The 54,366-nt window shown below is 50.8% G+C and carries 53 protein-coding genes; 35 read left to right on the forward strand and 18 right to left on the reverse strand.

What is annotated here, in order from left to right; genetic code table 11:
• The first annotated feature begins 292 nt into the window (after positions 1–292).
• Both mltA and tcdA read left to right on the forward strand, forming a co-directional pair.
• Entirely contained in the window at positions 293–1,468 is a 1,176-nt protein-coding gene (mltA, locus tag BS639_RS15555) for a murein transglycosylase A (protein ID WP_055773012.1), read from the forward strand.
• A 39-nt stretch (positions 1,469–1,507) separates the two neighbouring features.
• Positions 1,508–2,347 carry a tRNA cyclic N6-threonylcarbamoyladenosine(37) synthase TcdA gene (gene tcdA, locus BS639_RS15560; protein WP_084983558.1) on the forward strand — a complete coding sequence of 280 codons (840 nt, stop codon included), beginning with the start codon at positions 1,508–1,510 and terminating at the stop codon, positions 2,345–2,347.
• 5 nt (positions 2,348–2,352) lie between these two features.
• Here tcdA and csdE read toward each other — a convergent pair whose 3' ends face one another.
• Positions 2,353–2,790: a cysteine desulfurase sulfur acceptor subunit CsdE gene (gene csdE / locus BS639_RS15565; protein WP_055773018.1), complete on the reverse strand. Its 438-nt coding sequence runs from the start codon at positions 2,788–2,790 to the stop codon at positions 2,353–2,355.
• Positions 2,791–2,815: 25 nt separating this feature from the next.
• Positions 2,816–4,033 carry a cysteine desulfurase CsdA gene (gene csdA / locus BS639_RS15570; protein WP_084983559.1) on the reverse strand — a complete coding sequence of 406 codons (1,218 nt, stop codon included), beginning with the start codon at positions 4,031–4,033 and terminating at the stop codon, positions 2,816–2,818.
• Positions 4,034–4,225: 192 nt separating this feature from the next.
• On the opposite strand from csdA, the gene BS639_RS15575 reads away from it, so the two are divergent.
• From BS639_RS15575 to rlmM, 4 genes are all read left to right on the forward strand, one after another.
• Entirely contained in the window at positions 4,226–4,447 is a 222-nt protein-coding gene (locus tag BS639_RS15575) for a YgdI/YgdR family lipoprotein (RefSeq protein ID WP_055773023.1), read from the forward strand.
• A gap of 333 nt (positions 4,448–4,780) precedes the next feature.
• On the forward strand, positions 4,781–5,707 hold the full coding sequence (locus BS639_RS15580; protein ID WP_084983560.1) for a transcriptional regulator GcvA: 927 nt from the start codon (positions 4,781–4,783) through the stop codon (positions 5,705–5,707).
• A gap of 31 nt (positions 5,708–5,738) precedes the next feature.
• Positions 5,739–6,134, forward strand: coding sequence for a DUF423 domain-containing protein (locus BS639_RS15585; protein ID WP_084983561.1), 396 nt, complete (start codon positions 5,739–5,741; stop codon positions 6,132–6,134).
• Positions 6,127–7,233, forward strand: coding sequence for a 23S rRNA (cytidine(2498)-2'-O)-methyltransferase RlmM (rlmM, locus tag BS639_RS15590; protein ID WP_084983562.1), 1,107 nt, complete (start codon positions 6,127–6,129; stop codon positions 7,231–7,233). Before BS639_RS15585 ends, rlmM begins: the two co-directional genes overlap by 8 nt.
• 76 nt (positions 7,234–7,309) lie before the next feature.
• On the opposite strand, the gene xni is transcribed toward rlmM, so the two are convergent.
• From xni to queF, 3 genes are all read right to left on the reverse strand, one after another.
• The gene (xni, locus tag BS639_RS15595) at positions 7,310–8,071 is read right to left on the reverse strand and encodes a flap endonuclease Xni (RefSeq protein WP_084983563.1); all 762 of its coding nucleotides are present in this window, start codon (positions 8,069–8,071) and stop codon (positions 7,310–7,312) included.
• Between the two features lie 177 nt (positions 8,072–8,248).
• Complete coding sequence (gene ppnN, locus BS639_RS15600; protein ID WP_055773039.1) at positions 8,249–9,613, reverse strand: nucleotide 5'-monophosphate nucleosidase PpnN; 1,365 nt, start codon at positions 9,611–9,613, stop codon at positions 8,249–8,251.
• A gap of 127 nt (positions 9,614–9,740) precedes the next feature.
• Positions 9,741–10,586 carry an NADPH-dependent 7-cyano-7-deazaguanine reductase QueF gene (gene queF / locus BS639_RS15605; protein WP_084983564.1) on the reverse strand — a complete coding sequence of 282 codons (846 nt, stop codon included), beginning with the start codon at positions 10,584–10,586 and terminating at the stop codon, positions 9,741–9,743.
• A 92-nt stretch (positions 10,587–10,678) separates the two neighbouring features.
• On the opposite strand from queF, the gene syd reads away from it, so the two are divergent.
• Positions 10,679–11,230, forward strand: coding sequence for a SecY-interacting protein (gene syd / locus BS639_RS15610; RefSeq protein ID WP_084983565.1), 552 nt, complete (start codon positions 10,679–10,681; stop codon positions 11,228–11,230).
• 688 nt (positions 11,231–11,918) lie between these two features.
• On the opposite strand, the gene BS639_RS15615 is transcribed toward syd, so the two are convergent.
• On the reverse strand, positions 11,919–13,166 hold the full coding sequence (locus BS639_RS15615) for an MFS transporter (protein ID WP_084983584.1): 1,248 nt from the start codon (positions 13,164–13,166) through the stop codon (positions 11,919–11,921).
• A gap of 225 nt (positions 13,167–13,391) precedes the next feature.
• Here BS639_RS15615 and BS639_RS15620 point away from each other — a divergent pair, with 225 nt between their 5' ends.
• Genes BS639_RS15620 through BS639_RS15630 form a run of 3 tightly spaced genes read left to right on the forward strand, consistent with a single transcriptional unit; the run spans position 13,392 to position 14,962 of the window.
• The gene (locus BS639_RS15620) at positions 13,392–13,706 is read left to right on the forward strand and encodes a YqcC family protein (RefSeq protein ID WP_055773047.1); all 315 of its coding nucleotides are present in this window, start codon (positions 13,392–13,394) and stop codon (positions 13,704–13,706) included.
• Position 13,707: 1 nt separating this feature from the next.
• Positions 13,708–14,478, forward strand: a complete 771-nt coding sequence (gene truC, locus BS639_RS15625) for a tRNA pseudouridine(65) synthase TruC (protein WP_084983566.1) — start codon at positions 13,708–13,710, stop codon at positions 14,476–14,478.
• A 31-nt stretch (positions 14,479–14,509) separates the two neighbouring features.
• On the forward strand, positions 14,510–14,962 hold the full coding sequence (locus tag BS639_RS15630) for a flavodoxin (RefSeq protein ID WP_055773054.1): 453 nt from the start codon (positions 14,510–14,512) through the stop codon (positions 14,960–14,962).
• A 123-nt stretch (positions 14,963–15,085) separates the two neighbouring features.
• Here BS639_RS15630 and BS639_RS15635 read toward each other — a convergent pair whose 3' ends face one another.
• The 4 genes from BS639_RS15635 to map form a co-directional block, all read right to left on the reverse strand.
• Positions 15,086–15,475: a DUF3461 family protein gene (locus BS639_RS15635; protein ID WP_055773057.1), complete on the reverse strand. Its 390-nt coding sequence runs from the start codon at positions 15,473–15,475 to the stop codon at positions 15,086–15,088.
• 99 nt (positions 15,476–15,574) lie between these two features.
• Complete coding sequence (gene dapD / locus BS639_RS15640) at positions 15,575–16,396, reverse strand: 2,3,4,5-tetrahydropyridine-2,6-dicarboxylate N-succinyltransferase (RefSeq protein WP_055773060.1); 822 nt, start codon at positions 16,394–16,396, stop codon at positions 15,575–15,577.
• A 57-nt stretch (positions 16,397–16,453) separates the two neighbouring features.
• Positions 16,454–19,150, reverse strand: a complete 2,697-nt coding sequence (glnD, locus tag BS639_RS15645) for a bifunctional uridylyltransferase/uridylyl-removing protein GlnD (protein ID WP_084983567.1) — start codon at positions 19,148–19,150, stop codon at positions 16,454–16,456.
• Between the two features lie 109 nt (positions 19,151–19,259).
• Positions 19,260–20,066 carry a type I methionyl aminopeptidase gene (gene map / locus BS639_RS15650; RefSeq protein WP_055773066.1) on the reverse strand — a complete coding sequence of 269 codons (807 nt, stop codon included), beginning with the start codon at positions 20,064–20,066 and terminating at the stop codon, positions 19,260–19,262.
• Positions 20,067–20,495: 429 nt separating this feature from the next.
• On the opposite strand from map, the gene rpsB reads away from it, so the two are divergent.
• From rpsB to BS639_RS15755, 21 genes are all read left to right on the forward strand, one after another.
• On the forward strand, positions 20,496–21,221 hold the full coding sequence (gene rpsB / locus BS639_RS15655; RefSeq protein WP_009638348.1) for a 30S ribosomal protein S2: 726 nt from the start codon (positions 20,496–20,498) through the stop codon (positions 21,219–21,221).
• Between the two features lie 271 nt (positions 21,222–21,492).
• Positions 21,493–22,344, forward strand: a complete 852-nt coding sequence (gene tsf, locus BS639_RS15660; protein ID WP_055773069.1) for a translation elongation factor Ts — start codon at positions 21,493–21,495, stop codon at positions 22,342–22,344.
• A 189-nt stretch (positions 22,345–22,533) separates the two neighbouring features.
• Positions 22,534–23,265 (forward strand): UMP kinase, encoded by a 732-nt coding sequence (pyrH, locus tag BS639_RS15665; protein WP_055773072.1) that lies wholly within the window; start codon positions 22,534–22,536, stop codon positions 23,263–23,265.
• 91 nt (positions 23,266–23,356) lie between these two features.
• Positions 23,357–23,914, forward strand: coding sequence for a ribosome recycling factor (frr, locus tag BS639_RS15670; RefSeq protein ID WP_055773073.1), 558 nt, complete (start codon positions 23,357–23,359; stop codon positions 23,912–23,914).
• A gap of 234 nt (positions 23,915–24,148) precedes the next feature.
• On the forward strand, positions 24,149–25,345 hold the full coding sequence (gene ispC, locus BS639_RS15675) for a 1-deoxy-D-xylulose-5-phosphate reductoisomerase (protein WP_055773076.1): 1,197 nt from the start codon (positions 24,149–24,151) through the stop codon (positions 25,343–25,345).
• Between the two features lie 243 nt (positions 25,346–25,588).
• Complete coding sequence (gene ispU, locus BS639_RS15680) at positions 25,589–26,347, forward strand: (2E,6E)-farnesyl-diphosphate-specific ditrans,polycis-undecaprenyl-diphosphate synthase (RefSeq protein WP_084983568.1); 759 nt, start codon at positions 25,589–25,591, stop codon at positions 26,345–26,347.
• Positions 26,348–26,356: 9 nt separating this feature from the next.
• Positions 26,357–27,205, forward strand: coding sequence for a phosphatidate cytidylyltransferase (gene cdsA / locus BS639_RS15685; RefSeq protein WP_055773082.1), 849 nt, complete (start codon positions 26,357–26,359; stop codon positions 27,203–27,205).
• A gap of 40 nt (positions 27,206–27,245) precedes the next feature.
• Complete coding sequence (gene rseP / locus BS639_RS15690) at positions 27,246–28,601, forward strand: sigma E protease regulator RseP (protein ID WP_084983569.1); 1,356 nt, start codon at positions 27,246–27,248, stop codon at positions 28,599–28,601.
• Positions 28,602–28,635: 34 nt separating this feature from the next.
• A complete protein-coding gene (bamA, locus tag BS639_RS15695) occupies positions 28,636–31,059 on the forward strand; it encodes an outer membrane protein assembly factor BamA (RefSeq protein ID WP_084983570.1) in 2,424 nt (807 codons plus the stop codon).
• Between the two features lie 123 nt (positions 31,060–31,182).
• On the forward strand, positions 31,183–31,683 hold the full coding sequence (gene skp, locus BS639_RS15700; RefSeq protein WP_055773091.1) for a molecular chaperone Skp: 501 nt from the start codon (positions 31,183–31,185) through the stop codon (positions 31,681–31,683).
• Positions 31,684–31,685: 2 nt separating this feature from the next.
• Positions 31,686–32,708 carry a UDP-3-O-(3-hydroxymyristoyl)glucosamine N-acyltransferase gene (gene lpxD / locus BS639_RS15705; RefSeq protein ID WP_084983571.1) on the forward strand — a complete coding sequence of 341 codons (1,023 nt, stop codon included), beginning with the start codon at positions 31,686–31,688 and terminating at the stop codon, positions 32,706–32,708.
• Positions 32,709–32,879: 171 nt separating this feature from the next.
• Entirely contained in the window at positions 32,880–33,368 is a 489-nt protein-coding gene (fabZ, locus tag BS639_RS15710; protein WP_226950914.1) for a 3-hydroxyacyl-ACP dehydratase FabZ, read from the forward strand.
• Between the two features lie 3 nt (positions 33,369–33,371).
• Positions 33,372–34,160 (forward strand): acyl-ACP--UDP-N-acetylglucosamine O-acyltransferase, encoded by a 789-nt coding sequence (gene lpxA, locus BS639_RS15715; protein WP_055773100.1) that lies wholly within the window; start codon positions 33,372–33,374, stop codon positions 34,158–34,160.
• A 71-nt stretch (positions 34,161–34,231) separates the two neighbouring features.
• The gene (lpxB, locus tag BS639_RS15720; RefSeq protein ID WP_084983572.1) at positions 34,232–35,380 is read left to right on the forward strand and encodes a lipid-A-disaccharide synthase; all 1,149 of its coding nucleotides are present in this window, start codon (positions 34,232–34,234) and stop codon (positions 35,378–35,380) included.
• A complete protein-coding gene (gene rnhB / locus BS639_RS15725) occupies positions 35,377–35,985 on the forward strand; it encodes a ribonuclease HII (RefSeq protein WP_084983573.1) in 609 nt (202 codons plus the stop codon). The genes lpxB and rnhB overlap by 4 nt, the downstream gene beginning before the upstream one ends.
• A gap of 70 nt (positions 35,986–36,055) precedes the next feature.
• Positions 36,056–39,538 carry a DNA polymerase III subunit alpha gene (gene dnaE / locus BS639_RS15730; protein WP_084983574.1) on the forward strand — a complete coding sequence of 1,161 codons (3,483 nt, stop codon included), beginning with the start codon at positions 36,056–36,058 and terminating at the stop codon, positions 39,536–39,538.
• Positions 39,539–39,550: 12 nt separating this feature from the next.
• Positions 39,551–40,510 carry an acetyl-CoA carboxylase carboxyl transferase subunit alpha gene (accA, locus tag BS639_RS15735; RefSeq protein ID WP_055773111.1) on the forward strand — a complete coding sequence of 320 codons (960 nt, stop codon included), beginning with the start codon at positions 39,551–39,553 and terminating at the stop codon, positions 40,508–40,510.
• A gap of 110 nt (positions 40,511–40,620) precedes the next feature.
• Entirely contained in the window at positions 40,621–42,771 is a 2,151-nt protein-coding gene (locus BS639_RS15740) for a lysine decarboxylase LdcC (protein WP_055773114.1), read from the forward strand.
• The gene (locus BS639_RS15745; protein ID WP_084983575.1) at positions 42,764–43,156 is read left to right on the forward strand and encodes a VOC family protein; all 393 of its coding nucleotides are present in this window, start codon (positions 42,764–42,766) and stop codon (positions 43,154–43,156) included. The genes BS639_RS15740 and BS639_RS15745 overlap by 8 nt, the downstream gene beginning before the upstream one ends.
• 36 nt (positions 43,157–43,192) lie before the next feature.
• A complete protein-coding gene (gene tilS, locus BS639_RS15750; protein WP_084983576.1) occupies positions 43,193–44,512 on the forward strand; it encodes a tRNA lysidine(34) synthetase TilS in 1,320 nt (439 codons plus the stop codon).
• 35 nt (positions 44,513–44,547) lie between these two features.
• A complete protein-coding gene (locus tag BS639_RS15755; RefSeq protein WP_084983577.1) occupies positions 44,548–44,874 on the forward strand; it encodes a c-type cytochrome in 327 nt (108 codons plus the stop codon).
• A gap of 96 nt (positions 44,875–44,970) precedes the next feature.
• Here the strand turns inward: BS639_RS15755 and rof are convergent, their stop codons facing one another.
• Together rof and BS639_RS15765 are read right to left on the reverse strand one after the other, a co-directional pair.
• On the reverse strand, positions 44,971–45,231 hold the full coding sequence (gene rof / locus BS639_RS15760; protein ID WP_055773121.1) for a Rho-binding antiterminator: 261 nt from the start codon (positions 45,229–45,231) through the stop codon (positions 44,971–44,973).
• On the reverse strand, positions 45,221–45,418 hold the full coding sequence (locus tag BS639_RS15765) for a YaeP family protein (protein ID WP_055773123.1): 198 nt from the start codon (positions 45,416–45,418) through the stop codon (positions 45,221–45,223). The genes rof and BS639_RS15765 overlap by 11 nt, the downstream gene beginning before the upstream one ends.
• Positions 45,419–45,639: 221 nt before the next feature.
• On the opposite strand from BS639_RS15765, the gene BS639_RS15770 reads away from it, so the two are divergent.
• The 3 genes from BS639_RS15770 to nlpE all read left to right on the forward strand — a co-directional run bounded on the left by BS639_RS15770 (position 45,640) and on the right by nlpE (position 47,371).
• Positions 45,640–46,203: a YaeQ family protein gene (locus BS639_RS15770; protein ID WP_055773128.1), complete on the forward strand. Its 564-nt coding sequence runs from the start codon at positions 45,640–45,642 to the stop codon at positions 46,201–46,203.
• Between the two features lies 1 nt (position 46,204).
• Positions 46,205–46,615, forward strand: a complete 411-nt coding sequence (gene arfB, locus BS639_RS15775) for an alternative ribosome rescue aminoacyl-tRNA hydrolase ArfB (RefSeq protein WP_084983578.1) — start codon at positions 46,205–46,207, stop codon at positions 46,613–46,615.
• A gap of 63 nt (positions 46,616–46,678) precedes the next feature.
• On the forward strand, positions 46,679–47,371 hold the full coding sequence (gene nlpE / locus BS639_RS15780) for an envelope stress response activation lipoprotein NlpE (protein ID WP_084983579.1): 693 nt from the start codon (positions 46,679–46,681) through the stop codon (positions 47,369–47,371).
• Positions 47,372–47,479: 108 nt separating this feature from the next.
• Here nlpE and proS read toward each other — a convergent pair whose 3' ends face one another.
• The 6 genes from proS to metN form a co-directional block, all read right to left on the reverse strand.
• Positions 47,480–49,198: a proline--tRNA ligase gene (gene proS / locus BS639_RS15785; protein WP_084983580.1), complete on the reverse strand. Its 1,719-nt coding sequence runs from the start codon at positions 49,196–49,198 to the stop codon at positions 47,480–47,482.
• 188 nt (positions 49,199–49,386) lie between these two features.
• Complete coding sequence (tsaA, locus tag BS639_RS15790) at positions 49,387–50,094, reverse strand: tRNA (N6-threonylcarbamoyladenosine(37)-N6)-methyltransferase TrmO (protein ID WP_084983581.1); 708 nt, start codon at positions 50,092–50,094, stop codon at positions 49,387–49,389.
• Positions 50,091–50,495, reverse strand: coding sequence for an Rcs stress response system protein RcsF (gene rcsF / locus BS639_RS15795; protein ID WP_084983582.1), 405 nt, complete (start codon positions 50,493–50,495; stop codon positions 50,091–50,093). The genes tsaA and rcsF overlap by 4 nt, the downstream gene beginning before the upstream one ends.
• 255 nt (positions 50,496–50,750) lie before the next feature.
• Entirely contained in the window at positions 50,751–51,566 is an 816-nt protein-coding gene (locus tag BS639_RS15800; protein WP_055773145.1) for a MetQ/NlpA family lipoprotein, read from the reverse strand.
• A gap of 71 nt (positions 51,567–51,637) precedes the next feature.
• Positions 51,638–52,291 (reverse strand): methionine ABC transporter permease MetI, encoded by a 654-nt coding sequence (locus BS639_RS15805; protein ID WP_055773148.1) that lies wholly within the window; start codon positions 52,289–52,291, stop codon positions 51,638–51,640.
• Positions 52,284–53,315 carry a methionine ABC transporter ATP-binding protein MetN gene (metN, locus tag BS639_RS15810; RefSeq protein ID WP_055773151.1) on the reverse strand — a complete coding sequence of 344 codons (1,032 nt, stop codon included), beginning with the start codon at positions 53,313–53,315 and terminating at the stop codon, positions 52,284–52,286. Before metN ends, BS639_RS15805 begins: the two co-directional genes overlap by 8 nt.
• A gap of 176 nt (positions 53,316–53,491) precedes the next feature.
• Here metN and gmhB point away from each other — a divergent pair, with 176 nt between their 5' ends.
• Positions 53,492–54,058, forward strand: a complete 567-nt coding sequence (gene gmhB, locus BS639_RS15815) for a D-glycero-beta-D-manno-heptose 1,7-bisphosphate 7-phosphatase (RefSeq protein WP_233427685.1) — start codon at positions 53,492–53,494, stop codon at positions 54,056–54,058.
• Positions 54,059–54,366 lie beyond the last annotated feature (308 nt).

A 54,366-nucleotide genomic window follows, 5' to 3' on the forward strand; every position in this document is an offset into this window, starting at 1 on the left:
GGGGGCCGGATTTGAACCGACGACCTTCGGGTTATGAGCCCGACGAGCTACCAGGCTGCTCCACCCCGCGTCCGATGGAGGCGAACTATACTCCCCACGCTAAATGATGCAACCCCTTTTTGTATTTAATTGAGATAAAGCAGTTTATTGCTCCATTTTTGCGCATTGTGCTGCTAATTCCTGCCATTTTGCGTTAAAGCTTTTTTTTGTTTGGCGCAATTCCCTTCCTTTCCCCCCTTTGTTATCGTTCTCGTTTAATTATTCCCCCTCCCCAGAGCAAGAGAGTGCATTAATGAAAGGACGTTGGACAAAGTATTTGCTAAGTGGGCTGGTGATCGCCATTTTAGCCGGCTGTTCATCACGGCCCACCGACAGGGGACAGCAGTATAAGGATGGGCGACTCGATAATGCGCTCGAGTATGTTAATGAGCCCAACGCCACCGGCAAGCCGGTCAATGCCAGAGATTATGCTGATCAAGTGTTGGAGGTGCGGTCGGCCTCGTCCTCTCTTTATAACCGCAACACCAGCACCTATAAAGCCATTGAGCAGTGGGTCCGCTCTGGTGCCGATACGCGTACGCTGAGCCAGCATGGTTTAAGCGCTTACCAAATGGAAGGCGCGGACAATTTCGGTAATGTGCAGTTCACTGGTTACTACACGCCGGTAGTGCAGGCGCGTTATACCCCGCAGGGCGAGTTCCAATATCCGCTGTACCGCATGCCGCCAAAACCTCGCGGTGGCCGTTTACCCGATCGCGCAGCAATTTATTCAGGGGCGTTGAGCAGTCGATATGCGGTTGCCTATACTAATTCGCTGATGGATAACTTCATGATGGAAGTGCAGGGCAGCGGCTATGTTGATTACGGAGACGGTCGTCCGCTGATGTTCTTTGGCTACGGCGGTAAAAACGGTCATGCCTATCGCAGTATTGGCAAGGTGCTTATCGACCGAGGTGAAGTGGCGCGTCAGGATATGTCGATGCAGGCTATACGCAACTGGGCCGACGCCCACAGTGCGGCAGAAGTGCGTGAGCTGCTGGAGCAGAACCCGTCATTCGTCTTCTTCAAGCCTGAACCTTTTGCGCCAGTGAGAGGCGCGGCGGGTGTGCCGCTGGTGGCTAAAGCGTCGGTGGCGTCTGACCGTTCGCTTATCCCAACCGGTACCTCGCTGCTGGCTGAAGTGCCTGAGCTGGACAATAAAGGCAAATTTACCGGCAAATATCATTTGCGTCTGATGGTTGCGCTAGACGTAGGCGGCGCGATTAAGGGACAACATTTCGATATGTATCAAGGTATTGGTCCTGATGCGGGGCATGCAGCAGGATTTTATAATCACTATGGACGCGTATGGGTGTTAAAATCGACGCAGAGTAGCGCACCTATGATGACCAGCTATCAGACGAATACGCTGAGTGGTGGATCACAGCTGGTTCCGGCTGAGGGCGCAAAAAATCCTTTTTCAGATTGAAAATAAGTCATTAGCAAGTAGATAGAGAGGTCACACAACATGGCGGCAGAATATTCTGAGGCTTATCAGCAGCGTTTCGGCGGCACGGCCCGACTTTACGGCCAGCAGGCTCTGGCGCTGTTTTCTGCCGCACATGTCTGTGTGATTGGGATTGGCGGTGTGGGGTCTTGGGCGGCTGAGGCGCTGGCTCGCACCGGCATTGGCGCAATCACGCTGATTGATATGGACGACGTGTGTGTTACCAATACTAATCGTCAGATCCACGCACTGCGTGAAAACGTCGGGCAATCTAAAGTTGAGATCATGGCGCAGCGCATTTTAGCGATCAATCCCGAGTGCAAGGTGACCTGCATTGACGACTTTATTACCCCAGACAACGTTGCCGAAATGCTCAACCGTGATTTTAACTACGTGATTGACGCCATTGACAGCGTACGACCGAAAGCCGCACTGCTTTCCTATTGCCGTCGCTATAAAATACCCGTTGTAACTACCGGCGGTGCGGGCGGGCAAATCGATCCGACGCGAGTCGAAGTGGCTGACCTGGCGAAAACCATTCAGGATCCACTGGCGGCCAAATTGCGCGAGCGGTTGAAAAATGATTTTAACGTGGTCAGAAATAACAAGGGCAAACTGGGGATCGACTGTGTATTTTCCAGCGAACCGCTGATGTATCCTCAGCCCGATGGTCAGGTGTGTGCCTCACGCGCTACCGCTGAAGGGCCGAAACGTATGGACTGTGAGTCAGGGTTTGGTGCCGCCACGATGGTAACGGCAAGCTTCGGCTTTGTGGCGGTTTCACACGTGCTGAAGAAGATGATGGCTAAGGCGCAGCGTCAAGCAGCCGAAGCGGCCAAAGGTGCGACAGCGACCGTATAAAAGTGTTATCCCAGACAGGCGTGGGCAATATCCTGTACGCCCTGTGAGAGCGCAGCCAAGCCGCTGGCACGGCTGCTGCTCAGCTGTTGGCGAAGTTGCAGGGTATCGAACAACGCCAGCGGATCGCGACTCAAGATCTCTTCCGGCTTTTTGCCTTCAACTGCCGTCAGCAGTACTGCGAGTAGGCCTTTGACGATGCGCCCCTCGCTGTCGCCATAAAAGTGAATTCCGCCGTTTTCCATCCTCTCATAGCCCAGCCACACGCGATTCTCACATCCTGACAGTTCTATAGCGGCAGTTTTCAATGATGCATCGAGCGGCGGTAGAACTTTTGCCAGCATTACCAGCTGGCGATAACGGTCTTCCCATTGGCGAAAATCCGAGAATTTTTCGATTAATGACGGCTCGGTAATTTCATTTCCAAACGGGTGCGGGGCTAACATAATTTCTCTCTTATTTAATCGGTATTCAGTCGGACAAAAGATCAACGGCAAAGTTAACGCCGTCGATCAGGCGCTCAACGTCCTGCAAGGTATTATAGGGGGCAAACGACGCCCGCAGTGTGCCACTCACGCCCAGTGCCTCAGTCAGCGGTTGTGCGCAATGCTGACCGGCACGCAGAGCAACGCCTTTCTCAGCCAGCAGAGCAATAATATCACTGTGATGAATACCGGCGATATCAAAGGCTAAAATTGAAGAGCTCCCGCGACGGAAGCTACGAAAGCCCGGCAGTTTACTTAACGCAGACTCTGCTGTGGCTGCCAACTGCGCGCTGTGGGCTTCGGCGGCAATACGATCAATAGAATGTAACCATTCGACCGCCGCCGCCAGGCCCAAAACGCCGGCAATATTCGGCGTTCCAGCTTCGAAACGGTGTGGAACCTGTTGGGGCGTAAACTGCTGCATCGTAGTTTCGGTAAGCATCTTGCCACCTCCGTGCCACGGGGCCATCGAGGCCAGTAATTCCGTTTTTCCGTACAGCACGCCGATACCAGTCGGACCATAAAGTTTGTGGCCCGAGAAGGCATAAAAATCGATATTCATAGCCTTAACGTCTACGTTTTCGTGCACTACGCCCTGTGCGCCATCGACTAATACTGGCGTACCGTTGGCGTGACACAGGCTAACGGCGTTTGCAATATCGGGTTGGGCACCGGTCACGTTCGACATCTGGCTTATCGCCAACAGGCGCGTACGTGAATTCAGCCGCGCGGGCAGTGCGGAGATATCCGGCAGGTATTCGGCATTTAGCGGCAGCGTGACCACCTTGGCCTGGCACTGTTCTGCAAGCATCAGCCAAGGAACAAGGTTGGCATGATGCTCGGCCTGACTCACTATAATTTCGTCGCCGGGCTGTAAACGAGGACGCAGATAGCTTTGCGCGACCAGGTTGATTGACTCCGTAGTACCGCGGGTCCAGACAATATCTTCCGCTCGCGGTGCGCCAATAAAATCCCCCACCTGACTTCTGGCCAGCTCATAGCGCTCAGTTAAAGACTGCGCGGCTTTATGCTGACTGCGATGCACCGTAGCACCGGCGTTTTGATAGTAATTCACCGTTGCGTCGATCACTGCCTGCGGTGTTAGCGCCGTTGCTGCACTGTCGAGATAGCACAGCGGCGGTGAGTCGTCGGGGCGCAGCGCGGGAAAATGGCGACGAAATTCGGCGAAATCAAAATGCGTCATAGTGTTAGGCTGTCCTGTTCTGGCTTGGAACAAGGTGAAAGCGACTCTGTTTTTGGCAAGGGCCTATATCACCTTTAGGAATGCTTACCTGGAAATAGTCCAGAAGCTTGTTATGCTGAATTATGATGACTATCGAATTTAAGCGATATATTTGCTCTAAAATTCAAGTATTTTAATCTACAGGAGTTAATTATGAAGAAGATCTTCGCCGTAGTTTCAGCTGTTTTACTTGCCGGTACCCTGGCTGCTTGTTCGAGCAACTATGTGATGCACACCAACGACGGTCGCACTATCGTCGCAGAGGGCAAACCAAGCACAGACAGTGACACCGGTATGATCAGCTACAAAGATGCCTATGGTAACAAACAGCAGATTAATAAGTCAGAAGTAAAAGAGATGGCTGAAGGGAATTAATTCCGCAGGCAAAAAAAAGCACCGCAAATTGCGGTGCTAAAAAATCACTTTGGACAGACAGGGTAATGTACAGGAAGTGAAAATTTGTAGCATTTAAGCTACTGGTCTGGATTGCCAGACAATACAAACACAACATCACAACCACAAGCCAAAAGCCTTTCGGCATCCTCATACCAATCAACTTTTCGTTCCGGCTACTGGAAGTTGCGCAACTATAGGTTTTTGCCTGTACATCCTCAATGGACAATTTATAATGTCTCGGATTAAAAAAACTAATAACTAAAATTGCGCACTGGCCTTTGGCCTGTAGCTTGAATGAGAAGTATCCATTTCATGTCAAAACGTTTACCCCCACTGAACTCTTTGCGTGTGTTTGACGCAGCGGCCCGGCACCTGAGTTTTACCAAGGCTGCCGAAGAACTGTTTGTCACGCAGGCGGCAGTTAGCCACCAGATCAAGTCACTTGAGGACTTTTTGGGCTTAAAACTGTTCCGTCGACGCAATCGCTCTCTGCTGCTAACCGAAGAAGGGCAGAGCTATTATCTCGATATTAAAGAAATATTTTCATCATTAAACGAGGCAACGCGCAAGCTTCAGGCGCGCAGTGCCAAGGGCGCATTGACCGTAAGTTTGCCGCCAAGCTTCGCGATTCAATGGTTGGTACCGCGTTTGGCTGGCTTTAACTCAGCTTATCCGGGGATTGACGTCCGCATCCAGGCTGTCGATCGCGATGAAGATAAATTATCGGACGATGTCGACGTGGCTATTTTTCACGGTCGCGGCAACTGGCCGGGATTGCGCACCGAGCGCCTTTACGCCGAATATTTACTGCCCGTTTGCGCGCCGTCGTTATTAATGGGCGATAATGGACTGAAAACGCCAGAAGATCTGGCGAAGCACACTTTACTGCACGATGCTTCACGCCGCGACTGGTTGGCATACACTAAACAGTTAGGTCTGCAACATATCAATGTTCAGCAGGGGCCGATATTTAGCCACAGTGCGATGGTGGTGCAGGCGGCGGTTCACGGGCAGGGTGTTGCGTTAGCCAATAACGTGATGGCCCAAACCGAGATTGAAGCCGGGCGTCTGGTATGTCCGTTTAATGAAGTTTTAATCAGTAAAAACGCTTTTTATCTTGTTTGTCATGACAGTCAGGCAGAACTGGGTAAAATAGCCGCCTTTCGTCAGTGGATCCTGGCGCGTGCCGCCAGCGAGCAAGAAAAGCTGCGCTTCCGTTACGATCAGCCGCAAACGTAAATCCAAGGGATTTCAAAGGATAACAACTACTATGACCAGTCGTGCAATGTTGATTTTTGCCGCCATCAGCGGCTTTATCTACGTAGCCTTTGGTGCCTTCGGAGCGCACGTGTTAAGTCAATCGCTGGGCTCTGCCGAAATGGCATGGATTCAGACCGGATTGAACTATCAGAGCGTTCATACTCTGGCGATTTTGGCGCTGGGCGTTGCCATGCAACATCGCAGCAGCTTTTGGTTTTACTGGAGCAGCGCCTGTCTTGCTCTGGGGACGGTATTGTTTAGCGGCAGCCTTTACTGTCTGGCGCTGTCAGGACTCAAATTATGGGTCTTTGTTACACCAATCGGTGGAACCTTCTTCCTGATTGGTTGGATTTTGATGTTAGTCGGCGCGCTGCGTCTGGGACAAAAGGCACAACGCCATGAATAACAAACTTGCACTCTACTGCCGATCTGGCTTTGAAAAAGAATGTGCGGCTGAAATCACCGCCAAAGCGGCCGAGAGAGAAATCTTCGGTTTTGCCCGTGTGAAAGAAGGCAGCGGCTATGTATTATTTGAGTGTTATCAAACGGAAGATGCCGACAAATTGGCAAAAGATCTGCCGTTCCGCGAGCTAATTTTTGCCCGTCAAATGCTGGTTGTCGGTGAGTTACTAAAAGACCTGCCACCGGAAGACCGCGTGACGCCTATCGTGGGCATGCTGCAGGGGGTTGTCACCAACGGCGGCGAGCTCCGCGTTGAGGTTCCTGACACCAATGAAAGCAAAGAGTTGACCAAATTCTGCCGCAAACTGACGGTACCGCTGCGTTCAGCCATGCGCGAACAGCGCGTGTTGGGCAAAAAAGAAAATGCAATGCGCCCGGTGGTGCACGTGTTCTTTATTGCGCCTGGCTGTTGCTACGTGGGCTATTCCTACAGCAACAACAACTCGCCGTTCTACATGGGTATCCCGCGTCTTAAATTCCCATCCGATGCGCCGAGCCGTTCAACGCTGAAGCTTGAAGAAGCCTTTCACGTCTTTATTCCTGCTGACGAGTGGGAGGAGCGACTGGCTAGCGGCATGCACGCGGTAGACTTGGGCGCTTGTCCTGGCGGATGGACTTACCAACTGGTGCAGCGCAGCATGATGGTCGACGCTATCGACAACGGCCCAATGGCGCCAAGCCTGATGATGACTGGGCAGGTCACGCACCATCGTGAAGACGGTTTTAAATACAAACCGACTCGTAGCAACATCTACTGGTTAGTGTGCGATATGGTTGAGGTGCCTGCCAAGGTTTCAGCTCTGATGGGCGACTGGTTGGTTAACGGATGGTGTCGCGAGACCATTTTCAACCTCAAGCTGCCAATGAAAAAGCGCTATGAAGAAGTGACCCAAATCCTTCAACACATGAAAGATCGCCTGGCCGAGAATGATATTAATGCGGAAATCTTCGCCAAGCAGCTTTACCACGACCGCGAAGAGGTTACCGTTCACGTGCGCCGCTTCTGGCCTGTGGTGCCGGGTAGAAGAGATGAAAGATACTAAATTCTTATCGTTAATGACGCAGTAGCGGTGTTGGCTAACGCGTCAATAACCTAGGGGATTGCAGGAGTTTTTGAGTTTACGGCTCAGTTTTGAGCCGTAAATCCTGCAAGTTTCCCTTCAACGTAACATCCGTTTGCAGCGTCGATACACGGCGGCAGGCGAACGCCAATTCCTGATGTTCCCGCAGTTTTTTCTGCCATTTTTCTGGCACTTCATCTATATGCTGGTACAGCGCTTCGAGAGTCGGATACTGACTCAGCAGTGTCACTGCCGCCTTAGGTCCGATTCCCGCGACGCCCGGAATTTTGCTGCTGCTTATCCCTGCAAGTCCCCAATAGTCGGTGAGCTGACTCGGCAGTACGCCAAAACTTGACTGCACAAACGGCATATCTAGCCAGCGTTTCTGAAAATAATCCCGAATCTGCACCTCAGGTGCCAGCAGTTGGCAATAGCCTTTGTCGGTGGAGACTATGGTGACCTGATGGCCAGCCGATGTGACTTTTGACGTCAGCGTTGCCGCCAAATCGTCAGCTTCTTGACCTGCCGAATGCCAGCAGGCAATGCCCAAACTTTCGAAGCCGGCTTTTACTGTTGGCATTTCGGCAAACAGGTTGTCTGGCATGGGCGAGCGACCTGCCTTGTAGTCCGGCAAGCACTGATGGCGCCAGCTATCATGACGATCGTCTTCATCAAACACCGCCACTGCGTGGGTAGGCTGAGTGTGTTGAATCAGCTGATTGACGGCGCTCTGACAGGCAATAACGCAGGGAGAGCCCTGTACGGCATGAATACGACGAATTAAATTCAGCGCATCTATGATTAGTAAGTGAATTTTCATCTGATGAGGGTATCAGTAATTGTGGGAGATGGCACCGTGCAGCTTTGTTTTCACGGGTTTGCAGTCTTAAATTGCGAGGAATCACCCAGCAGGTGCCTTAAATTGCTCGCTGATCCCCACACTGACCCTCCCGTTTCGTTCGAGAGGGGAAGTACGTGAATTCAGCGAGCTCCTCTATCAGGAGCAAATCTCATAGCAAGGTATGTAGGCGGTGCCCGGAAGTTTCATTCGGTGCTGAGCGACAAATCCTTGCAACAGGCTGTCCATTTTTTTCATTAATTGCGGATCGCCGTGAAGTTTAAAGCGCCCGTGCTTCTCGATGGCGCGGATCCCGCCCTCTTTGACGTTACCGGCAACAATACCCGAAAATGCTCTGCGCAGCGCGGCGGCAAGCTGCTCAGGCGGCTGGTTGAGATGCAGATTGAGGTTGGCCATGTTTTCGTGGCTTGGTTCAAACGGCCGTTGCAGATCGGGAGCAATGCGAATAGACCAGTTAAAACTGTAGGCATCGCCGCTGTTACGACGGTTTTCTTTAACCAAAGGCATCGCCCGTTTCAGCTGGCGTGCAACCTCAGTCGGGTCATCAATAATAATGGTGTAATGCTTTTGCGCCTCATCACCCAGCGTTTCACGTATAAAGGCATCGAGCACGGTAAAGTAGTCGGCACTCTCCTTTGGACCGGTCAGAATCAACGGCAGCACTTGGTCACTGTTTGCTGGATCCATCAAAATACCCAGTAAATACAGCAGCTCCTCGGCGGTACCTACACCACCAGGGAAAATGACAATCCCGTGTGCGATGCGTACGAAAGCCTCAAGACGCTTCTCGATATCCGGCATGATAACCAGTTCGTTAACCAGCGGATTAGGCGGCTCGGCGGCAATAATAGACGGCTCAGTCATACCGATAAATCGGCTGTTTTTATAACGCTGCTGGGCATGACCTACGGAAGCCCCTTTCATCGGCGCTTCCATCGCACCCGGACCACAGCCGGTACAAATATTCAATTCGCGCAGGCCAAGCTGCGTTCCTACGCTGCGTGCATACTGGTATTCGATTTCATTAATCGAGTGACCGCCCCAGCAAACAACCATGTTCGGATCTTCATCCAGATGCAGGGTGCGGGCGTTGCGCAGAATAGAAAATACCTGATTGGTCAACTGAACCGAATTTTCAGGATTCGGATCCTGATGGCGGCCTGCGCTGCTGAGCTGAGCATTGACGAACACGATGTCGCGCAAAACGGCAAAAAGATTAGCCTGCAGTGCGCGAATGATTCTCCCGTCTACAAACGCCTCTTCCGGTGGATTCACCAGTTCAAGTTTTACGCCACGTTCACGGCGCAATACGTTGATGTCAAAGCTTTCATAACGATCTAGCAGCTCTTTGCTGCTGTCAGTTTGGCTGCCGCTGTTGAGCACAGCCAGAGAACAATTGCGGAAGAGGCGATAGAGATCGCTGCTCGCCGTGCGTTTAAGCAAGTCGACTTCCAATTGAGACAACAAATCCATTGCGCCAAGCGGGCTGATATGTGTAATCAAAATTGCTCCTTATTAACGCCGCGTTAATGATGTTTTGCGTGCTTGTTATTCTTTAACAGTAAACCTGTCCATAGGCTTTTACCATTGATCTCCGACTGTTAGCTCAGTTCTTGAGCAATGCAGGGCGTTATTGTCTGGCCAGTCGCGCGGTGGTTGGCTCAAACAAGAAATTTGCACGCCATGGGTTGATGTCGAGACCGCCGCGACGGGTGTAACGGGCATAGACGGCAAGGCGCGTTGGCTGGCAAAAATGTAGAATATCGTTAAAAATACGCTCGACGCACTGCTCGTGAAACTCATTATGATTACGGAACGAGACCAGATAGCGCAGCAGGGCTTCTCTGTCGATTGCAGGCCCACGATACTGGATTTGTACTGACCCCCAGTCAGGCTGGTGCGTAATCAAACAGTTTGATTTGAGCAAATGGCTCACCAGCGTTTCATCCACAATTTTATCGCTGGTTGAATTGAGCAGATAATCAGTGCTGAAAGCATAGTCACTGATTTCAATGTCCTGCGCGTCGATACACACGCCAGCAAAACGCCCAATCGGACTGCCTTCTAACGCATGCAGCGGCTGCAGGCTAACAATTACGCTGCCGTTTGCGCAGGCGGCCAAGTCGGTTTCGAGAGTCTGCTTGACGCTGTTCCAGCTATCGAATTTTGTCTGGTTAAAGCTGTTAAGATAAAGTTTGAAACTCTTGGACTCGATAAGATTAATGCTGTCGGCCTGGAGGCTTATTTCACCTACCGCAACCTGTGGCAATCCTTTGGCATTGAGCCATGAAATTTCGTACATCGTCCAGATATCGGCACCGTGAAAGGGCAGAGAGTCAGGATACAGCCCCAGTGGCTCACGGTTCATACTGCGCGGAACGGCCTGCAGCAGAGAAGCATCGTATTGGTCGCGGTAGGGTGTGGCTTTACCGAGTGTCAGTTGAGAAAGAGCGGGGTTATCCTGATACGAGGACATGCTGTCACCTTGATAAGAGATTGGTACAATACAAAACAAATTGCGTATCCCGCTAGTTTAACGCACAGCTGGCCCTGAAGATGAGAAAAAATATGCACCATGACGTTTCCGATGCCCTGCGGGGTTTTACTCAGCGCTATGTCGACCTGTGGAAGCAGGAAACCACTAACCCACCCGCCAGTGAAGATCTCTTTGGCATCGCGTCTCCCTGCGCGGTAAGAAGCAGCGACACTGAGGTTTTTTGGCTGCCACAGCCATTTGTTCCGGCTTCTGAATTGAGCAATGTTGAACGTGCTCTCGACTTGCAGCTGCGTCCCGAGGCGCACGCGTTTTATACCACGCAGTTTGCCGGTGACATGACAGCGCGTTACCTTGACCACACTTTTTCGCTGGTACAGGTTTGGAGCGAAGATGACTTCATCCGCTTGCAGGAGAATCTGATCGGCCATTTGCTTACGCAAAAGCGTCTTAAATTGTCACCTACCGTTTTTCTGGCGACGACTGAGTCTGAACTGATGCTGATTTCTTTGTGTAATATCAGCGGTGAAGTGGTGTTGGAACAGTTCGGCAGTAAAAAGCGAACTATCCTCTCGTCTTCGTTGTCTGAATTCATTACAATGCTCGCCCCGCGGTATCCCAACTAACTTCAGGGGGAATTGGCTCACGTTGTTGGCTCACATTCGTGTGAGAGATCTCTCACAAACGCTGTAAGACATCTCCTATATTTACTGCTAATAATTTCCCCTGTAATTATAAAAAACAAATTATTTCAATTAGATAGTTTAGTAACCCCCAGGCTAACTCGGTGTATTGGTACTATTAGTTTTCCGTATTAGTCTTGCTTCAAGGGGCTAAATCGACGATTCTAGTCGTGCAGAAGGGAAGCATGAAACTGAACATTAGGATGATGGCGGTTTCATAAAGTAGGGGAAGACTCAGGACGGGTCAGGACAGCATCGGAGCATGCTAGGATGTTTCAGGACGAAACAAGGGACACCTCCAGGACGGAGATTGAGAGCCAAAACATGGAGTTTGGTGGGTCAGGAAGACTAAAGGACAAACGTCAGGATGACCAGGACGATACGTCAGGATGAAAGTGGGACGAAGCAAAGGACGGCTGGTTAGGATAACCGCAGGACAAGTTTTCAAGGAACGAGCAGGGAGCACATAGGTAGCTGGATTGCTATAAACGAACCGGGGGTACTGTGAAAACAGTACCCCCAACTTTTTGTTAGTATCCTAAAAACTGCGGCATACGGCCAGTAGCGCCTTTATAGGTAACAATTTTTGCCCCTCAGTGAATACTCAATCAATATATATCCACTCTTTTTATTAGCCTATAGCCCCCAGACTGTCTTCTGCCTTGCTTTGCGATTTAGGCAACAAGAAGAGTGTGGCGTAAATATCCAGCAAATAAATGGCTGCCAGCAGGCTAATTGCCGCCGTGAAGGCTATTTGTGAAGCAAGCAGTCCTATCACCAGTGGCCCAAAACCACCCACCCCGCGTCCAAGATTAAACAACACGTTCTGCGCCGTAGCCCTTACGTTAACCGGATAGCTGTCGGAAATTAGCCCGCCGTAGCCGCCAATCATGCCGTTCACAAACATGCCCATCACCGCACCGGCAAAGAGCATCGCCGTGGGATCTTTAAGCTGGGCATAACAAACAACCATCACTACTGCACCGACCTGATAGATAAGAAAAATTTTCCAGCGAGCGAAGCGGTCGGAAAGAACGCCAAATAACCAGATACCAAAGGTCATGCCGATCACAGTAACCGCAGTCCACATTCCTGATTTAGTCAGTGAGAAACCAAAGTTTTTAGCCAGATAAGTAGGCATCCAAATCATCAGCCCGTAATACCCAAAGTTTTGTACCGAAGTTAAAATGAGGATACCTACACTGCATTTGGTCGTTGCACGGTCCTTAAATAACAGGCGGATTCGACTGAGCAGAGGCTCTTGCTGTTGAGCTGAAGATTGCTTAACAAACTCTTCGGGTTCACCCATCGTTCTGCGGATCAGGAAAGAGGCGAGGGCGGGCAGCAGTCCGACTAAAAACATGCCTCGCCAGCCAATAGTGCCAAGCAGCAGCGGCGTCAGGAATGCTGCCATTAGCACCCCTAATTGCCAGCCCATGCCGACGTAGGCAGAAGCGCGGTTGCGTTTTTCGACCGGCCAGGCTTCGGCAATCAGCGCCATACCAATGCCGAATTCACCGCCAAGACCGACTCCCGCCAGCGTTCGGTAGGCCAGCAGGTCCCAGTATCCCTGTGCCAGGGCACACAGGCCGGTGAAAAGTGAGAACATTAAAATAGTGAAGGTCAGCACTCGAATTCTGCCAAAGCGGTCACTGATCGGGCCAAATATTACGCCGCCCAATACTGCCCCAATAAGCGTCCAGGTGACCAACGAGCCGCTCTGCGAGGCAGTAAGGCCGAGTTCAGAAGCAATAGCAGGTAACATAAATCCGAGGATAAGAAGGTCAAAGCCGTCCATTGCGTAGCCCGAAACGGAGGCCACCATTGCCTTGACCGGCGTGGCGTGTTTTTTTGAGTTTATTGTTGAGTTCGCTGGCATCATTAAAGTCAATTTATGTAAAGTGCGCCTATTTTGCCCGTAGCCGCGCCTGGGTACCAGTATGAAAAACTAATAGTTGATTGAGGCAGGCTATGCTTAAGGGGGTTGAAAAAACGTTTTGTTGCGTGAGCAGAAGTTTGGGACGCGGCGGCTTCAATGCTATGATTCGCCCTAATTTCGGCGCGCTATCCACAACCCGCACGTGTTCAATACAGAGAGTTATTGATGAGTACAGAAAATCAGGTCCGCGAAATATTGCAGGATATTGAGCAAGTTATGCGTCAACTGTCTTTATGGCAACCTATGCCTCCAGAGCCTGAGGCTTTCGAAAGTAAAGAGCCTTTTGCCGTAGATACCATGTCGGCCGAGCAGTGGTTGCAGTGGGTTCTTATCCCACGTATGTACGCGTTATTGGCCGCAGAGGCGCCGTTGCCGACTCGTTTTGCCATCACCCCTTATTATGAAATGGCCCTTGCCGGACAGGAGCGTCTGCACAATGTTCTGCAGCGTCTTGACGATTTGCTGAATATAGAAGACTGACATGCTGGAAATTTTATATCAGGACGAGCATCTTATCGCGGTGAACAAACCCGCCGGCATGTTAGTCCATCGCAGTTGGCTCGACCGGCATGAAACTGTTTTCGTGATGCAAACGCTGCGCGACCAGATTGGCCAGCACGTATTTACCGTGCACCGTCTGGATAAACCGACCTCTGGCGTACTGCTGCTGGCGCTGTCGAGCGAGGTGGCACGCCTGCTGTCGCAGCAGTTCGAAGAGCATAAAATGACCAAGGTTTATCATGCGGTGGTTCGCGGCTTCGTGATGGAAGACGGCACCGTCGATTATGCCCTGACGGAAGAGCTCGACAAGATAGCCGACAAATTTTCAAATCCAGACAAAGCTCCACAGCCTGCGGTGAGTCATTATCGCGTCCTGGCGCGTCAGGAAATGCCGGTGGCCATTGGCCGCTATGAAACGGCCCGTTACAGTCTGGTTGAGCTTAAGCCGGAAACCGGCCGTAAACACCAGCTGCGTCGCCACATGACGCACTTGAGGCATCCGATTATCGGCGACACCGCGCACGGTGATTTGAAACAAAATCGCGGAATGGCGCAGCATTTTAACTGCCCAGGGCTGATGCTGCACGCCAGCCATATGCAGCTTCCTCATCCGGTGACCGGCGAGATGTTGTCAATTACTGCCCGTTGGGACAGCCGCTGGCAGAACGTGGTTGAGCGTTTCGAGTGGCAAGGCTGCGTGAGCGAGTTGGAAAGAGTTGAGTTTCCCGTGCAGGCGGGTCAGGATAGTTAACTTTTTTGGATTTAGTAAGGGAGTAGGCAGCATGGCTGAGATTGGTATTTTCGTCGGTACCGTATACGGAAACGCATTGCTGGTGGCGGAAGAGGCAGAAACGCTGCTTAAGAAGCAGGGCCATCAGGTTAAAGTTTTTGAAGAAGGAAGCCTTGAGGCCTGGCAATACTATCGCCATCATTTTGTGCTGATCGTCACCTCAACGACCGGTCAGGGCGATCTGCCTGACAGCATTGCTCCTCTGTACGACGCAATCCGCGACAAGGTTGGCTATCAGCCAGAACTGCGTTACGGCATTATTGCGCTGGGCGACAGCAGCTATGACTTCTTCTGCGGCGGCGGTCACAAGCTTGATGACCTGTTGCAGGAGCAGGGCGCTAATCGTTTGGGCGAGATGCTGGAAATCGATGCGATTGAACAGCCCGAACCTGAGTTGGTCGCGCTTCCATGGGTCGAAAAGTGGACCCAATATTTCGGTCAGTAAATTCCTGACCTCAGTTTAAACATTGAGTTTTGATAACTCGGTGTTGATGAGAGTGACTGATAAAGAAAAGGTCAGAGCATGTAATGCCTGACCTTTTTCTATTTTTATCTGACAGACAATCTGTTAGCGACCGTTAGTCAGCTTTTCGAGATCGGATTCAATTTCGGCAATCTTGTTGGTTACCACAGACTCGAGGTGGCGCAGGTCGTCGAGGATTTTACGCTTAAGATCGACTTCAACCTGTTCACGCTGGCAAATCTGGTCCAGTTCATCGATAACGTAGCGCAGGTTTGGGCTAATCTCGTGGATCTCTTTATAGCCCTGTCCTGCGTTGTCGGCGGCAATCGTCTTACGCTGACGTGGATACTTGAATTTCACGCTTTTGGCAAAAAACTCGCCTTTATCTTTGCGAAAGTAGATCTTGAGAATGTCGTTATTCGCCTCTTGACGGAGGCTGTAGCGATCTACGTCATCAGGATTATTAATACCCAAGCTTTTCAGGTTGTCAAACATAGCGGCACCTTTTGTGTTTACACGCGAAATTACTGTGACCGAAATAATTATGATGAACGCGACAATAAAAAAGCGGGTTGATATACCCGCTTAATCAGTTTAGTCGATAGAGCGTAATAACTCATTAAGACCGGTTTTGCCTAAGGTTTTGGCATCAACCTTTTTCACGATGACGGCGCAATACAAACTGTATTTACCGTCTTTAGAAGGCAGGTTGCCGGAAACAACCACAGAACCCGCCGGTACGCGACCGTAGTGAACTTCGCCGGTTTCGCGGTCATAAATCTTGGTGCTCTGACCAATGTAGACACCCATTGAAATCACGCAGCCGTCTTCAACGATAACACCTTCAACGATTTCAGAACGTGCGCCGATGAAGCAATTGTCACCGATAATAGTAGGGTTGGCCTGGAGGGGTTCCAGAACGCCACCGATGCCTACGCCGCCGGACAGGTGTACGTTTTTACCGATCTGCGCGCAAGAACCTACTGTTGCCCAGGTATCAACCATGGTGCCTTCATCAACGTATGCGCCGATGTTGACGTAAGAAGGCATCAGAACCACGTTACGTGCAATGAAAGAGCCTTTACGCACGGCTGCCGGTGGCACCACGCGGAAACCTTCACGCTTGAAGCGAGCTTCATCGTAATCGGCAAATTTCATTGGAACTTTGTCGTAGAAACGGTTTTCTGCGCCCTCCATAACTTCGTTATCGTTGATTCTGAAAGAGAGCAGTACCGCCTTCTTCAGCCACTGATGCGTAACCCATTCGCCGTCAATCTTCTCGGCAACGCGCAGCTCGCCGCTGTCGATTTTGTTGATAACCTGATTAACCGCGTCGCGCGTTTCGCTGTCGACGTTGGCCGGAGTGATATCTGCACGGCGCTCGAAGGCCTGTTCAATGACGGTTTGCAATTCCATACTCTTCTCTTTATCTGATAGTGATGTTGAAAGTAAAATAGCCAAGCATTACTTGTATCATATTTTATCGAAGGGGTTGAGCACCTCAGTCAATCTATGCTCAATTTCCCGACGCGTTTGTTTATCTAATGCCCGACGTTCGCCGTTGGCAAGGATAAATAAATCCTCGACCCGCTCGCCGATAGTAGATATGCGCGCGCCGTGAAGCGACAGCCCCAGATCGGCAAATACTTCGCCGACGCGCGCAAGCAGGCCGGGTTGGTCCAGCGCGACCAGTTCCATATACGTTCTGCGATCGGTGTGGGTTGGCAGGAAACTGACCTCCGTTGGTACGCTGAAATTACGCAGCTTGGGTGAAGGTCGGCGCGCTCGCGGCGGCTGGTAAGCTTGTAGCATCGCCTGTTCCAGAGCAAAACGCGTGGTTTCGTGACGATCCTGCGCCAGCGGATTGCCGTCTGGTTCAAGCACGATAAAGGTGTCCATCGCCATACCGTCGCGATTGGTAAAAATCTGGGCGTCATGGATGCTGAGATTGCGACGGTCGAGCTCTCCGGCAACGGCGGCAAACAGATAGGGTTTGTCCGGACTCCAGATAAATATCTCGGTTCCGCCGCGCGTCGCCTGTCGGCTTACCAGCACCAGCGGCTTGGTTGAGTCATGGTCAAGCAGATGACGGGCGTGCCAGGCCAGCTGATTCGGGGTGTGGCGCAGGAAATAGTCAGAGCGGCAGCGGCTCCAGATACGGTGCAGCGCCTCTTCGTCAATATTGTCCATACGCAGCAGTGCCAACGCCTGCAGGCGGTGATGGCGTACTCTTTCGCGCAAATCAGGCGTATGTTGGGTGCCGCGACGCAGCTGTTTTTCGGTCGCAAAATAGAGCTCGCGTATCAGGCTCTGCTTCCAGCTATTCCAAAGGGTTTCGTTGGTGGCGCAGATATCGGCGACGGTCAGGCAAACCAAATAACGCAGGCGATTTTCAGTTTGCATTTCGGCCGCAAACTGCTGGATCTCAGTGGGATCCTGAATGTCTCGGCGCTGGGCGGTAACCGACATCAACAAGTGGCAGCGCACCAGCCAGGAAACCAGCTGGCTTTCGTTGGAGTTCAGCCCGTGCAGTTCGGCAAATTCCTGCGCGTCGTGCGCACCCAGTATGGAGTGGTCACCGCCGCGGCCCTTAGCGATATCGTGGAACAGCGCCGCCATCAGCAGCAGCTCGGGCTGCGGCAGACGCGGGAAGAGATCCACGCACAGGGGATGACGTGGACGCGTTTCTTCGTCGGCAAAGCTTTCAAGCTTTTGCAGCACGCGAACGGTGTGTTCATCAACGGTGTAGGCGTGGAACAGGTCGAACTGCATCTGACCGACAATCAGACCCCATTGCGGCATGTAGGCCCAAAGCACGCTGTGGCGGTGCATGGGAACCAGCGCCCGCGATACTGCGCCCGGATGGCGCAGTATCGCCATAAAAATTTCGCGCGCTTCTGGAATGGTGCAGAGTGGCGTTTTCAAATGCCGACGCATACGGCGCAGCAAACGCACCGTGGTCGAGTAAATGCCTTTTATCTCACGATGACGCACCATCAGATAAAACATGCTGATAATGGCCTGCGGCTGGCGGTCAAACAGCGTCTCGTCGCGCACGTCAATCAGGTCACCGCGCAGCTGGAAGTTGTCGTCCAGCGGACGTGGTTTTTCATTAGGCCCAATCGCCAAAATCGCTTCATCAAACAGTTGCAACAGCATCTGGTTCAGCTCGCCAACGCGTCGCGTCATACGATAAAAGTCTTTCATCATTCGCTCAACCGGCTCATTTCCTTCGCCCTGGTACTGCAAAAGCTGGGCAACGTTGAGTTGGCGGTCAAACAGCAGGCGGTTGTCGTAGCGGTTGAGGATAAGATGTAGGGCAAAGCGAATACGCCACAGGAAGCTTTGACACTCGTTTATTTCATTGCGTTCGGCCTTGGTCAGAAAACCAAAGCTGACCATTTCATCAAGCGACGTTGCGCCAAAGTGGCGGCGTGCTACCCACAGCAGCGTGTGAATGTCACGCAGGCCGCCGGGGCTGCTTTTGATATCCGGCTCAAGATTATAGCTGGTGCCGTGATAGCGCTGATGGCGTTCGTTTTGTTCGTCAATCTTGGCGCGGAAGAAGGTGGGGGAAGGCCAGAATCCGTCGCTAAAAATATGCTTTTGCATATTCAGGAACAGCGCAACGTCGCCGCAAATCAGGCGAGATTCAATAAGATTGGTAGCAACGGTCAAATCCGCCAATCCTTCGAGCAGGCACTCTTCCAGCGTACGCACACTGTGGCCTACTTCCAGTCTCAGGTCCCACAGCAGAGTGATCAGCTCGCCAATCCGCTGTGCCTGCTGATCGTTGAGTCGTTTTTGGCTAAGTACCAGCACGTCGATATCCGACAGCGGATGCAGTTCGCCACGGCCGTAGCCGCCCACCGCGACCATAGCGGTTTCGGGAATTTTATCAAAACCGAAGAAAATCCACAGCCGCTGCAGCATTTGGTCAATATAAAGCGAGCGGGCGGCGACTAATTCTTCAACACTCTGCCCACAGTTAAACGCCTCGGCCAGCCACAACTGGAACTCGTCCATGTGCTGTTTGAGTGACTGGCGATTAAGTGCTTCATCGGGATAAGAAGAAGGGGACGCGGGCTTTTCAGGAAACGTGCGCGTTATCTCAACCGGCAGTGGCAGAGCAAGGTGAACAAGATCTTTAGACAAAAACGAATCAGACATAAGTGTGCAGCCTGTATGGATGTAAATGACAAAATTAATAACAATGACATAATACTTCGAAAAAAAACCGGCGATATCTGCCGGCTTCTACTGCACTACTTTTTACGGCTTAATTCGCTGCCGCAGATTCATGCGTTAATACGCGTGGCAATGTCTCGTCTTTACGCAGGGTCATGATTTCACAACCATTTTCTGTAACAACCAGAGTGTGCTCATACTGCGCTGACAGGCTGCGATCTTTGGTTTTTACCGTCCAACCGTCTTTCATGGTGCGAATGCGGAAATCACCGGCGTTGACCATAGGTTCAACCGTAAAGGCCATGCCCGGTTGCAACACTACGCCGCCGTCATCCGCATCGTAGTGCACCACCTGAGGCTCTTCATGGAAGCCTTCGCCGATGCCGTGCCCGCAGTATTCCCGCACGACAGAGAATTTTTCGGCCTCAACAAACTGCTGAATCGCCTTGCCCAACGTACGCAGGCGGATACCCGGCTTGATCAATTTCAGTGCGAGATACAGGCTTTCTTGGGTGATGCGACACAGGCGCTCGCCGAGGATGGTTGGCTTGCCGACCAAAAACATGGTGGAGGTATCGCCGTGGAAGCCGTCTTTAATCACCGTCACGTCGATGTTGACGATATCGCCGTCTTTCAGAATGCGCTCATCGTCAGGAATGCCGTGGCAAACCACCTCGTTGATAGAGATACACACTGATTTCGGGAAACCGTGGTAATCCAGACAGGCGGGAATTGCCTGCTGTTTGATAGTGATATGGTCGTGACAGATACGGTCAAGCTCACCGGTGCTGACCCCAGGTTTTACATAGGGTTCGATGATTTCCAGCACTTCTGCAGCCAAGCGTCCGGCTACGCGCATTTTTTCGATGTCTTGAGGTGTTTTGATTGAAATTGCCATGAAAGAATCCTGCTGGTGTCATGTTTTTGACGACCTTTATTTCAACAGCCTTTATTTATGCCTGCGGGTCGTCAATAATTAGCTAGGCCACATGGTATCAGCCCTGTTATGAGCTGCCAAATTATCATTATCCCGCCGCGCTTTTGTTTAAGTAAAGTTGGTTTCTGGTCGATATTTATGGTATAAAGCGCGCCGGCAATCACTGTATTGTCTCTGTAAAAAGGCTCCGGTCTTGCGCGGACGGCATAAAGTGAATGAGCCAATTACTCACTCATTTGTGTACTTATTCGTTTAATAAGTAATAACACACACGTATCGACACCTGCGCCGGGGTGCCCTGAAAACGCCGTCTTAGATGGCATTTTACGGGGTCGGTTGCACGGGATACGTGGAGGCATAACCCCAAACATTTACTATAGAGGTTTTATCATGGCAACTGTTTCCATGCGCGACATGCTCAAGGCCGGTGTACACTTCGGTCACCAGACCCGTTACTGGAACCCGAAAATGAAGCCATTCATCTTCGGTGCTCGTAACAAGGTTCACATCATCAACCTTGAGAAAACTGTACCAATGTTCAACGAAGCTCTGGCTGAGTTGACCAAGATCTCTTCCCGTAAAGGTAAGATCCTGTTCGTTGGTACCAAACGCGCAGCAAGCGAAGCGGTAAAAGACGCTGCACACAACTGCGACCAGTTCTTCGTGAACCATCGCTGGTTGGGCGGCATGCTGACTAACTGGAAAACCGTTCGTCAGTCCATCAAACGTCTGAAAGATCTGGAAATCCAATCACAAGACGGCACTTTCGAAAAGCTGACCAAAAAAGAAGCTCTGATGCGTACTCGCGAGCTTGCGAAGCTGGAAAATAGCCTGGGCGGTATCAAGGATATGGGTGGTCTTCCTGATGCACTGTTTGTTGTCGATGCCGACCACGAACACATTGCAATCAAAGAAGCTAACAACCTGGGTATCCCGGTATTCGCTATTGTTGATACCAACTCCGATCCGGATGGCGTTGACTTCGTTATCCCTGGTAACGATGACGCAATCCGTGCAGTGAATCTGTACCTGAGCGCCGTTGCTGCCACTGTTCGTGAAGGCCGTTCTCAAGACTTGGCTGTTCAGGCAGAAGAAAGCTTCGTAGAAGCTGAATAATAAGGACGGCTCCGATATACCCAATAGATTTCAAGGTGCAGTAAGGCGGCAACTGAACGAATCCCCCGGAATTTACATCAGTAAATGATTGGGTGAGCGAAGGCAGCCAACGCACATGCAGATTGAAAGATGATGGGTATGCAGCCCTTATTAACCAGGTATTGAATATGTTGGTTAGGGGGCCTTAATTGGCCCCCTTTGCTTATCTTAAATGCGAGAAATATCTCAACGCAAAAATCCTTTTTGCACTGGGATAATCGAGGAAAAAACAATGGCTGATATTACCGCTGCCCTGGTAAAAGAACTGCGCGAACGTACCGGCGCTGGCATGATGGATTGTAAGAAAGCTCTGGTTGAAGCTAACGGCGACATCGAGCTGTCCATTGAAAACATGCGTAAATCTGGCGCGATCAAAGCGGCTAAGAAAGCAGGCAACGTAGCTGCTGACGGCGTGATCAAAACCAAAATCGAAGGCAACTATGGTCTGATTCTGGAAGTTAACTGCCAGACTGACTTCGTGGCTAAAGATGCTGGCTTCCAGGCCTTTGCAGAAAAAGTGCTGGATGCTGCTTTTGCAGGCAAAATCACTGACATCGAAGTGCTGAAAGCACAGTTCGAAGAAGAGCGTGTAGCTTTAGTTGCAAAAATCGGTGAGAACATCAACATTCGTCGTATCGCTTCTCTGGAAGGCGACGTAATGGGTAGCTACCTGCACGGTGCTCGCATCGGCGTTCTGGTTGCTGCTAAAGGCGCTGACGAAGAGCTGGTTAAACAAATTGCTATGCACGTTGCTGCAAGCAAGCCAGAATTCGTTAAGCCTGAAGACGTGTCTGCTGAAGTGGTAGAAAAAGAGTATCAGGTTCAGCTGGACATCGCTATGCAGTCTGGCAAGCCTAAAGAAATCGCAGAGAAAATGGTTGAAGGCCGCATGAAGAAATTCACCGGTGAAGTTTCTCTGACAGGTCAGCCTTTCGTTATCGAACCAAGCAAAACTGTTGCTCAGGTTCTGAAAGAGCACAACGCTGACGTGACTGATTTCATCCGCTTTGAAGTGGGCGAAGGCATTCAGAAAGCTGAGACTGACTTTGCTGCAGAAGTTGCTGCAATGAGCAAACAGTCTTAATGCTGGATTGATGTAAAAAACGGAACCGCTAAATTGGCGGTTCCGTTTTATCCAGCCTTGAACTATCCAAAGGTTCAAGCCTCTAGCAGTTATGTCAGATAGCCTTTAATGTCTGATAACATCACAGGATTTGTGATGCAAAAAAAACGACCATCCCATTACGACACATTGCTTCTTAGGACAGACACCATGGCTACCAATGCGAAACCCGTTTATCAGCGTATCCTGCTAAAACTCAGTGGCGAAGCCCTGCAGGGCAGTGAAGGTTTTGGTATCGATGCGAGCGTTTTGGATCGCATGGCACAGGAAGTTAAAGAGCTGGTTGAGTTGGGCATCCAGGTGGGTGTCGTGATTGGCGGCGGAAACTTGTTCCGCGGTGCCGGTCTTGCTCAGGCAGGAATGAACCGCGTCGTGGGCGATCACATGGGAATGCTGGCCACGGTAATGAATGGTCTGGCAATGCGTGATGCACTGCACCGTGCCTATGTGAATGCTCGCCTGATGTCTGCAATTCCGCTTAACGGCGTTTGCGACAACTACAGCTGGGCCGAAGCGATTAGCCTGCTGCGTAACAACCGCGTCGTGATTTTTGCAGCCGGTACCGGCAACCCATTCTTTACCACGGATTCTGCAGCCTGTTTGCGCGGGATCGAGATCGAAGCTGACGTGGTGCTTAAAGCGACTAAAGTTGACGGCGTCTTCTCTGCCGATCCGGTTAAGCACCCGGACGCTACCATGTTCGATCATCTGACTTATACCGACGTGCTGGACAAAGAGTTGAAAGTGATGGACCTTGCCGCCTTTACGCTGGCTCGTGACCACAATCTGCCGATTCGCGTTTTCAACATGAACAAACCTGGCGCACTGCGTCGCGTGGTTATGGGCGAGAACGAAGGTACGCTGATTTCTAAAGCTGAGTAACCTGTCGTTGCCTCAAACGACCATTTTGAATATTCACGGACTATACTAAGATTATGGTCTGCCTAGTAACCCGTTTCCAAAGGTTCGCAACGTGATAAATGACATCAGAAAAGATGCTGAAATTCGCATGGGTAAATGCGTTGAAGCATTCGAAAACAACATTAATAAAATCCGCACCGGCCGTGCACAGCCGAGCATTCTTGACGGTATTCAGGTTGAATACTACGGCTCTAAAACTCCACTGCGCCAGTTGGCAAACGTGGTGGTCGAAGATGCACGTACTCTGGCCGTTACCGTGTTTGACCGCTCTATCAGCGCCGCTGTAGAAAAGGCCATCATGACTTCCGACCTGGGCCTGAACCCTATGTCTGCCGGCAGCACTATTCGCGTGCCGTTGCCTCCGCTGACTGAAGAACGTCGTAAAGACTTCATCAAGATCGTACGTGGTGAAGCAGAGCAGGGCCGTGTTTCCGTACGTAACGTACGTCGCGATGCCAATGATAAAGTTAAAGCTCTCCTGAAAGATAAAGAGATCAGCGAAGACGAAGATCGCCGCTCTCAGGAAGATATTCAGAAAATGACCGACGTGTTTATCAAGGCTGTTGATAAGGCACTGAGTGATAAAGAAGCAGAGCTGCTGGATTTCTAATCTATTGCAGGCTATTTCCAAAAGCGTCGCAAATGCGGCGCTTTATTTTTTAAAAAAAACATATCCTACAAAACTCCCATACTTAATTGTAAATTAAGAATTTATCAATAAAATGGGCAGCATCCCGTCGAAGTGAACCACAGTAATTGGTGCTTTAATCTGATAGACAAGCGGCCCAAGGCGTAACAGACTGTGTCACCTCCGATAATGACTTTCGCTATATTGAGTACCTTCATGAAGCAACTGACTATTCTTGGCTCAACCGGTTCTGTTGGCACCAGCACACTGTCCGTAGTGCGCGCTAACCCCGACGCCTTTGCCGTTCGTGCGTTGGTCGCAGGCACAAATATCAAGGTTATGGCCGAACAGTGCCTGGAGTTTTCTCCGCAATATGCCTCAATGGCTGATGAAACGTCTGCTTCGGAGCTGAGACGCATTCTAAAAGAGCAGGGCAGCAAGACTGAAGTCATGTCGGGCGTGAAGGCTGCCTGTGAGTTGGCGGCGCTGGACGACGTAGATCAAGTTCTTTCAGCCATTGTGGGTGCCGCCGGGCTGTTGCCAACGCTTGCCGCAGTAAAAGCCGGTAAACGCATTCTGCTCGCCAACAAAGAGTCTCTGGTGACCTGTGGTCGCATCTTTATGGATGCGGTGCGTGAAAGCCACAGCCAGCTGTTACCTATCGACAGCGAACATAACGCCATTTTTCAGAGCCTGCCGGAAAATGTTCAGCAAGAGCTTGGCTATGCGTCACTTGAAAAGAATGGCGTCTCGCGCATTATTCTCACCGGCTCCGGCGGTCCTTTCCGCGAACTGCCGCTTAACGAACTTTCGGCGGTGACGCCTGACCAGGCTTGTGCGCATCCTAACTGGTCAATGGGCCGTAAGATTTCTGTCGATTCCGCCACGATGATGAACAAAGGGCTGGAGTATATTGAGGCTCGCTGGTTGTTCAATGCGTCGGCAGAGCAAATGGAAGTAATTATTCACCCGCAGTCGATGATTCACTCGATGGTGAGATACGTCGACGGCAGTGTATTGGCACAGCTTGGGTCACCCGATATGCGCACGCCAATTGCCCATGCCATGGCCTATCCTAAGCGCGTTGCGGCGGGCGTAGAGCCTTTAGATTTTTGCAAGATGGGGGCGTTGACCTTTAGTGAGCCGGATTTCAGTCGTTATCCATGCCTTAAGCTGGCAATTGAAGCCAGCCGCACCGGACAGGCTGCAACCACCGCGCTTAACGCCGCCAACGAAATTTCCGTCGCCGCGTTCTTGGCAGGGAAAATTCGCTTTACCGATATTGCCGAACTCAATCGTCAGGTAATGGAAAAAACCTTGCCTGGTGAACCTCAATGCGTGGAGGCGGTTCTAGACATTGATCGCGCCGCCAGAGAGAGAGCACTGTTGTTATTACAGTCATTTAGTCTGTAAAATTATACGTCAATGATTGAGGTCGTTTGTTCGAACAACGTTGAAATGATATAGTCTGCGCCTCCTGATAACGCATAATTGCGTTTAATGGCGTTACTTCTCATTTTTAAGTACGTTGGTAGTCCGGTTAGGCCGTGCCTGATAGGGTTCACGGCTTTTTTACGCGCACGCTTCATCATGCACGCGAATGCAAAAGTACCCGATGACGTCGTAAATTCTAGCTAAAGGAAATGAGTACGGGTTATGTCGTTCGAGAATCAACAAATGACTGATACAACTTGTCTGCTACCGCGCCATGTTGCCATTATTATGGATGGAAATGGCCGCTGGGCGAAACGTCAGGGAAAAATGCGGGTCTTTGGTCATAAAGCGGGAGTGAAATCCGTACGTAGAGCCGTGAGCTTTGCTGCAAGCCATCACCTTGATGCACTCACGCTTTATGCCTTTAGCAGTGAAAACTGGAATCGCCCTGTTCAGGAAGTTTCTGCATTAATGCAGCTTTTTGTTCGAGCGTTAGACAGTGAAGTAAAAAGTCTGCACAAACATAATGTTAGATTGCGGATTATTGGCGATCTCAGCCGTTTTAGCTCGCGCTTGCAGGATATGATCCGTCGTTCAGAAACGCTTACACAAAACAACGACGGTCTTACGCTTAACATCGCCGCCAATTACGGCGGACGGTGGGATATTATTCAGGGCGTAAAGAAACTGGCGGCTCAGGTTGAAGCTGGTACACTGCGGGCGGAGCAAATCACGGAAGAGGCCCTCGGCGCGTCTGTTTGTATGAGCGAGTTGGCACCTGTGGATCTGGTGATCAGAACCGGTGGGGAACATCGAATCAGTAACTTTTTGCTGTGGCAGATTGCCTATGCAGAACTCTACTTTACCGACGTCCTCTGGCCTGATTTTGATGAAATTGTCTTTGAAGGTGCGCTGAATGCTTTTGCACAACGCGAGCGTCGCTTCGGGGGGACTACACCTATCGGCGCCAATGCGTCCTAGGGAGAACTTTTGCTGAAGTATCGCATTATCACAGCTTTGATTTTGATTCCTATTGTTATTGCGGCGCTGTTTTTGCTGCCGCCAGTAGGCTTTGCCGTTGTCAACATCGTGGTTTGCATGCTGGCCGCGTGGGAATGGGGACAATTTTCAGGATTTGCATCACGTTCACAGCGCTTGTGGTTGGCCATTCTTTGCGGTTTACTGCTCACCGCAATGATGTGGAGCCTACCTGCCTATCAACAGTTGGATCACCTTGCGCTTGTTAATGGGTCCCTCTGGTTTTCACTGGCCTGGTGGATTGCGGCATTTGTGCTGGTTGTTGCTTATCCCGGCTCTGCGGCGCTATGGCGTAACTCGCGGACGCTGAGACTGATATTTGGTTTACTGACCATTATTCCTTTCTTCTGGGGTATGCTGTCACTGCGGCTTTATGGCTATGCAGAAAATCATTACAACGGAGCTTGGTGGTTGCTGTATGTCATGCTGCTGGTTTGGGGCGCTGACTCAGGTGCCTACCTGTTTGGAAAACTGTTTGGAAAACACAAGCTCGCCCCTAAAGTCTCTCCAGGAAAAACTTGGGAAGGTCTGGTTGGCGGTCTGTTAACCTCGGCCCTGATATCATGGCTGTTCGGTCGCTATGCGCCGTTAGACGTTGTTCCTTCAACCCTGTTGATTTGTTCTATTATTGCGGCGCTGGCCTCTGTACTCGGCGATTTGACCGAAAGCATGTTTAAGCGTGAAGCAGGAATTAAAGACAGTGGTAATTTAATACCCGGTCACGGTGGAATTATGGACCGTATCGACAGCCTTACTGCTGCGGTGCCGGTGTTTGCCTGCCTCATGCTGTTAGTGTATTAACCTTTCTGCCGGCGGCAGTTTTTAAGGAATAGTTGGGATTATGATGAACATACTCTGGAGCTTGGCCGCCTTTATTGTTGCATTGGGGGTGCTTATCACCGTGCACGAATTTGGCCATTTCTGGGTTGCTCGTCGCTGTGGCGTTCACGTAGAACGTTTCTCTGTCGGGTTTGGACGAGCGCTGTGGAGCCGTACTGACAAACGGGGAACCGAATACGTGCTCGCCCTTATTCCTTTGGGTGGCTATGTCAAAATGCTCGACGAGCGCGTTGAAGCCGTTGCCCCAGAACTCCGCTATCAATCCTTCAATAACAAAAAAGTCTGGCAGCGCGCGGCTATTATCAGTGCGGGGCCAATCGCTAATTTCATTTTTGCCGTTTTTGCCTACTGGCTGGTGTTCATTATAGGCGTGCCTAGCGTACGTCCCGTGGTTGGCGAAATCACCCCGCAGTCCGTTGCTTCTCAAGTCAATATTTTACCAGGAATGGAACTTAAGTCTGTTGCCGGTATCGAAACGCCTGATTGGGATTCAGTTCGAATGGCATTGATTGGCGAAATTGGCGACGCAAAAACGACCATTGGTTTTGCTCCTTTTGGCTCCAATCAGGTTACCGAAAAGCAGCTTGATCTAAAAGCTTGGCATTTTGATCCAGAAAAACAGGATCCCGTTGTTGCGTTGGGGATTATTCCTCGCGGCCCGCAGATTGAATCCGTTATGGCTCAAATTCAGGCCGACTCCGCCGCGCAGAAGGCCGGTTTGCAAGCGGGCGACAGGATAGTTAAAGTTGATGGTCAGGTTTTAGTAAGTTGGCAAGCTTTTGCGATTCAGGTACGCGATAATCCGGGCAAGCCAATGGCGTTGGAAGTCGAACGTAACGGTCAGCCTTTGAACTTAACGCTGATACCGGACACTAAATCTGTGGGAAAAGGGCAGGTGCAGGGTTTTGCCGGCGTAGTGCCTAAAATTATCCCGCTGCCTGAAGAGTACAAAACGATTCGCCAGTATGGGCCGTTTATGGCGTTTTATCAGGCTGGGGATAAAACCTGGCAACTGATGAAATTAACGGTCAATATGCTGGGCAAGTTAATAACCGGTGATGTGAAGCTGAACAACCTGAGTGGCCCTATTTCCATCGCACAGGGCGCAGGGATGTCAGCTGAGTACGGATTAATATACTACTTGATGTTTTTGGCACTGATCAGTGTCAATCTCGGTATTATCAATCTGTTCCCGTTACCGGTGTTAGATGGTGGTCACCTGTTGTTTTTGGCAATAGAAAAGCTCAAAGGTGGGCCAGTTTCCGAGCGAGTTCAGGACTTCAGTTACCGCATTGGCTCAGTTTTGCTGATGTTGTTGATGGGGCTTGCACTTTTCAATGATTTCTCCCGTCTTTAAGGCGGAGATTAGGTTAGGAAGACGCATAACAACGATGGCGATCAAAAAGTTGCTCATAGCGTCGCTGCTGTTTGGCAGCGCAACCGTATACGGTGCAGATGGATTCGTAGTGAAGGATATTCATTTCGAAGGCCTACAGCGCGTTGCCGTCGGTGCGGCGTTACTCAATATGCCGGTTCGCGTAGGGGATACAGTTACCGACGATGATATCAGTAATACCATTCGTGCATTGTTTGCCACAGGCAACTTTGAGGACGTTCGCGTCCTGCGCGATGGCGATTCACTGATTGTTCAAGTCAAGGAGCGCCCAACAATCGCCAGCATCACCTTCTCCGGCAACAAAGCCGTGAAGGATGACATGCTGAAACAAAACCTTGAAGCCTCTGGTGTCAGGGTTGGCGAAGCGCTCGACCGTACAACAATTTCCAGCATCGAAAAAGGCTTGGAAGACTTTTACTACAGCGTGGGTAAATACAGCGCGTCAGTAAAAGCCGTTGTTACGCCGTTACCCCGCAACCGCGTAGACTTGAAACTGGTCTTTACCGAAGGTGTCTCTGCACAAATTCAGCAGATTAACATCGTGGGTAATCACGCTTTCAGCACCGATCAATTGGTTTCTCAATTCCAGCTGCGTGACGAAGTACCGTGGTGGAACGTTATTGGGGATCGTAAATACCAGAAGCAGAAGCTTTCCGGAGACCTGGAAACCCTGCGCAGTTACTATCTGGATCGCGGTTATGCGCGTTTCAACATTGACTCTACTCAGGTCAGCCTCACGCCGGACAAAAAGGGCATTTACATCACCCTGAACATCCACGAAGGCGACCAGTATAAAGTTACAGGCGTGCAAGTTGCCGGTAACATGCAGGGTCACTCGGCTGAAGTCGAAAGCCTGAGCAAGATAAACAACGGTGAGCTTTACAGCGGTGCCAAAGTCACCAAAATTGAAAACGACATCAAAGCGATGTTGGGTCGTTACGGCTATGCCTACCCGACTGTAACCACACAGCCGGAAGTTAACGACAAAGACAAAACCGTTATTCTGCACGTCAGTGTAGATGCCGGTAACCGTTACTACGTTCGTCACGTTCGCTTCGAAGGCAACGACACCAGCAAAGATACCGTGCTGCGTCGTGAAATGCGCCAGATGGAAGGAACATGGCTCGGCAGTGACTTGGTCGATAAAGGCAAAGAGCGTTTGAACCGCCTTGGCTATTTCGACACGGTTGATGTTGAAACTCAGCGTGTGCCAGGTACAACAGATCAGGTTGACGTGGTTTACAAAGTTAAGGAACGTAACACCGGTACCTTTAACTTTGGCGTGGGTTATGGTTCAGAGAGCGGCGTCAGCTTTACCGTTGGTGTTCAGCAGGATAACTGGTTAGGTACCGGTTACCAGGCTGGCATCACGGGGACCAAAAATGACTACCAGACCTATACCGAACTGACGGTTACCAACCCGTACTTTACGGTTGATGGCGTGAGTCTGGGCGGTCGTGTGTTCTATAACGACTTTAAAGCAGATAACGCTGACCTGTCTGAATACACCAATAAAAGTTATGGTATTGGCGGAAACCTGGGCTTCCCGGTTAACGAAAATAACTCACTGCGTCTGGGTCTCGACTATGTTCACAATGACTTGTCGAACATGGAGCCGCAGGTATCAATGTTCCGTTACCTGAACAGCGTGGGCAAAGATCCAAGCGTGGTTGCAGGTGAGAATACCTCGGACGCAACCTTCAGCGCCGATGACTTCTTCCTGACGTTAGGCTGGGGTTATAATAATCTGGACCGTGGCTTCTTCCCGACTGCGGGTAGCAAGGCCAGCCTGAGCGGTAAAGTGACCGTGCCGGGCTCGACCAACGAATATTATAAAATCACCTTCGATGCAACCAGCTATCTGCCTCTGTCCGAGAGCCATAACTGGGTGTTGATGGGACGTGCTCGCGCCGGTTATGCCGACGGCCTGGGCGGTAAAGAAGTGCCGTTCTACGATAACTTCTATGCCGGTGGTTCAAGCAGCGTACGTGGTTTCCAGTCGAACACCATTGGTCCTAAAGCCGCTTACTACAACTGCCCGACCGGTGCGACTTCTTATAAAGGTTGCCCAATCGATAACTCCGACGATGCAGTGGGAGGTAATGCGATGGGGCTGCTTAGCGCCGAGCTTATCGTTCCAACGCCGTTTGTGGGTGATAAATACGCTAACTCACTGCGTACCTCTGTATTCGTAGACGGCGGTACCGTGTGGGATACCAATTGGGACAACACCGCAGAGACTATTGCTGCCGGCGTTCCTGATTACAGCAAACCAGGCAATATCCGTGTTTCTTCCGGTGTGGCATTGCAGTGGCAGTCTCCTTTGGGACCCCTGTCATTCTCTTATGCGCAACCTGTCAAGAAATACGATGGTGACAAGGCAGAACAGTTCCAGTTTAACATTGGTAAAACGTGGTAATCTGTTACCGCAACTGAGCCTTATCAGCAGAATCGCAAAGGCCTGAGTGATAGTCATATTCTCAGGCCTTATGCGTAATTTACTGTGCCTCGTGGCACAAACGGGTGATGGAAGGAGTTTATAGTGAAAAAGTGGTTATACGCCGCAGGCCTCGGATTAGTTATGGCTGCTTCAGCTAGCGTTCAGGCTGCTGACAAAATTGGTGTTGTAAACGTTCAGCAAGTTTTCCAACAAATGCCTGCTCGTGATGCTGTTGCCAAACAGCTGGAAAACGAATTCAAAGGCCGCGCAACTGCGCTGCAAGCTCAGGAAACTGCTCTGCAGTCTCAGATGCAAAACCTGCAACGTAATGCCGGTTCTATGAAAGCAGCTGACCGCGCCAAACTTGAAAAGCAAGTTATGGCTAACCGTGAAGATTTCTCTGCAAAAGCTCAGGCTTTTGACAATGACAATCGTAAACGTCAGGCTGAAGAGCGTAACAAAATCCTGGGTCGTATCCAGGACGCAGTGAAAACTGTAGCAGCTAAAGATGGTCTGGATATCGTCATCGACGCCAACGCTCTGGCTTATGCTTCTAACGACGCAAAAGACATCACTGACGAAGTGTTGAAACAGGTTAAATAAGCATGGCTTCAATTCGACTGGCTGATCTCGCACAGCAGTTGGATGCACAATTGCACGGTGATGGCTCTCTAGCCATCACCGGCATTGCTTCAATGCATTCCGCACACTCTGAGCAAATCACGTTTTTATCAAACAGCCGTTACCGTGAACAGTTGGCTTCCTGCAATGCAGGCGCTGTAGTGTTGACGGAAGCGGATCTGCCATTTTGCCAAAGTGCGGCATTAGTGGTTAAAAACCCGTATCTGACTTATGCACGCATGGCTCAAATTCTTGATACCACGCCTGCGCCAGCTCAAGATATTGCCCCAAGCGCCGTTATTTCTCCCGAAGCAAAACTCGGTGACCAGGTGTCTGTCGGTGCGAATGCGGTGATTGAATCGGGTGTTGAACTCGGTGATGGCGTCATTATCGGTGCAGGTTGTTTCATCGGTAAGGAGGCTAAAATTGGTGCCGGAACGCGTATTTGGGCTAATGTTTCTATCTACCATCGCGTGGAAATTGGTCAGAACTGTCTGATTCAGTCTGGAACGGTTATCGGCGCAGATGGCTTCGGTTACGCCAACGATCGCGGCAATTGGGTTAAAATTCCTCAGTTAGGAACGGTAATTATCGGCGATTCTGTCGAGATTGGTGCCTGTACTACCATCGACCGTGGCGCGCTTGACGACACCCAAATTGGTAACGGTGTTATCATTGATAATCAATGTCAGATTGCACACAACGTCGTGATTGGAGACAATACGGCGGTTGCAGGTGGCGTTATTATGGCGGGCAGTCTTAAAATTGGGCGTTATTGCCAGATTGGCGGTGCCAGCGTAATTAACGGCCATATGGAAATTTGTGATAAGGCCGTCGTCACTGGAATGGGAATGGTCATGCGACCAATTACCGAACCTGGGGTATACTCCTCCGGCATTCCGCTTCAGCCGAACAAAGTTTGGCGTAAGACTGCCGCGTTGGTTTTGAATATCGATGAGATGAATAAGCGCTTGAAAGCGGTAGAGCGTAAAATCGAAGAAGACTAATTCACCAACAACTTACAACTAAAAATCAATAAGTAAGATAATGATTTTGTTCTATACTTCACTATCTTTTCGATTCTTAGTCCCTATTTGCGGCCTGCACAATGTCCCTCTTTGAGGGGCACGCAGGCCGTGCTATTGATGATATCAGTAATTTTAGACAGGACGAGTATTTTGAGCACTCCTACTCACAACGATCACTCTCAAGAAGAAGTTAGCGTAGAAGGTTTTGGTATTGGAGAAATACTTGAGCTGCTTCCGCACCGTTTTCCGTTTTTGCTGGTTGACCGGGTTGTCGAATACACCCCACATAAAACGCTGCGTGCGATTAAAAATGTTTCTTTTAATGAGCCTTGTTTCCAGGGACATTTCCCGAGCAAGCCAATCTTCCCTGGCGTTCTGATCCTCGAAGCCATGGCGCAGGCTACTGGTCTGCTGGCGTTTAAAAGCGTCGGTAAACTTGAGCCAGGCGAGCTTTACTACTTTGCTGGCATTGACAGCGCACGCTTTAAAAAACCTGTGGTTCCAGGTGATACCATGGTTTTGGACGTTGAGTTTTTGAAAACTCGCCGCGGTGTGACCTGGTTCACTGGCGTAGCTAAAGTCGATGGCCAGGTAGTATGTGAAGCCCAGATGATGTGCGCCCGTAGTCAGGAGAAATAATCCGTGATTGATAAAACCGCCTTTATTCACCCTAGCGCCGTTGTTGAAGAGGGTGCCGTTATTGGTGCCGGTGTTCATATCGGACCTTTCTGCTATATCGGCTCTCAGGTCGAAATTGGCGAAGGCACCGAGCTCAAGTCTCATGTAGTGGTAAATGGCGTGACCAAAATTGGTCGTGACAACCGTATTTTTCAGTTCGTTTCCATTGGTGAAATTAACCAGGATCTGAAATATGCCGGTGAGCCAACGCGTGTAGAAGTGGGCGATCGCAACAATATTCGTGAGAGCGTGACCATTCACCGTGGTACCGTTCAAGGCGGCGAGCTGACTAAAGTAGGTAACGACAACCTGCTGATGGTGAATGCTCATATTGCTCATGACTGTGTGGTTGGCAATCGCTGTATTCTTGCCAACAACGCCACGTTGGGCGGCCACGTTCAGGTTGACGATTTCGCCATTATCGGCGGCATGACGGCAGTGCACCAGTGGTGCATTATCGGTGCCCACGTTATGGTCGGCGGCTGCTCCGGCGTTGCGCAGGACGTCCCTCCTTTTGTTATCGCTCAGGGAAATCACGCCACGCCGTTCGGTATTAATATCGAAGGGTTAAAGCGTCGTGGTTTCGACAAGCCTTCTCTTCATGCGATCCGTAACGCTTATAAAGTGTTGTATCGTAGTGGTAAAACACTGGAAGAGTCGCAGCCTGAGATTGCCGCTATTGCTGCCGAGTTCCCGGCAGTGAAGCCATTCAGCGATTTCTTTGCTCGTTCAACGCGCGGCATTATTCGTTAGTAGGTCATCGTTAACAGGCCTTGGCGAATAAGATTTGCTGATTTAGCAGCTCAACTGGATTTAATAAAACAATGGAAAAGTCCGTTCTGACAATCGGCCTGGTTGCCGGTGAAACATCCGGCGATATTTTAGGCGCGGGTTTGATCCGGGCACTGAAAGGCCACTATCCTGATGCACGGTTTGTGGGGGTCGCAGGACCTTTGATGCAGGCAGAAGGATGTGAAGCCTGGTTCGAAATGGAAGAGCTGGCGGTAATGGGCGTGGTTGAAGTGTTAGAGCGTTTGCCACGCCTGTTAAAAATACGCAAAGAACTGACTCAACGCTTCACCGAGCTGAAACCCGATGTTTTTATTGGCATCGACGCGCCGGATTTTAACATCACTCTCGAAGGCCGCCTTAAAAAGCACGGTATTCGCACTATTCATTATGTCAGCCCGTCGGTTTGGGCTTGGCGACAAAAACGTGTTTTCAAAATTGGCAAAGCGACCGATATGGTGTTGGCTTTCCTGCCTTTTGAAAAAGCGTTTTATGACAAATTTAACGTCCCCTGTCGTTTTATCGGTCATACCATGGCGGATTCAATGCCGCTGGAGCCTGATAAAGCACTGGCGCGCGCAACGCTGGGTATTCCTGTTGACGTGCACTGCCTGGCCCTGCTGCCCGGCAGTCGTAACGCGGAAGTTGAAATGCTCAGTGCGGATTTTTTAAAGACCGCGCTGCTGCTTCGCGAACGCTATCCCGATTTGCACATCGTCGTTCCATTGGTTAATGCCAAACGTCGCGAACAGTTCGAACGCATCAAGGCTGAAATTGCGCCCGACCTGCCGGCGCACCTGCTCGACGGTCAGGCTCGTGATGCGATGATTGCGAGCGATGCTGCACTGCTGGCCTCGGGCACTGCCGCGTTAGAGTGCATGCTGGCAAAATGCCCGATGGTCGTGGGATATCGCATGAAGCCGTTTACCTTCTGGTTGGCTAAACGACTGGTGAAAACGCCGTATGTTTCTTTGCCTAACCTGCTGGCAGGGCGTGAGATTGTCACCGAACTGCTTCAGGAAGAGTGCGTTCCCGATAAGCTTGCTGCCGCCCTGTTGCCGCTGCTGGCGGGCGGAGAAACCAGTCACCAACTGAAAGAGACCTTCCTCACGCTGCATGAAAGTATTCGACGTGACGCCGATGAACAGGCCGCGCAGGCAGTGATGGAGTTAGCCAGAAAATGAGTGAGATTTTTGTTTATCCGCAGGCGAATTTTATTGCCGGCGTGGATGAGGTGGGTCGTGGCCCGTTAGTGGGTGCGGTAGTGACTGCGGCGGTTATTCTTGACCCCGCGAGGCCGATTGCCGGTCTGGCTGATTCCAAAAAGCTCAGCGAAAAACGTCGTGAGTATTTGTATCATGAGATAAAAGAAAAAGCGTTGGCCTGGAGTCTTGGACGCGCGGAACCTGAAGAAATTGACCAGCTGAATATTCTGCACGCCACCATGCTGGCGATGCAAAGGGCGGTTGCCGGGCTGGCGAGGGTTCCCGATTTTGTACTGATAGACGGTAATCGATGCCCCACGTTGCCTATGGCTTCATTGGCCGTGGTAAAGGGTGACAGTCGCGTTGCAGAAATCAGTGCGGCGTCTATATTGGCTAAGGTGACGCGTGACCGCGAAATGGTTGAGCTTGATGCGGCATTTCCAGAGTATGGTTTTGCCAAACACAAAGGCTATCCAACCGCCGCGCATTTAGAGCAGCTTGCACGTCTTGGCGCAACGGCGCACCATAGGCGCAGCTTCGCTCCTGTCAGACGCGCCCTTGAAGATGTGTCGCTGTCGCGTTAATGGCGCACGGCAGAGAGCACCTATTATTTCGTTTTTTTAAACCCAACTCTCCTAATTCTGGTATCTGAATATGGCTGAACCTCGTTTTATTCATCTGCGTGTACACAGTGACTACTCCATGGTTGATGGATTAGCCAAAGTTGGCCCGTTGGTGAAACGAGCAGCTGCCCTCGGCATGCCTGCGATGGCTATCACAGATTTCACCAACCTTTGCGGTTTGGTCAAGTTTTATGGTTCAGCGCACGGCGCGGGTATCAAGCCGCTGATTGGTGCAGATTTCAACGTACACAGCGAGATGTTGGGCGATGAGCTGGCGCAGTTAACCGTACTGGCGATGAACAATCAGGGCTATCAAAACCTGACATTATTGATTTCGAAAGCCTATCAGCGCGGCTATGGTGCGGCCGGTCCGACCATTGAACGCGAATGGTTGGCAGAACTTAACGAAGGGCTGCTGCTGCTTTCAGGAGCGCGTCACGGCGACATTGGTAAATTCCTCATGCGCTCCAATCAGCCTCAGGTTGAACAGTGCGTTGAGTTTTATCAGCAGTATTTTCCCAATCGTTACTATCTTGAACTGGTCCGCACTGGCCGCCCAGATGAAGAAAATTATCTGCATGCTGCCATTGCTCTGGCGGGAGAAAGTGGATTGCCGGTGGTGGCGACCAATGACGTCCGCTTCCTGGTTGAAGGCGACTTTGACGCACATGAAATTCGTGTCGCTATCCACGACGGATTCACGCTCGACGATCCTAAACGTCCTAAAAACTACACCACGCAGCAATTTATGCGCAGTGAAGAGGAAATGTGCGAGCTGTTTGCCGACATCCCCGAGGCGCTGCAAAACAGCGTAGAAATTGCCAAACGCTGTAACGTGACCATTCGTCTCGGTGAGTACTTCCTACCGCAGTTCCCGACCGGTGATATGTCGACCGAAGACTTCTTGGTGGCCTGTTCGAAGAAAGGGCTGGAGGAGCGTCTTGAGTTTCTGTTCCCCGACCCGACACTCAGGGCTGAAAAACGCCCAGAATATGACGATCGCCTTGATATCGAACTCGGGGTTATCAATCAGATGGGTTTCCCCGGTTACTTCCTGATAGTCATGGAGTTTATCCAGTGGTCTAAGGATAACGGTGTGCCGGTTGGTCCTGGACGTGGGTCAGGTGCAGGGTCATTGGTGGCCTATGCGTTAAAAATTACCGATTTGGATCCGTTGGAATTTGACTTACTGTTCGAACGTTTCCTTAATCCTGAACGTGTTTCAATGCCCGACTTTGACGTCGACTTTTGCATGGAAAAACGCGATCGGGTTATCGAGCACGTGGCCGAAATGTATGGCCGCGAGGCAGTATCGCAAATCATTACCTTTGGTACTATGGCGGCGAAAGCGGTAATCCGCGATGTGGGCCGAGTACTGGGCCATCCCTACGGTTTTGTTGATCGTATTTCAAAGCTGGTGCCGCCTGACCCGGGTATGACCCTCGAAAAAGCCTTTGCGGCAGAACCCCAGTTGCCTGAAATCTACGAGGCTGATGAAGAAGTCAGAGCCTTGATAGACATGGCGCGCAAGCTTGAAGGCGTCACGCGTAACGCCGGTAAACACGCAGGTGGGGTGGTTATCGCCCCGACTAAAATTACTGACTTTGCGCCGCTTTACTGCGACGCCGAGGGCAATAATCCGCTTACCCAGTTTGATAAAAACGACGTTGAATACGCCGGACTGGTCAAGTTCGACTTCTTGGGGCTGCGAACGTTAACCATCATCGACTGGGCGCTGGTGATGATCAACGCGCGACGCGCCAAAACGGGGCTTGAACCGCTTGATATCGCTGCTATTCCGTTAGACGATAAAAAAAGCTTCGACATGCTGCAGCGCTCGGAGACGACGGCGGTATTCCAGCTTGAATCCCGCGGCATGAAAGATCTTATTAAACGCCTTAAGCCCGACAGCTTTGAAGATATGATTGCACTGGTCGCGCTTTTCCGTCCGGGACCGCTGCAGTCTGGCATGGTAGACAACTTTATTGACCGTAAACACGGCCGCGAAGAGCTGTCCTATCCTGATATTCAGTGGCAGCACGAATCGCTGAAGCCTGTTCTGGAGCCGACCTACGGCATCATCCTGTATCAAGAACAGGTTATGCAGATTGCGCAGGTATTGGCCGGTTACTCGCTCGGCGGCGCCGACATGCTTCGACGCGCGATGGGTAAAAAGAACCCGGTCGAGATGGCTAAGCAGCGCGGCGGCTTTGAAGACGGTGCTAAATCACGCGGGATCGACGGCGAACTGGCGGTTAAAATCTTCGATCTGGTAGAAAAATTCGCCGGTTACGGTTTTAACAAATCTCACTCCGCGGCCTACGCGCTGGTCTCCTATCAAACGCTGTGGCTCAAGGCGCACTATCCGGCTGAGTTTATGGCGGCAGTCATGACCGCCGACATGGACAATACCGACAAAGTGGTCGGGCTGGTCGATGAGTGCTGGCGCATGGGGCTTAAAATCCTGCCGCCGGACATCAACAGCGGGTTGTACCACTTCCATGTCAACGACGACGGTGAGATTGTTTACGGCATCGGTGCCATCAAAGGCGTAGGCGAGGGTCCGATTGAGGCCATTATTGAAGCACGAAACGAAGGCGGCTATTTTAAAGAGCTGTTTGACCTCTGTGCGCGCTCGGACACCAAAAAGCTCAATCGGCGTATTTTAGAAAAGTTAATCATGTCAGGGGCATTTGACCGTCTTGGCCCGCATCGCGCCGCCTTGATGCATTCGCTCGGTGACGCGCTTAAAGCCGCCGATCAGCACGCCAAGGCCGAAGCTATTGGTCAGGTAGATATGTTCGGCGTGCTGGCCGAAGAACCGGAGCAAATTGAGAAGTCCTACTCCAACGTCACGCCTTGGCAGGAGCAGAAGGTTTTGGACGGTGAACGCGAGACCTTGGGTCTTTATCTCACCGGGCATCCGATCACTCAATATCTGAAAGAAATCGAGCGTTATGGCGGCGGCCAGCGCCTGAAAGACATGCACCCGACGGATCGGGGAAAAATGACCATCGCAGTGGGATTAGTTGTTGCTGCGAAGGTGATGATGACCAAGCGGGGTAACCGCATTGGTATTTGTACACTTGATGACCGTTCAGGTCGTCTTGAAGTAATGTTGTTTACCGAAGCCTTGGAAAAATTTCAGCATTTGTTGGAAAAAGACCGTATCCTGATAGCGACAGGACAGGTCAGCTTTGATGACTTCAACGGCGGGCTTAAAATGATGGCCCGTGATTTAATGGACATCAGTGAAGCGCGTGAAAAATACGCTCGTGGTCTTGCTATATCGCTGACTGACAGGCAAATTGATGACCAGCTTTTGAACCGTCTGCGCGAATCGTTGGAACCTCATCGATCGGGGACGATACCAGTTCATCTGTATTACCAACGTGAGAACGCTCGGGCGCGTTTGCGATTCGGTGCAACATGGCGTGTTACGCCAACCGATCGTCTGTTGCTTGATTTACGTTCTCTGGTCGGTACTGAACAGGTTGAACTGGAATTTGACTAAAATAGGAATGCTATGAGTCTGAATTTTCTTGATTTTGAACAGCCGATTGCGGAGCTGGAAGCGAAAATTGACTCGCTGACTGCAGTCAGTCGTCAAGACGAAAAATTAGATATTAATCTGGACGAAGAAGTAGGGCGCCTGCGTGAGAAAAGCGTTGAACTGACTCGTAAAATTTTCTCAGATTTGGGTGCCTGGCAGATTGCGCAGTTGGCTCGCCATCCGCGTCGCCCTTACACCCTTGATTACATCAAGCACATCTTCACTGATTTTGATGAACTTGCGGGTGATCGTGCTTATGCTGACGATAAAGCTATCGTTGGGGGTATTGCACGTTTGGGTGAGCGCGCCGTGATGATCATTGGTCATCAAAAGGGACGTGAAACCAAAGAGAAGATCCGCCGTAACTTCGGTATGCCGGCACCTGAAGGCTACCGTAAAGCACTGCGTCTGATGGAAATGGCCGAACGCTTTAAAATGCCTATCATCACCTTCATCGACACACCGGGTGCATACCCAGGCGTGGGCGCGGAAGAGCGTGGACAGTCCGAAGCTATCGCACATAACCTGCGTGAAATGTCTCGTCTTAACGTACCGGTTATCTGTACCGTTATTGGCGAAGGCGGTTCAGGTGGTGCATTAGCGATTGGCGTGGGTGACAAAGTTAACATGCTGCAGTACAGCACCTACTCGGTGATTTCACCAGAAGGTTGTGCGTCCATTCTGTGGAAAAGTGCAGACAAAGCGCCGTTGGCGGCAGAGGCTATGGGCATCATCGCGCCACGTCTGAAAGAGCTGAAACTGATCGACTCCGTTATCCCCGAACCTTTGGGCGGCGCGCATCGTGATGTTTCTGCAATGGCAGCTTCACTGCGTGCACAGCTTGAGGCCGATCTCAGCGATTTGGATGCGTTGTCTACCGAAGAGCTGCGTGACCGTCGTTATCAGCGACTGATGACTTACGGCTATTGTTGATCTCTTTAGCTATAAAATTTAAGGGGCAGTCTTTGGACTGCCCCTTTTTTATTGTCTCGGCGAGTGAGGGGCTATACCCTGTGCTTTAGAAAACCAGAAGGATTTGTCAGATGAATATTATCGCCATCATGCGCCCTGAAGGGGTTTATTACAAAGATGAGCCGATCCGCGAGCTGGATGCCGCTCTTAACGTCGCGGGTTTTAAAACAATTTATCCCCGTGACAAAGCCGACCTGCTGAAGCTTATAGAAAGCAATGCGCGTATTTGCGGGGTGATTTTCGACTGGGATCTGCACAGCACAGAGTTGTGCGTGGAAATCAACGAGCTGAACGAGTACCTGCCGCTCTACGCTTTTATTAATACCCATTCCACGATGGATGTTAGCGTGCATGATATGCGCATGGTGCTGTATTTCTTTGAATATGCGCTGAACGCCTCTGAAGACATTGCCAAGCGTATTCGCCAATACACTGATGAATATATTGATCAGATTACGCCGCCACTGACCAAGGCATTGTTTAATTATGTTGAAGAAGGGAAGTACACCTTCTGCACGCCCGGGCATATGGCGGGAACTGCGTTTCTGAAAAGCCCGGTAGGCACGCTGTTTTATGACTTTTTTGGTGCCAAAACGTTGAAGGCCGATGTGTCGATTTCGGTCACCGAACTGGGTTCGCTGCTCGACCATACTGGCCCACATCTTGAGGCTGAAGAATATATTGCTCGCACCTTTGGCGCCGAGCAAAGCTATATCGTGACCAACGGTACATCTACCGCGAACAAAATTGTTGGGATGTATTCAGCGCCCGCAGGCAGTACCGTTCTGATTGACCGCAACTGTCATAAGTCTTTGGCACATCTGATGATGATGACCAACATTGTGCCTATTTATCTGCGCCCGCTGCGTAATGCCTACGGAATTCTGGGCGGTATTCCACAGCGTGAGTTTACCCGCGACAGTATTGCGGCCAAGGTGGCTCAAACTGAAAATGCCACGTGGCCAGTGCATGCAGTTATCACCAACTCAACCTACGATGGTCTGCTGTACAATACTGATTATATTAAAAATACCCTCGAGGTTGCGTCGATTCATTTTGATTCGGCGTGGGTGCCTTACACTAACTTTCACCCAATTTATGATGGCAAAAGCGGCATGAGTGGCGATCGCATCGAGGGTAAAGTCATCTATGAAACGCAGTCCACTCATAAGCTGCTGGCGGCCTTCTCGCAGGCCTCGATGATCCACATCAAAGGTGATTACAACGAAAGCACTTTTAATGAAGCCTACATGATGCACACCACCACTTCACCCAATTACGGTATTGTTGCGTCCGCGGAAACGGCTGCGGCGATGCTGCGCGGCAATCCGGGGCGCAGACTGATCAATCGCTCCGTGGAGAGGGCGCTGCATTTTCGTAAAGAGATCCAGCGACTGCGCGAAGAAACTGACGGATGGTTTTACGACGTATGGCAGCCAGAAGACATTGACGAGGCGGAATGCTGGCCGCTTAATCCAGACGACAACTGGCACGGCTTCGCCAACGCCGACACTGATCACATGTATCTTGATCCGATCAAAGTCACCATCTTGACGCCGGGAATGGACGAAACTGGCAAGCTTGAGGGCGAGGGAATTCCCGCCGCGCTGGTGGCCAAGTTCCTTGATGAGCGTGGCGTAGTGGTTGAGAAGACAGGTCCTTATAATTTGCTGTTTCTGTTTAGCATTGGCATCGATAAAACCAAGTCGATGAGCCTGATGCGCGGTCTGACCGATTTCAAACGCGCCTATGATCTTAATCTGCGGGTGAAGAATATGCTGCCGGATCTTTACGCCGAAGACCCTGATTTTTATCGCCATATGCGCATTCAGGATTTGGCTCAGGGGATCCACAGACTCATCGTGCATCACGACCTCCCTTCGTTGATGCTTAAGGCATTCGACGTCTTGCCCGAAATGAAAATGACCCCTTATGAGATGTTCCAGCATCAGGTGCGCGGCAACATTGAAGAGTGTGAAATCGATCAACTGGTCGGCAAAGTGGCAGCGAATATGATCCTGCCTTATCCTCCGGGCGTTCCGGTGGTGATGCCGGGTGAGATGATTACCCAGGAGAGCCGCGCCGTACTTGATTTCCTGCTGATGCTTTGCTCGATTGGCGAGCATTTCCCAGGTTTTGAAACGGATATACACGGAGCGAAACTGACCGAAGACGGGAGATATTTAGTCAAAGTGCTTAAAACAGAGGTGCTCAATGCTTAATTTACGACAAATCCACCACATCGCGATTATTGCCAGCGATTATGAAGTCAGTAAAAAATTCTACTGCGGCGTGCTGGGCTTTGAACTACTGGGTGAGGTTTATCGCGAGGCGCGTGACTCGTGGATGGGGAACCTGGCGTTGAACGGACTGTATCAGATTGAGCTTTTCAGCTTTCCTTCTGTACCTGCGCGCTTGAGCCATCCTGAAGCCTGCGGCCTGCGTCATCTGGCTTTCAGCGTCAATGATATTGAGGCCTCTGTAGCGCATCTTACCGCGGCAGGCATTGTGTGCGAGCCGGTGCGTATTGACGAGTATACCGGCAAGAAATTTACCTTCTTTTCCGATCCGGATCATTTGCCTTTAGAACTTTATGAGGCTGACTAAAGGCGATGCGTCAACTTTACATAGCGGAAATTATTGATGCTGCTTGAACACCTGACCCAACTTTTAGGCGATAAAAGTCGCCTCTGCGTTGCCTTTAGCGGGGGACTCGACTCCACGGTGTTGCTGCACGCGCTGGTTCAGCTTAGGGCCAGCTCAATGCCGCACTTGCAGCTTCGCGCTGTGCACGTTAATCATGGTTTAAGTACTCACGCGCAGCGATGGAGTGACAGCTGTCGTGAACGGTGTGGGCATTGGCAGGTCGATTTTTTAGCGATCAGTGTGACCGTCGATGCTCGCGCTGGGGGAGTCGAAGCGGCAGCGCGCGGTGCTCGCTATCAGGCACTCGACGGCAATTTGCAGGAGGGTGAAACGCTGCTTACGGCTCAACACCTTAACGATCAGTGTGAGACTTTTTTGCTGGCGTTAAAGCGTGGCAGCGGGCCTGCTGGATTATCGTCAATGAGCGCCAGCACAACGCTTGGTGCCCACGCGCTGTTGAGACCGCTGCTTTACGTTGAGCGCGAAAAGCTTGAAGACTATGCGCGTCTGCACCAGCTTGACTGGGTTGAAGATGACAGCAATCAGAACTCGCGTTTCGATCGCAATTTTTTACGCCTTGAGGTGCTGCCGTTGCTTTATCAGCGCTGGCCGCATTTCGCCGCTGCGACCGCCCGCAGCGCCATCCTGTGCGCCGAGCAGGAGTCTTTACTCGATGAACTGTTGCAGGAAGGGCTTGAGCAGCTTATTGATGAGAAAGGCAGCCTGTCGATTACCGGACTGCAATCGCTTTCTGCGCCGCGCCGCTTTGCTTTGATCCGCCGCTGGCTGGCCATACAAGGTGCTAAGATGCCCTCACGCGAGCAGTTGCAGCGTATCTGGGATGAAGTGGCGACTAGCCAGGAAGATGCGGAACCGCAGTTGCGCCTCGGTGAAAACAGCATTAGGCGCTTTCGCCAACGGTTGTACTGGTTAAGGCCGATGCAGTCGCTGAAAGAAACGGTGCTTGACTGGGCGGGGGATAAACCATTGGATCTGCCTGATGGTCTGGGAACACTTACCCTTGATAACTCGGCGCAGCAGGGGCAGTGGGTACGTAAACCGTACGCTAACGAGACGCTGAGTGTAAGATTTCATGCCAGAGGTTATCTGCACATCGTTGGCCGTGACCGTTCGCGGCAAATAAAAAAACTGTGGCAGGAGCTAAACGTTCCCCCTTGGGAACGAGAGCGTATTCCGCTGATTTTTTACAATGAAAAACCGATTGCAGCGGCTGGTCTATTCATTACCCACGAAGCGCTGACCCAAGGCCCACAAGAGGCTCATTGGTCGCTGCTTTGGAAAACAGAAAGCGAATAACTTTACCGCCGGGTTGAACCGGTTTGGGAGCAATGATGTATGTTATAAAGAATGGCGCACTGGGCTTGGCTTTGGCGTGGTTGAGTATCACTTTGCCGGCGATGGCTGAGGGAAATATCGCCAACGGTCAAGCGAAGTCTGCCAGCTGTGCCGCCTGTCATGGCGCAACGGGCAAAGCCAGCAACACGCTTTATCCTAATCTTGCCGGACAAAATGAAGCTTATTTGGCGTTGGCGTTGCAGGATTATAAGAAAGGGAGCAGGACGGGCGGGCAGGCCGGAATTATGCAGGCATTTACTTCGGCGCTTACAGAGCAGGATATCGATGACTTGGCGGCATACTATGCGGCACAAAAGCCTTAAAATACATAAGGTGGCTTAGAGGATAATCTGCAAAGAAAAACGGGCAATCTTAAGATTGCCCGTCAACGTTTTTTCGTTTGGTGATGACCGTAGAAGCTACTCTACACTCACAACCACAGTGCCAATTTTGGGATTACTGAAGCTCTCTATGTGGTCAAGCCTGAATTCCAACTGTTGCCCATCCGAGTCAACAATCAGATATTCCACTTTTTTCCGCATCAACAGATCTTTGGCCTTGGCTTCGACAAGCTCCCCATTACGCATTTTCAGCGTCAGAACCAAATGGTCCTGACAGGCAAGCTCGAGATTATCGTAATCATCGCAATTGATGGGTTGGTACTCATCATTAATCGACATAATCGCTCACCAGTAAGTTAGCGGCGGCATAAGCCGCCTGTTCTCGAACGGAAGACGGAAGTTCGGCATTTGCCGCAACGTCGTCTAATGCCTTTAGCACACAGCCCAATGCATCGGGCACATAACCGAGATCGCCACTGCCGATCTCCGCATACTTTCGGCGTACTAATTCAGAGTATTGTTGCATAGGTCCTCCTATAGAGCTTGTTCGAAATGGCTCTTTACGCAACTTTTCGAACAAACTCTTTCACTCCCCCACAGTAAGCTAAAACCTTTTAACTGGGAAAAGATAAACTTCCGTTATTAAACGACTATAGCACAGAGCGGCGTGAGTTATCAGGTTGGGCACCAAGCTTTATATTATGTTGATATCAAGTACAATGTGCGTCCATTACTTAGAGGTTCCCCATGGCGTTAAAAGCAACAATTTATAAAGCCGCAGTCAATATTGCCGATATGGATCGCAATTTTTTCTACGATGCCAACCTCACACTGGCCCAGCACCCGTCGGAAACCGAGCAGCGCATGATGCTCCGCCTACTTGCTTGGATTTGCCACGCCGACGAACGTTTGAGTTTCACACGCGGCCTGAGTGCCGAAGACGAGCCTGAAATCTGGCGTAAAAACGATCACAGCGGCATCGAGCTGTGGGTCGAATTGGGTCTGCCGGATGAGAAGCGTCTGAAAAAAGCCTGTAACCAGTCGCGCACTGTGGTGCTTTACGCGTATGGTGAGCGAGCTGCCAAGGTTTGGTGGTCGCAGGTGCAAAATAAAGTCAGCCAATTTTCCAACCTGAGCGTTCGTTACATCGACGATGAACTCTTGGCGCAGCTGGTGTCCTTTTGCCAACGTAATATGGTGTTGCAGGCAACCCTGCAGGACGATGCTATCTGGCTTTCCGATGCCCAGAATAACGTAGAGATTCACTTCGAAGAGTGGAAAGACGGTAACTGGAAGCAGGCGGTGCAGTAAGGTGTTAATTTTATCCGGCAGTCTCGAAATCCCCGATGGTGACGTTGAACTCACCGCAATCCGCGCACAAGGGAACGGTGGTCAGAACGTTAATAAAACCTCTATCGCGATTCACCTGCGTTTTGATATTAAAGCATCGAGCCTGCCAGAGTATTACCAGCAACGTTTATTAGCGTTTAAGCATCATTTAATTACTGCAGAAGGTATTGTGATAATTAAAGCGCAGGAATACCGCAGTCAGGAACAGAATCGTGAAGCGGCACTCGCCCGGTTATCTACCCTTATTAGTCAGGCAATGGTGGTAGAAAAGCCGCGACGCGCGACTAAACCCACGCGTGGGTCTAAAATTCGTCGGGTAGAGAGTAAAGTGCGCAAAGGTGCCACCAAAGCGCTGAGAGGCAAAATTCGTTAGTTCTGGCCGTTTAATCATGGTGGAAAGGGCGATATAAAGATCAAAACGCAGTGGGAGAAAACTGTGAAAAAAATAATGATTACTGTGGGGCTGACTTTCAGCCTGTTGTCGCTATTCGGATGTCACAACAAGATTTTTGCACAAGAACAGCCCTTTGAGGCAATGCAGCAGAGCTATAAAGGCGTGCTGCCCTGCGCTGACTGCAGTGGAATTGAAACCTCGCTGTTTTTACAACAGGATGGGACTTATATTCTGCGAGAAGTTTACCAGGTTAAACCAAAAGAGGATCAGGCGTTTGCGCAGTACGGAAAATGGGCGCGAACTGCCGACAAACTGGTGTTAACCGAAGCCAACGGAGAGAAGCGTTATTTCCGTCCGGTGGGGGATAACCTTGAGATGCTGGATATTCACGGCGATCCTATCCAATCGAAAACGCCGCATCTCGCCATGCATTATCAGCTGCAACCGGCCGAGCAACGTATGCCAGAAACGCCGATGCCGCTGAGCGGTATGGTGCGATATCAGGCCGATAACGTGGTGTTCACCGACTGTACTACTGGGAAAGTCATTCCAATGGCAACCAGCAGTATGCTGCACAAGGCCTATATGAATATGCCTCACTCACCGGACCAACTGGTGTTTGTCTCAATGGACGGGCACTTCCAGGTTGAGCCGGGCGGTGATGATGGCCGCGGTCACAAGCTGTTGGTAGCCGACAGCAACATCAGTTTGGATCCCGGCAAGAACTGCCAATAAGTTCCGAGATCAAAATAAAACGCCCGCCGATGCAGTAGTCAAAGGCGGGCGTTTTTATAGAACGATAATCAATAAAAAGGCCAGCGAGTTACGCGCTGGCCTTTTTTATTAGCGTGGGATCTGGCTCAGCAGATATTCAACGATATCGCTTTGCTTAATCATCTGCTTTTCACCGCTGCGGCGGTTTTTATATTCAAGCTCTTCTGCGTCGAGATTGCGCTCGCCGATCACCACCTGGTGCGGAACGCCAATCAGTTCCATGTCAGCAAACATCACGCCCGGACGCTCTTTACGGTCGTCGAGAATAACGTCAATGCCTTTGGCACGCAGAGTCTGATAAAGCGCTTCAGCTGCGTCTTTCACGCGAAATGACTTGCTCATGTTCATAGGCAGAATAGCCACCTGGAAAGGCGCAATAGCGTCTGGCCAGATAATACCGCGACCGTCGTGGTTCTGTTCAATCGCGGCGGCAACTACGCGAGTTACACCAATCCCGTAACAGCCCATAGTCATCAGCTGATTCTTGCCGTCTTCGCCCTGAACGGTGGCCTTCATGGCTTCCGAATACTTGGTGCCCAGTTGGAAGATATGACCGACTTCGATACCGCGCTTGATAAGCAGCGTCCCTTTGCCGTCTGGGCTGGCATCGCCTTCGACTACGTTGCGCAGGTCAGCCACTTCAGGCAGCGCAAGATCACGCTCCCAGTTAATGCCGAAGTAGTGCTTACCGTCAATGTTGGCACCGGCGCTGAAGTCGCTCATGGCGGCAACGGTGCGGTCAACTACGACAGGCATCACCAGATTGATTGGGCCAAGCGAACCTGGACCGGCGTTAACCAGCGCACGAATTTCGTCTTCGGTGGCGAAGGTCAGCGGTGAAGCAACCTGCGACAATTTTTCAGCTTTGATCTCGTTCAGCTCGTGGTCACCACGAACCAATAGCGCAACCAGAGCGTGAGCACTGCCTTCTGTGGCGCGAACCATCAGCGTTTTCACGGTTTTTTCGACCGGTAGCTGGAATTGCTCAACCAGCTCGGCGATGGTTTTGGCGTTTGGCGTATCGATAATACGCAATTCTTCTGTCGCTGGGCCGCGCGGTGCAGCAGGGGCCACGGCTTCAGCTTTTTCGATGTTGGCCGCGTAGTCTGATTCAGTAGAGAAAATAACGTCATCTTCACCGCTTTCTGCCAGCACCTGGAATTCGTGCGATGCACTTCCGCCGATAGAGCCGGTATCTGCCTCAACGGCGCGGAAATCAAGGCCCATGCGACTAAAGATTTTACTGTAGGCCGCATACATCGCGTCGTAGGTTTCCTGAAGTGATTCCTGAGTGGTGTGGAAAGAGTAGGCGTCTTTCATCAGGAATTCACGCGAGCGCATCACGCCAAAGCGCGGACGCACTTCGTCGCGGAATTTGGTCTGGATCTGGAAAAAGTTAAGCGGCAGCTGCTTATAAGAGCTGATTTCAGTGCGCATCAAATCGGTAACAACTTCTTCATGCGTAGGGCCGAGCACGAAGGCGCGCTCACCGCGGTCAACAAAACGCAGCAACTCTGGGCCGTATTGCTCCCAACGTCCACTCTCCTGCCACAGGTCGCCGGGCTGTACGACGGGCATCGAGATTTCGATTGCGCAAGCGTTGTTCATCTCTTCGCGCACGATGTTTTCGACTTTTTTCAGAACACGCAGACCGGTTGGCATCCAGGTATAAAGACCTGAGGCCAGTTTGCGGATCATTCCGGCGCGCAGCATCAGCTGGTGGCTGATGACTTCGGCGTCGGCTGGCGTCTCCTTCAGAGTGGAGAGCAGATATTGTGTTGTACGCATGATGTGTTGGTTCCGTTAGCACTGCAAATCGTCCGCAGACCAAAAAGGGCCTGCCAGAACGTGAAAATATTCGAATTATCACCGGTCACTCATAAACCCATTAACCGCCGCTACTCTCAACACAGCAATAGCCTGCGGTCAGTTAGTTTACCAGTGACCGACGAGAGTCAAAAGAGAACCGCTGAATTTTAGTTCGGGTCGAGTGAAATAACCTGATTCTGATCGGCAATAACCCGCCATTTGACGTTAAATTCCAGCAGGTGGACGGCGTAATCACGCTCCAGTTCTTCACCTTTACGATAAGCCGGGCGGGGATCCTGGCCTAAAACTTGGGTGATAAAGCGGCGTAAATGGGGATAGCGAGCCAAATTTTCCGCCAGTTGGCTTTCTGCCCGCGGTGAGAAGGTTACTGGCATCTCAGCCTCGGGAGCCTCTTGTGCAAATCCGGCTACCGCCAACGGTTGGCTTTCGGCAAAGGGCAGGTAGGGCTTGATATCGACAACCGGCGTACCGTCGACTAAATCGAGGCTGCCAAGCTGTAAAATCACCTCTTTGCCCTGGCAACGTATCCCTTTCAGTTCCACCAAAGACATGCCGAGCGGATTAGGCCGGAAGGTAGAGCGGGTGGCGAAGACGCCGACGCGCGCATTGCCGCCCAATCTTGGCGGGCGTACGGTTGGGCGCCAACCGCCTTCCATGGTTTGATGGAATATAAACATCACCCAGAGATGGCTGAAGGCTTCCAGGCCACGAACGGCCTCGGCCTGATTATAGGGCGGCAGCAAGTGCAATTCACCGCCGCCATCTTCTACCAGTCCCGGTTGGCGAGGAACGGCAAACTTCTCTTTATAGGGGGAGTGGATCCTCCCTATTTCATTGAAGGTAAACGCGGTCATTTAAAGCTGACGTTAAGCGCAGAACCTTGGCAAACAGCCTGTTGATTACAACCGGCAACGCCTGAAATGATTTGGCACTGATGCAGGAGTACCGCATTAGCCTTCATATTTGAGGCGTGAGAAAGCATTCGTCTGCGCGCGTTTGACATGCTGGGTTGCGCATCTTGTGCGCTTACCTGACAAGATTCACCCGACACTTCACCCAGATCGCGGAAAGGCGTACCAACAAGCGCTTCTGCATTTTTATAAAGTTTTACCGCCGCAGGGCGGGGCGCGGGTTTAGGCTTAACAGGTTTAGGCTGTTCTATGATGGGACGTTCGTTAACGATGGGCTGCGTTTTGTGAGTCGCGGAACATCCAGCTAGCAAAAGGGCTAACAAACATAGAGGTAAAGCACGCATGATATGTCCTCTGCTCTATACCCATTATTCATAAAAATACGGGGATTTTTGCTTCCTCATTCTGCCGTTATTGGTTTATTAAACGCTCGGAAGTTAGTAAGGCTGCAACCTATCCGCATTTTGAATGCCATGGGTACATTAATATTGAAAGAAAGAGGCGGTATTGAAGCAAGGTATTGAACAAATAACAAGGCGGGCATAAGCCCGCCTTGACAATATATTATGTAATAAACAATATATTTAGAGAACGACTGATTACCAGCCTTTAACCGCACCACCGTTGAACACTTTGTTCGCAGCCTGGTCAACTTCATCAGACTCATAGGCTTTTACAAACTTCTGCACGTTTTCAGCATCTTTATTATCTTCGCGAGCAACAATCATATTCACATAAGGTGAGTTTTTGTCTTCTACAAAGATGCCGTCTTTAGCAGGCGTCAGGCCAATCTGGCTTGCATAAGTGGTGTTGATGACTGCCAGAGCAATCTTGTTGTCATCCAGTGAACGTGGCAACTGAGGCGCTTCCAACTCAACCAGCTTCAGATTTTTTGGATTCTCAGTTACGTCCAGTACGGTTGGCAGCAGACCTACGCCGTCTTTCAGTTTAATCAGACCTTCTTTTTGCAGCAGCAGCAGTGAACGACCCAGGTTTGTCGGATCGTTTGGCAGTGCAATCTGGTCGCCTTCTTTCAGTTCGCTGATAGATTTAATTTTCTTGGAATAGCCAGCAATCGGGTAAACGAAGGTATTGCCCACAGAGACCAACTTGTAGCCGCGGTCTTTGATTTGCTGATCCAGGTATGGCTTGTGCTGGAAAGCGTTAACGTCAATATCACCTTTGCTCAAGGCTTCGTTAGGCAGTACGTAATCGTTGAAAGTGACCAGCTCAACGTCAAGACCGTATTTTTCTTTCGCTACTTTAGCGGCCACTTCGGCGACTTGCTGCTCAGCGCCGACGATAACGCCCACTTTAATATGGTTTGGATCTTCTTTCTTCGGGCCACAACCTGCTACGGCCAGCGTTCCCAGAAGTACACCCGCTACTGCAAGAGATTTAAATTTGATGGACATGTCCTATCCTCTATACATTTTATGTCGAGATTAATTATGGGCGGCGTGGAGCCCTGCCGCCGTTTTGTTTTTTACTTATGGGTCACTGCTTTAACAATGCGATCGCCGCAGAGTTGAATCAGGTACACCAGTACAACCAACAATATTAATACAGTATTCATTACCGTGGCGTTGTAGCCGATATAGCCGTACTGATAGCCAATCTGCCCCAGACCACCGGCGCCAACGGCACCGCCCATTGCGGAGTATCCCACTAGGGTGATGAGCGTGATAGTGGCAGCGTTAACTAATCCCGGCAGCGCTTCCGGCAGCAGAACTTTACGAATAATCTGCATTGGCGTTGCGCCCATTGCGCGCGCGGCCTCGACTAATCCGCTTGGAATTTCTAGCATCGCATTCTCAACCATACGAGCAATAAACGGCGCAGCGCCCACGGTCAATGGAACGATAGCCGCCTGCAAACCAATTGAGGTGCCGACGATAATGCGCGTGAACGGGATCATCCATACCAGCAGGATAATAAAAGGAATAGAACGGAAGATGTTCACCAGCGCAGACAGAGTCCGATAGAGACTCTTGTTCTCAGCAATCTGCCCCGGACGAGTCACATAAAGCAGTACGCCAAACGGCAGGCCAAGTGCAAAGCCAAAAAAGCCGGAGGTCAGCGTCATTATTACGGTTTCCCAAATGCCCCGGCCAAGTAACCACATCATTGCCTCAGACATAACCGAGCACCTCTACCTTAACTTGATTTTCGTGCAGGAATTGGATCGCTGCCTGTGTTTCTTCAACGCTACCGTGCATTTCGGTCAGCATAATGCCGAACTTCACGCCGCCGGCATAGTCCATCTGCGCGCTGATAATATTGTTGTTAATGTTGAACTGACGCACAGCCTGTGAGAGCAGAGGAGCATCTACCGACTGACCGGTAAATTCCAGACGTAGTAAAGGTACGCTTCCGACAGCCTGTTCGGGCTTCATGCGCAAAGCATAGTCATCGGGAATGTCCAAATGCAGCGTCGATTGAATAAACTGTTGAGCCAGCGGCGTTTTCGGGTGTGAAAACATCTCGCTCACTTTGTCCTGTTCAATCAGTTGGCCGTTGCTGATAACCGCAACCTGATCGCAGATGCGCTTAACCACGTCCATTTCATGGGTGATGAGAAGAATAGTCAGGCCCAGACGACGATTGATGTCTTTTAACAGTTCGAGAATAGAGCGGGTTGTTGCCGGATCCAATGCGCTGGTGGCTTCGTCACACAGCAACACTTTCGGATTGCTGGCTAGCGCACGGGCAATGGCAACGCGCTGCTTTTGTCCGCCAGAGAGGTTGGCCGGGTAGGCATCCTGTTTGTCTTCCAGACCGACCAGCTTCAACAACTCGTTGACGCGCTGTTTGATTTGATTGGAAGAAAGGTTGTCCAGTTCCAAAGGCAGCGCCACGTTGCCAAACACGGTGCGCGATGACAGCAGGTTAAAGTGTTGGAAGATCATGCCAATTTGGCGACGTGCGCGAGTCAGCTCTTTCTCTGAAAATGCAGTCAGGTCTTGTCCATCGACCAGCACTTTACCCTCAGTGGGGCGCTCAAGCAGATTAACGCAGCGAATCAGCGTACTTTTACCCGCACCGGAGGCACCGATGACACCATAAATTTGTCCGGCAGGCACGTGAAGGCTCACGTCCGACAGCGCAGTGATGTTGCGCTGACCCTGTTTGAACACTTTGGTAATGTTGGAAAGTTTAATCATATTTATCTTATGTCGCTTTTACAGCTGTGACGAACAAAAAGTAACCCTCTGGAACTCATTCCAGAACATGGCGTGGATGCTAAGGCGTCTAGACGGCTAAGTCAACCAGATAGCATTCTCACCACCCCCTAAAACATGCGATACTTGGACATCAACCCGCCATCAGGAGCAAATACGTGGCACAAACTGTTCCAGCAATATTTTTAGACCGCGACGGTACCCTTAATGTCGATCATGGCTATGTTCATGAGATAGACGACTTCGAGTTTATTGAAGGCACCATAGAAGCCTGCCTTAAACTGAAAGAAATGGGCTTTGCCTTAGTCCTCGTGACAAACCAGTCGGGCATTGCCCGTGGAAAGTTCACCGAGGATCAATTCTTCACTCTCACTGAGTGGATGGACTGGTCGCTGGCCGATCGCGGCGTCGATTTGGACGGCATCTATTTCTGTCCTCACCATCCTGAAGCAATAGTAGAAGAGTACAAGCAGGTATGTGACTGCCGTAAGCCGCAGCCTGGGATGTTCCTTACTGCGAAAGAAGAGCTGAATATCGATATGGCCGCTTCTTATATGGTAGGCGATAAACTCGAAGACATGCAGGCTGCGATTAATGCGGGCGTAGGAACCAAAATTTTGGTTAAAAGTGGCAAACCGGTCACCCAAGAGGGGGAAGCCTTGGCAGACAAGGTTCTCGACAGTTTGGCACAGTTGCCTGCGGCTATTAAAAACGGCTTAAAATAAAGCACTGAGAATGAAAAATAGGCAAACGAAATAAAACTGTATTTATTCGCTTGCCATTCCCGCTCAGCTCCCTATAATGCCGCTCCAACGACAGGGAACAACGCAGCAGCAACGCGGTGTGAACGAGTCGGGAAGAATTAAAAATGATGTTGATTGATAAAATAATCGGTTGACATTAAATGAGGAAAGCGTAGTATACGCCACCTCGAGTTAGCAAGCGAAAGCGCGTAACTCACTGCTCTTTAACAATTTATCAGACAATCTGTGTGGGCACTCACAAGACGATATCAGCCACTTCGGTGGCAACA

It is taken from the genome of Rouxiella silvae (genome assembly GCF_002093625.1).
Taxonomy (GTDB): Bacteria; Pseudomonadota; Gammaproteobacteria; order Enterobacterales; family Enterobacteriaceae; genus Rouxiella; species Rouxiella silvae.

What these genes read in the sequence shown, in the direction of transcription:
- ispU (WP_084983568.1), top strand. Translation starts at nt 25,589, where the DNA reads ATGTCGTTCGAGAATCAACAAATGACTGATACAACTTGTCTGCTACCG.
- bamA (WP_084983570.1), top strand. Translation starts at nt 28,636, where the DNA reads ATGGCGATCAAAAAGTTGCTCATAGCGTCGCTGCTGTTTGGCAGCGCA.
- tsf (WP_055773069.1), top strand. Translation starts at nt 21,493, where the DNA reads ATGGCTGATATTACCGCTGCCCTGGTAAAAGAACTGCGCGAACGTACC.
- rcsF (WP_084983582.1), bottom strand. Translation starts at nt 50,495, where the DNA reads ATGCGTGCTTTACCTCTATGTTTGTTAGCCCTTTTGCTAGCTGGATGT.
- csdA (WP_084983559.1), bottom strand. Translation starts at nt 4,033, where the DNA reads ATGACGCATTTTGATTTCGCCGAATTTCGTCGCCATTTTCCCGCGCTG.
- metN (WP_055773151.1), bottom strand. Translation starts at nt 53,315, where the DNA reads ATGATTAAACTTTCCAACATTACCAAAGTGTTCAAACAGGGTCAGCGC.
- BS639_RS15630 (WP_055773054.1), top strand. Translation starts at nt 14,510, where the DNA reads ATGGCTGAGATTGGTATTTTCGTCGGTACCGTATACGGAAACGCATTG.
- accA (WP_055773111.1), top strand. Translation starts at nt 39,551, where the DNA reads ATGAGTCTGAATTTTCTTGATTTTGAACAGCCGATTGCGGAGCTGGAA.
- ispC (WP_055773076.1), top strand. Translation starts at nt 24,149, where the DNA reads ATGAAGCAACTGACTATTCTTGGCTCAACCGGTTCTGTTGGCACCAGC.
- xni (WP_084983563.1), bottom strand. Translation starts at nt 8,071, where the DNA reads ATGAAAATTCACTTACTAATCATAGATGCGCTGAATTTAATTCGTCGT.
- BS639_RS15575 (WP_055773023.1), top strand. Translation starts at nt 4,226, where the DNA reads ATGAAGAAGATCTTCGCCGTAGTTTCAGCTGTTTTACTTGCCGGTACC.
- lpxD (WP_084983571.1), top strand. Translation starts at nt 31,686, where the DNA reads ATGGCTTCAATTCGACTGGCTGATCTCGCACAGCAGTTGGATGCACAA.
- rlmM (WP_084983562.1), top strand. Translation starts at nt 6,127, where the DNA reads ATGAATAACAAACTTGCACTCTACTGCCGATCTGGCTTTGAAAAAGAA.
- mltA (WP_055773012.1), top strand. Translation starts at nt 293, where the DNA reads ATGAAAGGACGTTGGACAAAGTATTTGCTAAGTGGGCTGGTGATCGCC.
- proS (WP_084983580.1), bottom strand. Translation starts at nt 49,198, where the DNA reads ATGCGTACAACACAATATCTGCTCTCCACTCTGAAGGAGACGCCAGCC.
- BS639_RS15805 (WP_055773148.1), bottom strand. Translation starts at nt 52,291, where the DNA reads ATGTCTGAGGCAATGATGTGGTTACTTGGCCGGGGCATTTGGGAAACC.
- BS639_RS15765 (WP_055773123.1), bottom strand. Translation starts at nt 45,418, where the DNA reads ATGCAACAATACTCTGAATTAGTACGCCGAAAGTATGCGGAGATCGGC.
- BS639_RS15580 (WP_084983560.1), top strand. Translation starts at nt 4,781, where the DNA reads ATGTCAAAACGTTTACCCCCACTGAACTCTTTGCGTGTGTTTGACGCA.
- tilS (WP_084983576.1), top strand. Translation starts at nt 43,193, where the DNA reads ATGCTGCTTGAACACCTGACCCAACTTTTAGGCGATAAAAGTCGCCTC.
- dapD (WP_055773060.1), bottom strand. Translation starts at nt 16,396, where the DNA reads ATGGAATTGCAAACCGTCATTGAACAGGCCTTCGAGCGCCGTGCAGAT.
- lpxB (WP_084983572.1), top strand. Translation starts at nt 34,232, where the DNA reads ATGGAAAAGTCCGTTCTGACAATCGGCCTGGTTGCCGGTGAAACATCC.
- BS639_RS15755 (WP_084983577.1), top strand. Translation starts at nt 44,548, where the DNA reads ATGTATGTTATAAAGAATGGCGCACTGGGCTTGGCTTTGGCGTGGTTG.
- map (WP_055773066.1), bottom strand. Translation starts at nt 20,066, where the DNA reads ATGGCAATTTCAATCAAAACACCTCAAGACATCGAAAAAATGCGCGTA.
- queF (WP_084983564.1), bottom strand. Translation starts at nt 10,586, where the DNA reads ATGTCCTCGTATCAGGATAACCCCGCTCTTTCTCAACTGACACTCGGT.
- rnhB (WP_084983573.1), top strand. Translation starts at nt 35,377, where the DNA reads ATGAGTGAGATTTTTGTTTATCCGCAGGCGAATTTTATTGCCGGCGTG.
- BS639_RS15615 (WP_084983584.1), bottom strand. Translation starts at nt 13,166, where the DNA reads ATGCCAGCGAACTCAACAATAAACTCAAAAAAACACGCCACGCCGGTC.
- BS639_RS15585 (WP_084983561.1), top strand. Translation starts at nt 5,739, where the DNA reads ATGACCAGTCGTGCAATGTTGATTTTTGCCGCCATCAGCGGCTTTATC.
- BS639_RS15740 (WP_055773114.1), top strand. Translation starts at nt 40,621, where the DNA reads ATGAATATTATCGCCATCATGCGCCCTGAAGGGGTTTATTACAAAGAT.
- tsaA (WP_084983581.1), bottom strand. Translation starts at nt 50,094, where the DNA reads ATGACCGCGTTTACCTTCAATGAAATAGGGAGGATCCACTCCCCCTAT.
- dnaE (WP_084983574.1), top strand. Translation starts at nt 36,056, where the DNA reads ATGGCTGAACCTCGTTTTATTCATCTGCGTGTACACAGTGACTACTCC.
- truC (WP_084983566.1), top strand. Translation starts at nt 13,708, where the DNA reads ATGCTGGAAATTTTATATCAGGACGAGCATCTTATCGCGGTGAACAAA.
- csdE (WP_055773018.1), bottom strand. Translation starts at nt 2,790, where the DNA reads ATGTTAGCCCCGCACCCGTTTGGAAATGAAATTACCGAGCCGTCATTA.
- glnD (WP_084983567.1), bottom strand. Translation starts at nt 19,150, where the DNA reads ATGTCTGATTCGTTTTTGTCTAAAGATCTTGTTCACCTTGCTCTGCCA.
- syd (WP_084983565.1), top strand. Translation starts at nt 10,679, where the DNA reads ATGCACCATGACGTTTCCGATGCCCTGCGGGGTTTTACTCAGCGCTAT.
- rof (WP_055773121.1), bottom strand. Translation starts at nt 45,231, where the DNA reads ATGTCGATTAATGATGAGTACCAACCCATCAATTGCGATGATTACGAT.
- BS639_RS15800 (WP_055773145.1), bottom strand. Translation starts at nt 51,566, where the DNA reads ATGTCCATCAAATTTAAATCTCTTGCAGTAGCGGGTGTACTTCTGGGA.
- BS639_RS15745 (WP_084983575.1), top strand. Translation starts at nt 42,764, where the DNA reads ATGCTTAATTTACGACAAATCCACCACATCGCGATTATTGCCAGCGAT.
- tcdA (WP_084983558.1), top strand. Translation starts at nt 1,508, where the DNA reads ATGGCGGCAGAATATTCTGAGGCTTATCAGCAGCGTTTCGGCGGCACG.
- BS639_RS15635 (WP_055773057.1), bottom strand. Translation starts at nt 15,475, where the DNA reads ATGTTTGACAACCTGAAAAGCTTGGGTATTAATAATCCTGATGACGTA.
- pyrH (WP_055773072.1), top strand. Translation starts at nt 22,534, where the DNA reads ATGGCTACCAATGCGAAACCCGTTTATCAGCGTATCCTGCTAAAACTC.
- rpsB (WP_009638348.1), top strand. Translation starts at nt 20,496, where the DNA reads ATGGCAACTGTTTCCATGCGCGACATGCTCAAGGCCGGTGTACACTTC.
- rseP (WP_084983569.1), top strand. Translation starts at nt 27,246, where the DNA reads ATGATGAACATACTCTGGAGCTTGGCCGCCTTTATTGTTGCATTGGGG.
- BS639_RS15620 (WP_055773047.1), top strand. Translation starts at nt 13,392, where the DNA reads ATGAGTACAGAAAATCAGGTCCGCGAAATATTGCAGGATATTGAGCAA.
- BS639_RS15770 (WP_055773128.1), top strand. Translation starts at nt 45,640, where the DNA reads ATGGCGTTAAAAGCAACAATTTATAAAGCCGCAGTCAATATTGCCGAT.